Annotated in this window: 46 protein-coding genes; 18 read left to right on the top strand and 28 right to left on the bottom strand. The window is 62.2% G+C overall.

What is annotated here, in order from left to right; genetic code table 11:
* Window positions 1-548: RNA polymerase sigma factor (locus HX873_RS09950; protein WP_177122629.1), on the bottom strand; the 548-nt coding region annotated here is incomplete at its 3' end.
* A gap of 47 nt (window positions 549-595) precedes the next feature.
* Window positions 596-916: a YXWGXW repeat-containing protein gene (locus HX873_RS09945; RefSeq protein ID WP_177122628.1), complete on the bottom strand. Its 321-nt coding sequence runs from the start codon at window positions 914-916 to the stop codon at window positions 596-598.
* Between the two features lie 270 nt (window positions 917-1,186).
* On the opposite strand from HX873_RS09945, the gene HX873_RS09940 reads away from it, so the two are divergent.
* On the top strand, window positions 1,187-1,330 hold the full coding sequence (locus tag HX873_RS09940; RefSeq protein WP_166742173.1) for a hypothetical protein: 144 nt from the start codon (window positions 1,187-1,189) through the stop codon (window positions 1,328-1,330).
* A 4-nt stretch (window positions 1,331-1,334) separates the two neighbouring features.
* On the opposite strand, the gene HX873_RS09935 is transcribed toward HX873_RS09940, so the two are convergent.
* Window positions 1,335-1,583: a DUF1652 domain-containing protein gene (locus HX873_RS09935; RefSeq protein ID WP_177122627.1), complete on the bottom strand. Its 249-nt coding sequence runs from the start codon at window positions 1,581-1,583 to the stop codon at window positions 1,335-1,337.
* A 243-nt stretch (window positions 1,584-1,826) separates the two neighbouring features.
* On the opposite strand from HX873_RS09935, the gene HX873_RS09930 reads away from it, so the two are divergent.
* Entirely contained in the window at window positions 1,827-2,771 is a 945-nt protein-coding gene (locus HX873_RS09930) for a sensor domain-containing diguanylate cyclase (protein WP_003219704.1), read from the top strand.
* A 287-nt stretch (window positions 2,772-3,058) separates the two neighbouring features.
* Here the strand turns inward: HX873_RS09930 and HX873_RS09925 are convergent, their stop codons facing one another.
* From HX873_RS09925 to HX873_RS09910, 4 genes are all read right to left on the bottom strand, one after another.
* On the bottom strand, window positions 3,059-3,319 hold the full coding sequence (locus HX873_RS09925; RefSeq protein ID WP_003219703.1) for a hypothetical protein: 261 nt from the start codon (window positions 3,317-3,319) through the stop codon (window positions 3,059-3,061).
* A 4-nt stretch (window positions 3,320-3,323) separates the two neighbouring features.
* Window positions 3,324-3,770: a GNAT family N-acetyltransferase gene (locus tag HX873_RS09920; protein WP_177122626.1), complete on the bottom strand. Its 447-nt coding sequence runs from the start codon at window positions 3,768-3,770 to the stop codon at window positions 3,324-3,326.
* Window positions 3,771-3,861: 91 nt separating this feature from the next.
* Entirely contained in the window at window positions 3,862-4,761 is a 900-nt protein-coding gene (locus HX873_RS09915) for an AraC family transcriptional regulator (protein ID WP_087693025.1), read from the bottom strand.
* A 36-nt stretch (window positions 4,762-4,797) separates the two neighbouring features.
* Entirely contained in the window at window positions 4,798-5,493 is a 696-nt protein-coding gene (locus tag HX873_RS09910) for a fumarylacetoacetate hydrolase family protein (RefSeq protein WP_102369405.1), read from the bottom strand.
* A 172-nt stretch (window positions 5,494-5,665) separates the two neighbouring features.
* On the opposite strand from HX873_RS09910, the gene HX873_RS09905 reads away from it, so the two are divergent.
* On the top strand, window positions 5,666-6,217 hold the full coding sequence (locus HX873_RS09905) for a DUF4262 domain-containing protein (RefSeq protein ID WP_003219697.1): 552 nt from the start codon (window positions 5,666-5,668) through the stop codon (window positions 6,215-6,217).
* Window positions 6,218-6,220: 3 nt separating this feature from the next.
* Here the strand turns inward: HX873_RS09905 and HX873_RS09900 are convergent, their stop codons facing one another.
* Window positions 6,221-6,550 (bottom strand): hypothetical protein, encoded by a 330-nt coding sequence (locus HX873_RS09900; protein ID WP_023658946.1) that lies wholly within the window; start codon window positions 6,548-6,550, stop codon window positions 6,221-6,223.
* A gap of 213 nt (window positions 6,551-6,763) precedes the next feature.
* On the opposite strand from HX873_RS09900, the gene HX873_RS09895 reads away from it, so the two are divergent.
* Window positions 6,764-7,309, top strand: coding sequence for a hypothetical protein (locus HX873_RS09895; protein ID WP_003219695.1), 546 nt, complete (start codon window positions 6,764-6,766; stop codon window positions 7,307-7,309).
* A gap of 62 nt (window positions 7,310-7,371) precedes the next feature.
* On the opposite strand, the gene HX873_RS09890 is transcribed toward HX873_RS09895, so the two are convergent.
* The 3 genes from HX873_RS09890 to HX873_RS09880 form a co-directional block, all read right to left on the bottom strand.
* On the bottom strand, window positions 7,372-8,010 hold the full coding sequence (locus HX873_RS09890) for a hypothetical protein (RefSeq protein WP_134326911.1): 639 nt from the start codon (window positions 8,008-8,010) through the stop codon (window positions 7,372-7,374).
* 117 nt (window positions 8,011-8,127) lie between these two features.
* Window positions 8,128-8,448, bottom strand: a complete 321-nt coding sequence (locus HX873_RS09885; RefSeq protein ID WP_087693029.1) for a multidrug efflux SMR transporter — start codon at window positions 8,446-8,448, stop codon at window positions 8,128-8,130.
* A 67-nt stretch (window positions 8,449-8,515) separates the two neighbouring features.
* Window positions 8,516-8,962: a carboxymuconolactone decarboxylase family protein gene (locus HX873_RS09880; protein WP_029615984.1), complete on the bottom strand. Its 447-nt coding sequence runs from the start codon at window positions 8,960-8,962 to the stop codon at window positions 8,516-8,518.
* Between the two features lie 195 nt (window positions 8,963-9,157).
* Between HX873_RS09880 and HX873_RS09875 the strand changes: the two genes are divergently transcribed.
* The 3 genes from HX873_RS09875 to HX873_RS09865 all read left to right on the top strand — a co-directional run bounded on the left by HX873_RS09875 (window position 9,158) and on the right by HX873_RS09865 (window position 11,867).
* Window positions 9,158-9,760: an FMN-dependent NADH-azoreductase gene (locus HX873_RS09875; protein WP_102369408.1), complete on the top strand. Its 603-nt coding sequence runs from the start codon at window positions 9,158-9,160 to the stop codon at window positions 9,758-9,760.
* A gap of 17 nt (window positions 9,761-9,777) precedes the next feature.
* A complete protein-coding gene (locus tag HX873_RS09870) occupies window positions 9,778-11,190 on the top strand; it encodes a PLP-dependent aminotransferase family protein (protein ID WP_177122625.1) in 1,413 nt (470 codons plus the stop codon).
* Window positions 11,191-11,267: 77 nt separating this feature from the next.
* Window positions 11,268-11,867 (top strand): TIGR00730 family Rossman fold protein, encoded by a 600-nt coding sequence (locus HX873_RS09865; protein WP_168197513.1) that lies wholly within the window; start codon window positions 11,268-11,270, stop codon window positions 11,865-11,867.
* Between the two features lie 55 nt (window positions 11,868-11,922).
* On the opposite strand, the gene HX873_RS09860 is transcribed toward HX873_RS09865, so the two are convergent.
* From HX873_RS09860 to HX873_RS09850, 3 genes are all read right to left on the bottom strand, one after another.
* Window positions 11,923-14,412, bottom strand: a complete 2,490-nt coding sequence (locus HX873_RS09860; RefSeq protein ID WP_177122624.1) for a TonB-dependent siderophore receptor — start codon at window positions 14,410-14,412, stop codon at window positions 11,923-11,925.
* Window positions 14,413-14,501: 89 nt separating this feature from the next.
* Window positions 14,502-15,446, bottom strand: coding sequence for a FecR family protein (locus HX873_RS09855; RefSeq protein ID WP_134326913.1), 945 nt, complete (start codon window positions 15,444-15,446; stop codon window positions 14,502-14,504).
* Window positions 15,443-15,988: a sigma-70 family RNA polymerase sigma factor gene (locus HX873_RS09850; protein ID WP_102605591.1), complete on the bottom strand. Its 546-nt coding sequence runs from the start codon at window positions 15,986-15,988 to the stop codon at window positions 15,443-15,445. The genes HX873_RS09855 and HX873_RS09850 overlap by 4 nt, the downstream gene beginning before the upstream one ends.
* A gap of 174 nt (window positions 15,989-16,162) precedes the next feature.
* Here HX873_RS09850 and HX873_RS09845 point away from each other — a divergent pair, with 174 nt between their 5' ends.
* Window positions 16,163-16,474: a hypothetical protein gene (locus HX873_RS09845; RefSeq protein ID WP_102605590.1), complete on the top strand. Its 312-nt coding sequence runs from the start codon at window positions 16,163-16,165 to the stop codon at window positions 16,472-16,474.
* Between the two features lie 51 nt (window positions 16,475-16,525).
* Here the strand turns inward: HX873_RS09845 and HX873_RS09840 are convergent, their stop codons facing one another.
* The gene (locus tag HX873_RS09840; RefSeq protein WP_177122623.1) at window positions 16,526-18,673 is read right to left on the bottom strand and encodes a TonB-dependent receptor domain-containing protein; all 2,148 of its coding nucleotides are present in this window, start codon (window positions 18,671-18,673) and stop codon (window positions 16,526-16,528) included.
* 216 nt (window positions 18,674-18,889) lie between these two features.
* Here HX873_RS09840 and HX873_RS09835 point away from each other — a divergent pair, with 216 nt between their 5' ends.
* Genes HX873_RS09835 through HX873_RS32075 form a run of 3 tightly spaced genes read left to right on the top strand, consistent with a single transcriptional unit; the run spans window position 18,890 to window position 20,273 of the window.
* Window positions 18,890-19,048, top strand: a complete 159-nt coding sequence (locus HX873_RS09835) for a hypothetical protein (RefSeq protein WP_003219684.1) — start codon at window positions 18,890-18,892, stop codon at window positions 19,046-19,048.
* A 4-nt stretch (window positions 19,049-19,052) separates the two neighbouring features.
* Window positions 19,053-19,691: a helix-turn-helix domain-containing protein gene (locus tag HX873_RS09830; RefSeq protein WP_008436005.1), complete on the top strand. Its 639-nt coding sequence runs from the start codon at window positions 19,053-19,055 to the stop codon at window positions 19,689-19,691.
* A gap of 60 nt (window positions 19,692-19,751) precedes the next feature.
* Window positions 19,752-20,273 carry a hypothetical protein gene (locus HX873_RS32075; RefSeq protein WP_008436008.1) on the top strand — a complete coding sequence of 174 codons (522 nt, stop codon included), beginning with the start codon at window positions 19,752-19,754 and terminating at the stop codon, window positions 20,271-20,273.
* A 262-nt stretch (window positions 20,274-20,535) separates the two neighbouring features.
* Here HX873_RS32075 and HX873_RS09820 read toward each other — a convergent pair whose 3' ends face one another.
* Both HX873_RS09820 and HX873_RS09815 read right to left on the bottom strand, forming a co-directional pair.
* The gene (locus tag HX873_RS09820) at window positions 20,536-21,864 is read right to left on the bottom strand and encodes an LLM class flavin-dependent oxidoreductase (RefSeq protein WP_003219678.1); all 1,329 of its coding nucleotides are present in this window, start codon (window positions 21,862-21,864) and stop codon (window positions 20,536-20,538) included.
* A gap of 74 nt (window positions 21,865-21,938) precedes the next feature.
* Window positions 21,939-22,463, bottom strand: a complete 525-nt coding sequence (locus tag HX873_RS09815; protein WP_003219677.1) for a MarR family winged helix-turn-helix transcriptional regulator — start codon at window positions 22,461-22,463, stop codon at window positions 21,939-21,941.
* A gap of 120 nt (window positions 22,464-22,583) precedes the next feature.
* Between HX873_RS09815 and HX873_RS09810 the strand changes: the two genes are divergently transcribed.
* A complete protein-coding gene (locus HX873_RS09810; RefSeq protein ID WP_008436011.1) occupies window positions 22,584-23,384 on the top strand; it encodes an SDR family oxidoreductase in 801 nt (266 codons plus the stop codon).
* Window positions 23,385-23,398: 14 nt separating this feature from the next.
* Here HX873_RS09810 and HX873_RS09805 read toward each other — a convergent pair whose 3' ends face one another.
* Both HX873_RS09805 and HX873_RS09800 read right to left on the bottom strand, forming a co-directional pair.
* A complete protein-coding gene (locus HX873_RS09805) occupies window positions 23,399-23,653 on the bottom strand; it encodes a hypothetical protein (protein WP_003219674.1) in 255 nt (84 codons plus the stop codon).
* An 86-nt stretch (window positions 23,654-23,739) separates the two neighbouring features.
* Complete coding sequence (locus tag HX873_RS09800; protein ID WP_003219672.1) at window positions 23,740-24,045, bottom strand: putative quinol monooxygenase; 306 nt, start codon at window positions 24,043-24,045, stop codon at window positions 23,740-23,742.
* Between the two features lie 152 nt (window positions 24,046-24,197).
* Here HX873_RS09800 and HX873_RS09795 point away from each other — a divergent pair, with 152 nt between their 5' ends.
* Window positions 24,198-25,913 (top strand): amidase, encoded by a 1,716-nt coding sequence (locus HX873_RS09795; protein WP_008436013.1) that lies wholly within the window; start codon window positions 24,198-24,200, stop codon window positions 25,911-25,913.
* Here the strand turns inward: HX873_RS09795 and HX873_RS09790 are convergent.
* The 3 genes from HX873_RS09790 to HX873_RS09780 all read right to left on the bottom strand — a co-directional run bounded on the left by HX873_RS09790 (window position 25,904) and on the right by HX873_RS09780 (window position 29,735).
* Window positions 25,904-26,179 (bottom strand): hypothetical protein, encoded by a 276-nt coding sequence (locus tag HX873_RS09790; protein ID WP_008436022.1) that lies wholly within the window; start codon window positions 26,177-26,179, stop codon window positions 25,904-25,906. The genes HX873_RS09795 and HX873_RS09790 overlap by 10 nt on opposite strands.
* A 139-nt stretch (window positions 26,180-26,318) precedes the next feature.
* Window positions 26,319-28,469, bottom strand: coding sequence for a phosphocholine-specific phospholipase C (locus HX873_RS09785; protein WP_023658949.1), 2,151 nt, complete (start codon window positions 28,467-28,469; stop codon window positions 26,319-26,321).
* A gap of 54 nt (window positions 28,470-28,523) precedes the next feature.
* Entirely contained in the window at window positions 28,524-29,735 is a 1,212-nt protein-coding gene (locus tag HX873_RS09780) for a DNA-binding transcriptional regulator (RefSeq protein ID WP_003219663.1), read from the bottom strand.
* Between the two features lie 153 nt (window positions 29,736-29,888).
* On the opposite strand from HX873_RS09780, the gene xylA reads away from it, so the two are divergent.
* From xylA to HX873_RS09760, 4 genes are all read left to right on the top strand, one after another.
* The gene (xylA, locus tag HX873_RS09775) at window positions 29,889-31,205 is read left to right on the top strand and encodes a xylose isomerase (RefSeq protein WP_003219661.1); all 1,317 of its coding nucleotides are present in this window, start codon (window positions 29,889-29,891) and stop codon (window positions 31,203-31,205) included.
* Between the two features lie 57 nt (window positions 31,206-31,262).
* A complete protein-coding gene (gene xylF, locus HX873_RS09770) occupies window positions 31,263-32,264 on the top strand; it encodes a D-xylose ABC transporter substrate-binding protein (RefSeq protein ID WP_003219660.1) in 1,002 nt (333 codons plus the stop codon).
* A 68-nt stretch (window positions 32,265-32,332) separates the two neighbouring features.
* Window positions 32,333-33,892, top strand: a complete 1,560-nt coding sequence (gene xylG / locus HX873_RS09765) for a D-xylose ABC transporter ATP-binding protein (protein ID WP_134326919.1) — start codon at window positions 32,333-32,335, stop codon at window positions 33,890-33,892.
* Window positions 33,893-35,029 carry a sugar ABC transporter permease gene (locus tag HX873_RS09760; protein ID WP_003219656.1) on the top strand — a complete coding sequence of 379 codons (1,137 nt, stop codon included), beginning with the start codon at window positions 33,893-33,895 and terminating at the stop codon, window positions 35,027-35,029.
* 312 nt (window positions 35,030-35,341) lie between these two features.
* On the opposite strand, the gene HX873_RS09755 is transcribed toward HX873_RS09760, so the two are convergent.
* The 5 genes from HX873_RS09755 to HX873_RS09735 form a co-directional block, all read right to left on the bottom strand.
* Window positions 35,342-36,928, bottom strand: coding sequence for a GMC family oxidoreductase (locus HX873_RS09755; protein ID WP_177122622.1), 1,587 nt, complete (start codon window positions 36,926-36,928; stop codon window positions 35,342-35,344).
* Between the two features lie 49 nt (window positions 36,929-36,977).
* Window positions 36,978-37,859, bottom strand: a complete 882-nt coding sequence (locus HX873_RS09750; protein ID WP_177122621.1) for a sugar phosphate isomerase/epimerase — start codon at window positions 37,857-37,859, stop codon at window positions 36,978-36,980.
* On the bottom strand, window positions 37,843-38,883 hold the full coding sequence (locus HX873_RS09745) for a glycoside hydrolase family 3 N-terminal domain-containing protein (protein ID WP_102605571.1): 1,041 nt from the start codon (window positions 38,881-38,883) through the stop codon (window positions 37,843-37,845). Before HX873_RS09745 ends, HX873_RS09750 begins: the two co-directional genes overlap by 17 nt.
* On the bottom strand, window positions 38,870-39,901 hold the full coding sequence (locus HX873_RS09740; RefSeq protein ID WP_177019765.1) for a glycoside hydrolase family 3 N-terminal domain-containing protein: 1,032 nt from the start codon (window positions 39,899-39,901) through the stop codon (window positions 38,870-38,872). Before HX873_RS09740 ends, HX873_RS09745 begins: the two co-directional genes overlap by 14 nt.
* 64 nt (window positions 39,902-39,965) lie before the next feature.
* The gene (locus tag HX873_RS09735) at window positions 39,966-41,132 is read right to left on the bottom strand and encodes a Gfo/Idh/MocA family protein (protein ID WP_177122620.1); all 1,167 of its coding nucleotides are present in this window, start codon (window positions 41,130-41,132) and stop codon (window positions 39,966-39,968) included.
* 439 nt (window positions 41,133-41,571) lie between these two features.
* On the opposite strand from HX873_RS09735, the gene HX873_RS09730 reads away from it, so the two are divergent.
* Window positions 41,572-42,438: a helix-turn-helix transcriptional regulator gene (locus HX873_RS09730; protein ID WP_032899479.1), complete on the top strand. Its 867-nt coding sequence runs from the start codon at window positions 41,572-41,574 to the stop codon at window positions 42,436-42,438.
* On the opposite strand, the gene HX873_RS09725 is transcribed toward HX873_RS09730, so the two are convergent.
* On the bottom strand, window positions 42,429-43,520 hold the full coding sequence (locus HX873_RS09725) for a thiamine pyrophosphate-dependent enzyme (RefSeq protein ID WP_177122619.1): 1,092 nt from the start codon (window positions 43,518-43,520) through the stop codon (window positions 42,429-42,431). The two genes, HX873_RS09730 and HX873_RS09725, sit on opposite strands and share 10 nt — an antisense overlap.
* Between the last annotated feature and the right edge of the window lie 179 nt (window positions 43,521-43,699).

Here is a 43,699-nt window from a genome sequence, read left to right as displayed (position 1 = left end):
GGTGTGTCGTCAAGGTAACTGCGCAGGTTGCGCCGGGCCCGTGACAGCAAGCTCTCCAGTGCCTCGACGCTGATGTTCATCAGCGCCGCGGCGTCGATATTCGACAGCTCTTGGTAATACTGCAACACAATCGCTTCACGCTGGCGATCAGGCAGCGACGCCAACGCCGCCGCCATGCGCTCACTGCGGGCGGCCGCTTCCAGCTGTTCATCGGGCGCAGGCGCTGTGTCGACCACCTCGCTCATCGCCTCCTCATCGCGCAACGGGCGCTCCTTGCGCCGACGCAAATGGTCGTGGCACAGGTTGAGTGCCACGCGGTGCAGCCAGGTGTCGAAACGCGCTTCGCCACTGCGCCAGCTTGCAGCCTGGCGCCAGATACGCAGAAAGCTTTCCTGGGCCACGTCCCTGGCCTCGTCGGCATCCCCGAGGATCCGACTGGCGAGCGCGAGCAAACGCGGCAGTTTGCGCGTCACCATTTCGTTGATGGCCGCCGGTTCGTTGTTACCGATGCGGGCCAACAGCTCAACGTCCGGATCAGTGTCTTTCAATAGGGCAAGTCTCGGTCCGGTGGCTAAGGGTCAGGTTGACGGAATGCTCAGCGGATCCAGTGCCCTTCTCTCCAGTACCAGTTGGGGCCGCGCGATTCCCAGTGGCCAGGTTCCCAACGGGCGTTGCGCATCACCGGCTGCCAGTGGCCCGGTACCCAGGCATAACCGCGCCCTTCATAGCGCCAGTGCCCGCGATCCCACACATAGCCAGGGCGTTCGACGGGAACGGCCTCGACGCGCATCGGCGGTGGCGCTTCGCGGATGATCACTTCGGTCTGGGCAAACGTCGGCGTGCTGACCAGGCCGGCCAGTGCCAGCGGGATCAACAGGGCATAACGTAATTTGGCCAGCGGTCGTGCAAGTCTCATGACAACTCCTTCATCGGCGATCGCCAGTGATCGCAGTTGTAGGGTTGAACGGCAGGTGTCCGAAAATCCGTCGCAACAAAAAGAACTTTTTATCGCGACCGCTCAGGACGGCAGGCGGGGCCAGTATTGCGCAGGGTTTGCGGGGAGTTGATGAAATTGTTGAAAGGTCGCGACGGATTTATCCATATGGCCGCGTTCAAGGGTTAACCGTTGGTAATCGACAGGCGCGTTCTGTTGGTTGGCGACGCCCATCACCTTGAGGAAATCACCATGTCTCGTCGAATTTCACTGCTGGTTGCCGCCGTCCTGCTCATGAACCTTGGCGGCTGCGTGTTCCTGCCGGGGCACCGCGAGCATTGCTGCTGGCGCGGTTACGGGGTAGTGACTACCCCGACGGCACAAGCGATCTCCTGATCCGCTAACTGACCGCTGCAAACCCCCTGCGCCCGGCCTTGATCTCGGTGCGCAGTTCGCCAATCAGGTTTGAGATGGAACGGATGCTGTCCAGACCCTGGGGCGACACACGGGTCAGCAGCAGGTCGACGCGCCCGGAGACCGGGTCGAAGATGTTGATGCGCAGCGAACCGTCGCTGTTCAATGAGCAGTCACAGGCGAGGGGCAGGAAGCCCGACTCCATGATGTGGCGAAACTCGGCGATCGAAATCATGCGGGCACCCTTCCCTGTACGGGGCTCGGAGGACGTGATCCGTCTAGGGTAGATGAGCTTTTTCAAACTGCCCGGGAATTAATTCAAAAGTGATACTTAGTGCGCATTTCGGCTAAAACCGCTGGCCGGCTGACGCCAGAAAAACCACACAGCCCCCCTCTTATCCGATGCCACGCGAAGGGCTTGCTTCCTGGCGATGATGGCCAGATGCTCTGGTTTTTTCCGACACCGAGAGCACCCCGCATGAGTATCGAACCTTTGATCGAACCCGACAGTGCTGTGTACAAGACGTTGCTGGAATCGACCAAGGCCATCCCCTGGCGCATCGACTGGCCGACCATGACCTTCAGCTACATCGGCCCGCAAATCGAGGCGCTGCTGGGCTGGACGCCACAGAGCTGGGCCACCGTGGACGACTGGGTGGAACGCATGCACCCGGATGACCGCGAATACGTGGTCAACTTCTGCGTCTCGCAGTCCCGCGCCGGGGTCGATCATGAAGCCGATTACCGGGCGCTGACCGCCAGCGGTGAGTACGTGTGGATTCGCGACGTGGTGCACGTGGAGCGCAAGGACGGCGAGGTGCAGGCGCTGATCGGCTTCATGTTCGACATCAGCGAGCGCAAGAAGACCGAGGAACACCTGATTCGCCTGCAGAAGCAGCTGGAAGAGTATTCGTTCCAGGACGGCCTCACCGGCATCGCCAACCGGCGCATGTTCGACACCGTGCTGGCGCGGGAATGGACCAGCGCCCAGCGCAGCCAATTGCCGCTGTCGTTGATCCTGTTGGATATCGACTATTTCAAGCAGTACAACGACCTCTACGGGCATATCAAGGGCGACGAATGCCTGCGCCAGGTGGCACGCACGCTGTCGCAGGCGGCCAACCGGCCACGGGACTTCATTGCGCGCATCGGCGGCGAGGAATTTGTGTGGTTGTTGCCGGAAACCGATGCCGAGTCGGCACGGCGCGTGGCCGAACGCTGCCTGCACTTGATCCGCCAGCAGCAGATCGCGCATGAGCACTCGGCGGTGTCGGACCTGCTGACACTGAGCCTGGGCGTAGGCACTTGCACGGTAACGCCGGGCGGCGCGGCGCTGGCCTTTGTCGAAGCCGTCGACAAATTGCTGTACCAGGCCAAGCGCAATGGGCGGATGCGCGCAGAGTTTGCCGACGTAGAGGATTGATACAACGCTCAAATCGCGGGCAAAAAAAATCCCAAGTAGCTGATGGAAACTTGGGATTTAAAAATGCATAAACCGTGGGAGGTGAACGCCCGGCTATATTACCCAGCGGGAAAACTTGTAACAAGATAATTTTCAACCTTTCGTCGGATTAAAACAGCGCTAAGTCATTCAATAACCACACTTTTTTAATGGATCCGATTATTGGAAATGCCACTTTTTGGTGCAATAACAGCGCATCGTTAAACAAACTTCGCTGTTTAATTCCGCGATAAAAATAAGGTTATTGATTAAAAGTGCGTGGGCTTCTTCAAATAGTGCTGATACAGGTGTTTGCACGGATCCACCAATACAAGTTCGTCCTGGGGCGTGGCGCGCGAAACACTGGCTGCCTGACGGCATAACGCCAGTCGCTCCGCCGCCTCTTCCCGCTGCCGGTCTACCTGGGCATTGAGCCGAACGAAATAGGTCCCCAACAACACCGCGACACATAGAACCCCGACGCCAAAATAGCGCAAGGCGTTGGATTGAGGGGGTTCCAGCTCACTCATACACTCATTGCACCTTGTGTTTCTGATAGCGAACATCGTCGCCCTCGGCCGTGTCGACCACTGCCCAGCCAAGCCGCTGGTAAAAACCGTTGGCACGGATCTGATCCCGCCCATCCGTGATCAGGAAGAGCGTGTCGTGGTGCTCGAACAGTGCGGCCTCGGCCACTGCCATCAATTGGCGGCCCAACCCAAGGTTCTCGTGAGACGGCAATACAAACAGGGCGAACACCTCGCCTTCGGCAAGATCAACCATTGCAAACGCGACAGGCCTGCCGTCCAGTTCGGCAAGCCATACGCACGGCGCCTCGCGCATGCTGTCGGCGACGACTTGCGGGGTAATGCCCAGCTCAGCCATCTGCTCGCGGCTTAAGTAGTTCTGCACCACTGCGGTGCGAATGTCGAAAATGGCATTGATATCGCCCGGAGTTGCCAACCGTATAACCGAACCCATGTGCACCGCCTCCCGATGAGACGCTCAATTGTATGTAAATTGAAACACATCGGTTGTGGTGGATTTGTAAAACAGTCAGCCGGATTGCGCGTTAATCCTGCTCACGGCGCCTGAACTGCCCCGGCGCCAGCCCGTGGGCCTTGCGGAAACACCGGGAAAAATACGCCTCGTCGGTAAACCCGCAGCGGTGCGCAATCGCGCCGATCATCTGCGGGCTGTTGAGCAGCAGCGTGCGCGCCAGTTGCATGCGCCGGTCGAGCACCAACTGGGAGAAGGGTTTGCCGGTTTCCTTGCGCAACAGGTGGGTCAGGTAGTTGGGCGACAGGAACGCCGCCGCCGCGGCATCCGTCAGGTTCAGCGACGGCTCGTGCAAATGCTCGCGGATATAGCCTTGCACCCGGGCCAGGGCATCCTTGCGGCCACGCCGGGTGGCGTTGTTGGCGGCGAACGCCTGGAGCGGTTCGGCGTACTGTTGGCACACCAGCCCGATCAACTGGAACAGGTAACCCTTGAGCCGCTCCCGGGCGCCGAAGCTGCGGTGGGCGTCCAGGCTACGCATGTGTTCCAGCCAGGTTTTGACTTCTTCGAAGGCCGCGTCGTCGAGGATGAAGTCCAACTGCTCCTGGAAGCGGAACGGCGACAGCTCCGGCGCCTGGCCGATGGGGATGTCTTCCAGGTCCAGCGGGTCGCAGGTCAGTTGCGGCAGGAAAAAACCCTGGCTGAAATTGATCAGCATGAAGTCGCCGTCGTCGGGATGGGGAATCACGTGCAGGCGATGGGGCAGGATAAAGGCCAGGGCCTTTTTCGGGAACGGGCGCACCGCACCGCCGATGTGCTGCACGGTGTCGCCGCCCAGGTTGATCTGGATCTGGAAATATTCGTGGCGATGGGGACTGGTCAGCGCCGCCCTGCCCCGCTTGTCGCGGATGTAGAAGTCGGAGCGGTCGCTGCGTTGTTCCATGCCATAGGTGGTGATGCGGGTGCCGGGCATACGCGTTTCTCGGGGGGCCTGGGCACCACTGTAGCGTCAACCCTGGCCGAGGGTGAAGCTCAGCTCGGCCAGGCCGTCGATCCCGGCGGTCACCACATCGCCCGGTTGCAAGGCGCCGACGCCCGCCGGGGTGCCGGTAAAGATCAAGTCGCCGGCTTTCAGCGCCACGGATTTGGACGCGTGGCTGATCACCTCACTGACCGACCAGATCTGGTCTGCCAGATCGCCCACTTGACGTTGCTCGCCATTCACCTTGAGCCAGATTCGCCCAGTGCCCGGGTGGCCGACGGCACTCACCGGCCGCAGCGGAGTGCAAGGTGCCGACTCATCAAAGGCCTTGGCCCATTCCCACGGCCGCGACAGCTTTTTCGCCTGGGCCTGGAGGTCGCGGCGGGTCAGGTCGATGCCCAAGCCGTAACCCCAGATATGCGCAAACGCATCTTCCGGGGCGATGTCCACGCCGCCCTTGCCGATGGCCACCACCAACTCGACTTCATGGTGCAGATCGGCGGTCAGCGGCGGATAGGCGATCACGCCCTCGGCGGGCACCACGGCATCAGCTGGCTTCATGAAAAAGAACGGCGGCTCGCGGTCGGGGTCGTGGCCCATTTCGCGGGCATGTTCGCTGTAGTTGCGCCCGACACAGAACACCCGGCGCAGCGGGAAGCGGGCGTCGTCGCCGTGGATGGCAAGGGACGGGGTTTCGTTGGGGGTGATGACGTAGCGGGTCATGGCATGTGCCTCTTCGATTACCTGGGGCCAGTATGCGGACGGGCTCCGGGGCGAAGTTGGACAGGCTTACGCAGATTTTGTACTGGGCGGTGCATCGGTCACTTTGCCGAGCGAACCCAACACTGCTAGCCTCATCGCGCTTTCAACCCCTGATCCCGCAGAAAGGACTCTGATGAACATCATTCGCGCCGTCGCCCTCTTCGCCGCCTCATTGTTCTCGATGAACACTTCAGCCAAGGCCCCGCTTCCGGGATTCCAGTTGCCCAAGGCAGATTCGGAATATGACGAGAAGGTGTTGGCGGATATCAAGAAGATCGGCTGGCACCATGTGCATGTGCGGGCTGAAGACGGTGAGCCTTCGTTCGCCTACTCCCTGGGGTTCTACGCCAACTTCGGCCAACCGGAAATCATCGTATTCGGGCTGCCCCCGCAGATTGCCCAGCAGTTGCTGAACATCGCCGCGATCCGCTTTGCCGGTGCAAAAGCCGCCTATGAAACCTACAAGCCCTATGACGATATTGCCGAAGGCATGCGCATCGCCTTCATTCCTGTAGACCGCAGGCACTACCGCGAGTACCTCGGTTATGCCGGCTGGTTCTACGCCTCGATCAAAGCTGATTTCCCTGCGTTGCAAATGGTCTGGCCGGACAAACAAGGGCGCTTTCCGTGGGAGCCCAACTACGACCAGTCGTTCTCAAGGCTCCAATTGCTGCTGGATAAATAAGGGTTATTTACGCGCCAGCTTGTAGCGCAAACAGTCCTGATAAAAACTCTGGCGAATCACCTCGGGCTTGACCCGCGAACGGCTGTCGTAGGTCTGTTCGGTGATGCCCATGGCCATCATGTGCATCCAGGGTTTCTTGAACTGGTAGGTCTTCAGCTTCTGCCGCGCGGCGTACAGCGAGACGCCCGACAGCTTCAATTCCTGGGCCCGGGCGGCGGTGCCAGCCCCCCAACTGCACATGTACTTGTCGTTGTCCCGCAGCTCCCGTGCCTCAACCGAAACCGCCCCACCCGCCAGGGAACAGGCGATCAGCATGATTCCAACATTGCGCATTTGCATCCCGCCTAACCACCTGAAAATAAAAGTGATTTTGGCGAGGATTTTGTTACAAAGGGGCCAGCAAATTGCCTTATCGGTGAATTTTCCGACCTGAAACCGAACCGAGTAACAGCGTTGCCATTCAGGCATTTTGCCACTATTGGTTGCCGATGGCCCATTGCCTGACGATAATCGCGGCGCTCTCCCACACTCACGCAAGGAAACGCCGTGAAAAAGCTTCTACTGTTGACCCCATTGCTCGCGCTGCTGTTGCAAGGCTGCGGCGTCACCATGACGCAATACGAGCCGAACTTCGATAACGTCCAGGTCCTCAAGCAGGCAGCGCCGCTGCAACCCGTCAGCAATGCCCAGGTGACGGCCGCGTCGGGCGAAGGCTCGTTGTCTGTACGTGCCAACCCGATCCGCTCGCCCAGTGGCAGCATTCCGGCGCATATCCAGGCTGCAATCACCCAGGAACTGCAACTGGCAGGCCTGCTGAACCCGCAAGCAGAACGTCATCTGCAAGTGCTGGTGGTGAAGAATTCGCTGTCGGCAGGCATGGGCTCCGGCAACGGCACCCTGGCCGCGCGGTTTACCCTGCTCAAGGGCAATGACGTGGTGTACGACGCGACCAAGGAAGTGAATCACACCTGGCCCAGTTCGTTCTTCGGGTTCATTGCGATCCCGAATGCCGCCAACGCCTACAACCCGATGGTGCGGGATTTGCTCAAGTCGCTGTACAGCGACCCGTTGTTCATCAAGGCGCTTAAGTAAGGCCTGGGCTGCGAGGATCGGCCACCCTGCCCTCGCAGCTGTTTCAAACGTTCAGTTACGTGTCACGCCCGTGGCACGCCGGCATCCAGCGCCGAATACTTCAGGTTATTACCGTCGACCATTTGCTTGAGCAGGGCATTGACCTGGCGGGTGAAGGTATCGGTCACCGCGTCTTTCGGCGTATTGGCCATCAACGGGATGAACCAGATGCCCATCCAGGTATTGATCGAGTCGTGGTTGGTGCCGGTGCTCAGCGCCTGGCCTTGTGCGTCCACCGATTCCAGCTTCATGGTGTACTGATCAGTCCCCAGCGCCGGAATGATGGTGAAGGTAAAGCCGCTGATAAAGGCCAATACCAGTTGGCCGCCACCCGGTGGATGGTTGTAGACCTTCAGGCGCAGGCTGTAATCGCCTGGCTGCTTCTGGAATTCATCCAGGGTCACGCGACCAAACAGGCCGGAGTCAGTCAGGACTTTCTGCAGCTGTGGCTTGAGCATGTCACGCGCTTGTGGGACTTCGGCCGCGGCGGCATTTGTCGGCTCGCCCTGGTAGAACTTGAAGTCTACGTAGACGTTCGGTTTGTTGGCGTAGCTGGCCTTCGACGGCAGCGTGACGGGTGCTACTTCGTCTTTCGTGAAGCTGGCGCAGCCGCCCATCGACAACGTGATCAGGGCCAACCCCAGCATTTTTCCAATGTGCATTACGACTTCCTTAGTGAATGGAGCGTCTCCATGGCCGGAGTTGCTGGGGGCGGATGATAAAGAGTGGGTGGGAATGTTAAAAGGCCATCTCCGAGAAATACCCGCTCGCAGGCAGCACTAGTTGGCGGAGACCAGTTTCAGGCCGATCACGCCGGCCAGGATCAGTACGATGCACAGCACTCGTAACGGTGCGGTGGAATCGCCCAGCAAAGCCATGCCGAGGATCGCGGTGCCCGCTGCGCCGATTCCAGTCCACACTGCGTAGGCGCTGCCCACCGGCAGGGTGCGCAGTGCCATCGACAGCAGGATCACGCTGGAAACGCCGGTCACGACGGTGAGCAATCCGGGGGTGAATCGGGTGAAACCGTCCGAGGCCTTCATCGCGAACGCGAAGGCGATTTCAAGGATGCCGGCCAAGCCGAGCAGTAGCCATGCCATGGGATGAGCCCTCAGGAAATACAGTGAGTGTGTGGCGAGCAGCCCCGCCACACCGAATCAGCGTTGGCTATGCCTTGGCAGCCGCCGCTGGCGTGGTACGGAAGGTGATGCCCAGTCGGTTGAAGGCATTCATCAAGGCGATGCCGTAGGTCAGGTCAGCCAGTTCCTTGTCGCTGAACTCGGCGGCCGCTGCCGCATAGTCGGCGTCCGAAACATCACTGGCGGTCACGGCTTCGGCAAAGGCCAGCGCCACGCGCTCACGCTGGGTGAAGACTGCGCCAGCGTCGTGCCACACTGGCACCAGCACCAGCTTGTCCACGGCCAGGCCTTGCTTGAGCAGGTCCCGCGAGTGCATGTCGATGCAAAAGGCGCAGCCGTTGACTTGCGAAACCCGCAGGTAGACCAGGTCGATCAGCTCCTTGGACAGGCCGCTGTTTTGCAGGTAGACGTAAACCCCGCCGAACGCCTTGTAACCTTCAGGGGAAGCTTTGGAGTAGTCGAGACGCGTTGTCATGGTGAAATCCTGTAGCGGTTGGATGAAGCCGCCATCTTGCGGCGCCATGGCCTACCCCAAAAGATCCATGATCTGGCTTGAACACCAGACCATGAATGCGCGGACATGGCCTACTCTGAATCTTGATTCTTGGCTCTTTGGCCTGGGTCATGAGGTTCGTAGACTGAAGGCCATCCATCCAGGAAGCAGCGCACCATGAATATCCTCCATGTCAGTGCCAGCCCTCGCGGGCCAGCGTCAGAAAGCAACGCCCTCTCCCTCAAGATCATTGAATGCCTGCGCCAGCGGCATCCAGACGCCGAGGTGATCCAGCGCGGCATTGCCGCAAATGCCCTGGCACCGGTGGACGAGCCTTATGCAACGTCCCAGCAGTCCCTCGTGGACGTCTCGTCCGAGGGGTCGATGGCCCAGTCCGAGCGGCTTGTTCAGGAACTGGAGCTGGCCGACATTGTGGTGATCGCCACCCCCATGCATAACTACTCGGTGCCCGCAGCCCTCAAGCTATGGCTCGATCACATCGCACGGGTGCGCCGCACCTTCGATATCTCGGCCCAGGGCAAGATCGGCCTGTTGCAGGACCGGCCAGTGTTCGTCGCCATCGCCTCAGGCGGGCGGTTTTCCGGGGAGCGCGCGCACCAGCCGGACTTCCTGACGCCGTACCTGAAAACCATACTGGGCATGATCGGCCTGCATGACGTGACCTTCTTCACCGTCGAAGGCACCGCTTCCCGCCCGGAAACTCTGGCCCAGACGCGCCGCCAGACCGACCAGGCGCTGCACGATTATTTCGCCACCTGAACAGGACCCGCCGCCGGATGAGCACTTCGATCAAGGCCTTTTCACCGCTGGACGCCGGCGCCGCGGAGCCGATTTACCGGCAACTTTACTGGCGGTTCCGCAGCGCGATTGCCGACGGTTTGCTCAAGCCGGGCGAACGCATACCCGCAGCCCGGGCCCTGGCCAAGGAGCTGGGGTTGGCCAGGGGCACCATCGACACGGCGTATTCGCTGCTGGCAGCCGAGGGCTATATCCAGGCCCGAGGCCAGGCCGGCACGGTGGTGGCTGAAGGGATCAAGGCCAGCCTGCCGGAGCGCCCCATGACGGCCAGCGACCAGAATGCCGTGCGGCACAAGGCCGCCGTGTTGCCGTTTCAAATGGGGCTGCCCGCACTGGATGCGTTCCCTCGCAAGATCTGGTCGAAAATCGCCGCCCGCTGCGTGCGGGCCACCCAGGTCGCCGACATGGCCAACCCGTGCGTGTTCGGCCTGCACTCGCTGCGCACGGCGATTGCCAGCTACTTGCAGGTCGCCCGGGGCATCCACTGTTCGCCGGCGCAGGTCTTCGTCACCTCGGGCTATCGCAATACGCTGGGGCTGATCGCCCATGCACTGCTGGAACCGGGCGATCGGGTGCTGGTGGAAGACCCGGGCTACCTGTTCACCCGGCCGTTGCTGGATTACCTGAATATCAAGGCCATACCGGTGCCGGTGGACCCGGATGGCATGCAGGTATCCCGGGCCGTGCAACAGGGCAAAGGCGCCCGCGCCGTAGTGGTCACGCCGGCCCATCAAAGCCCGCTGTGTGTCTCGCTGTCCTTGCCCAGGCGCCTGGAACTGCTGGATTGGGCGAGTCGCCAGCAGGCCTGGATCATCGAGGACGACTACGACGGCGAATACCGCTACGTGAGCCGCCCGCTGCCGGCCCTCAAGAGCCTGGACCGCGACGGCCGAGTGCTGTACGCCGGAACCTTCAGCAAGGTTTTGTTCCCCGGCATCCGCCTGGCCTATCTGGTGGTGCCGGCAGCTCAAGTGGAACGCTTCGAACATGTCAGCCAGACCTTCCTCGGGGGCTGCCCGGAGTTGACCCAAGCGATCGTCGCAACGTTTATGACCGAGGGGCATTTTGCGCGGCATATCCAGCGCATGCGCAAGCTCTACGGTGAGCGTCGGGAGGCCACCGCCAGGGGCTTGCGCAAGGCCTTGGGCGAGCATATTTCGATTGACGCCCAGCCGGGCGGGATGCACTTGATCCTGCGCCTCAATGCACAACAGTCAGACCGCCTGTGCGTGGAACGACTGACGCAGGCCGGCATTTATGCCGAAGCCTTGAGCGACTGGAACATTCAAGGCCAGACCGGCCCCGGCCTGCTGCTGGGCTTTGCCAATATCGAGTCCGAGGCCATCGCCGAAGCCCTTGGAAAACGCATCCTGGACGCACTCATGGCCTGATCCGCCAGCCGGTTCTTGGCTCTTTTGCCCACCGGCGAGTGGCGCCATGCTGGACAGCCTGTCCTCACCCGCCTGGAATGCCCATGCCCACTCCCCTGCGCAGCCTCGCAGTTTTCTGCGGTACCAATTTCGGCTTCAACCCGCGCTATGCGGATGGCGCCCAAGCCCTCGGCCGGGAAATCGCCCGGCGCGGCATACGCCTGGTCTACGGCGGCACCCACAAGGGCTTGATGGGCGTGGTGGCGGACGCTGCGCTGGCTGAAGGTGGCGAAGTCATCGGCGTGATCACCGAGTTACTGCATGAACGCGGCCATTCCCACGCCGGGCTTACCCACCATGAAGTGACCCAAGACATGCGCAGCCGCAAGACACGCATGAGCGACTGCGCCGACGGTTTCATTGCCTTGCCCGGCGGGCTGGGTACCCTGGAGGAGTTGTTCGAGGCGGCCACGCTGACCCAGGTCGGCGAACACCACAAGGGCGTGGCGTGCCTGAATACGGCGGGGTTCTTCAACCCGGTGCGCGCCCTGCTCGATCACGCTGTGCAGGAGGGCTTCATGAAGGTCGAACACAGCCGGATGCTGATGTTCAACGCAGACCCCGGCGCCCTGATTGATGCCCTGGAGCAGTGGCAGGCGCCGGTGGTTTCCAAGCTGATTGAGCCGGTGGCGAACTAACGTTTTTCGGCCTTGGCGATGCTGCTCCCGAATCCTTTCGCCAAGGCCTTTTTATTTACCACTGATAGGTCGCACTGGCCTGCACGGTACGCTGCGAGCCATACCAGCACCACGAGTAGGAATAGCAGGACGCGACGTACTCTTTATTCGCCAGGTTGGTGGCGTTCACTGCCAGGCGCAGGTTGTCACCCTGACGATTGATGTGCGGAATGTCGTAGTGCACCGCTGCATCGAACAAGGTGTAGCCCGGCACCTTCAGGGTGTTGGCGGTATCGCCCCAGGAAGAACCGACATAGCGCGCACCGGCGCCTACGCCGAAGCCCTTCAGCGTGCCGTCGTGCAGGGTATAATCCGCCCAGGCCGACGCGGTATGACGCGGAACGGCGTAGGTGGTGGTGCCTTCGGCCGCAATGGCCGGACCGACACCGATGTCGCTGATGGGCGCATAACGCACGGTGTTGTTGGATTTGCTGATGCGGTTATCCAGGTAGGCATAGGCCGCAGTGATATCCAGGTTGTCGTTCAGGCTGGCCTTGCCTTCCAGTTCAAACCCGCGGGATTGCACTTCACCGTCCTGAATCTGGCAACGCGAGCCGTTGCACAGGTGGGAAGCGTCCGGGTCCAGCGTCGGTACGTTGGTCTGGCGCAGGTCGAAAATGGCAGCCGTGATGAAGCTGTTGCTGCCCGGCGGCTGGTACTTGATGCCGATTTCCGTCTGCTTGCCCTCGGTCGGCTGGAACGTCGAACCGCCGTAGCCCGTGCCGGATTGCGGCTGGAAGGATTCCGAGTAGCTGACATACGGCGCCAGGCCGTTATCGAACAGGTAGACCAGGCCCAGGCGGCCGGTGAAGGCCTTGCTGTCCTGGGACGACTTGGTCTTTTTCTGGGTGGTCATCGCCAGGGTACTGTTGTCGGTGCTGGCCCAGTCATAACGCCCGCCCATCAACAGCACCCATTTGTCCCACTTCATCTGCTCTTGCAGGTACACCCCCGTTTGCTCGCTGCGCGAGGTGGCGTCGCTGGTGTAGGCCGGCACCGGCACGGCCGCGCCGTAGACCGGGTCGAAAATATCCAGCGTAGGCCCTGCCGTGTACACGCCGTTGCCCGACTTGGTGTCAGTGCTGGTGTTCTGGTAATCGGCGCCCATCAGCACGGTGTGCTGCAACGGGCCGGTGTCGAATTTGGCCTGCAACTGGTTGTCGAGGGCATAGGCGTCGATGTTCACGTCGCTGGCAGTGGTCGAGCGGCGGATGGTGCGGTAATCGCTCTCCAGGTAGTTGCTGTAGAGGCTGCGGTATTGCCCTTCGCTGCGCAGGTAGCGCGCATTCTGGCGCACAGTCCAGACATCGTTGAAGTGATGTTCGAAGGCGTAGCCGATGGAGTAATACTCGCGGTCGCTCTTCTCGAAGCTTTTCTCGCCGTCGTAGAAATCCACGTCGATCTTGCGCCCGGTCGGACTGTGCAGCACCGAGCCCCAGGCTGGCATCGAGCCGTAGGACGCGCCCTTGGGGTCCTTCTGGAAGTGCCCGAGCAAGGTCAGCGAGGTATTCTCGTCCGGGCGCCAGGTGAAGGCGGTGGACAGGGATTGACGCCGGGTTTCGGTGTGGTCGATCTGCCCGTCGGCATCGTCGAACAGGCCGGCAACGCGGTAGGAATACACGCCTTGATCGTCCAGCGGGCCACTCAAGTCAAAGGTCGTGCGCTTCTTGTTGAAGGTCCCGTACTCGACGCCGACTTCATGGAACGGCGTGTCCAGCGGGCGTTTGCTGACCATGTTGATCACCCCGCTGGGGGTGCCCTGCCCGTACAGCACCGACGCCGGCCCGCGCAGCACTTCGACGCGCTCCAGGTCGAAGGCGTCTTTTTGCGGCAAGGCATCCCGGCTCGACGGCATGCGCAGGCCGTCGAGGTAGGTCGCCGGGGTGAAGCCACGGATGGTCAACTGGTCGAGACGCGAGGCGGTGGAGCCACGGGTTTCCGGGATCACGGCAGCGCTGTAGCGCAGGATCTGGTTGAGGCTCTCGGCGTTCTGCGCGCGCATCTGGTCTTTGGTGACCACGGAGATCGACTGCGGGGTTTCGATCAGTGCGGTGTCGGTCTTGGTGCCCGACAGGCTGCGGGTGGCCACGTAGCCAGACACCGGGCCGGTGGGGCTTTCCGACTGGTACGCGCCGCTGATGGTGGTGGCCTGCAACTCCATGGCGCCATCGGTGTGCGGGATGGCTTCGAGACGGTAGCGGTCGTCGGCGATCTTCAGGGCTTGCAGGCCGCTGCCGGCCAACACTTGGGCCAGGGCGGCGTCGGTATTGTATTGCCCGTTCAGGCCATTGCTGTGTTTGCCACGGGTCAGGCTCGAATCAAAGGCCAATACCAGGCCCGCCTGTTCGGCGAGGCTGTTGAGGGCCTGGCTCAGGTCACCGGCGGGAATGGAGAACGCAGCGCTTTCAGCCGCGTAGGACGCTTGAACGGTCAGCAGGGGTACGGCGGCAAACGCCATCGCCACTGAAAGGGTCAATGGCTGTAAAGGACGAGCAAGGCGCGACATGAGAAGTCCTGGGAAATGGGGGTTCTATTAGTCATGACGGCCATGTCGGAAAATCGGGTATGAATGAGAGCAGTTTTTATTCAGACTTTTTACCGAGGCTTGATCACCACCACCAAATCGGTGAAGTACTCGACCTTGATCGGCAGGTTATCCGCCAGTGACGCCAGGGCCGCGCCGGTGTCGTCGAGCTTGAATACCCCGGACACGCGCATCCCTTGCAGCGCCTGCGGATCAAAGCGCACCAGCCCATGGCGGTAACCGGCGAGGGTTTGCAGGACCTCGCTCAGGGGTTGGTCGTCGACCTTGAGCAAACCACGGGTCCAGGCGTCCGGGTCGGCGTTGCCGATGGGTTGTGGGGTGCCGGCACGGCCGTCCTGGAGCGTGGACTTCTGCCCCGCCGGCACTTTCACGTCGCCCGCAACGGTGCCTTTGACGGCCACGGTGGACTCGATCACGGTGACCACGGTCGCGCCATCCTCGGCCTTGCGCACCAGGAACCGCGTGCCCAACGCCGTGGCCGTGCCCTGGTCGGTGTGCACCACGAACGGCCGTTGCGCGTCCTTGGCTACCTCGACCCACATCTCGCCCTGCAACAGTTCGATCACCCGTTGGTGGCCGTCAAACTTCACGTCCAGTGCCGAGTTGCTGTTGAGCTGCACCTGGCTGCCGTCGGTCAGTGCCACCTGGCGCCGTTCGCCCACGCTGGTGCGTTGGTCGGCCATCCACACCGGCAGGCGCTCAATCCCGGCCCAGCCGCACAGCAACACACCCAACAGCGCGACGGCCTGGGTGCTACGGGCGGCAAACCTTGTTTTCTGTGGGGCAAATGCACGGTTCAGGGCCATGCGCGCCGGGGCGGCGGGCAACTCGTCGAGGCTGCCCCACAGGCTGCGCATGCGCTCGATGGCGACGGCATGCCGTGGATCGGCCTGGCACCATTTCTCGAAGGCCGCGCGGTCGGCCTCGGTCACGTGGTCGTCGTGCAACAACGTCAGCCAGCGGGCGGCTTCACTGATGATCTGCTCGGAACTCACGACAGCGGGTCCGCCCCGTGCAGGGTGTGATAGCAATGCACCAACGCACTGGAGATGTAGTTCTTCACGGTGCTGGAAGACACCTGCAGTTGTTCGGCGATTTCGCTGTAGGTCAGCCCGTCGAGGCGACTGAGCAGGAATGCCTCGCGGGCCTTGGCGGGCAGGCCGATGAGCATTTCGGCAATGCGTTCCAGGGCCTGCAGTGCCACATGAATCGCCGCCGGGTCCGGCATGCCGGCATCTTCGCTCTGGATCGCCAGGGCTTCCATGTAGGCCTTTTCGATGCGCCGCCGACGCGCGCCATCGATCATCAAGCGCCCCGCCGTGGTGGCCAGGAAGGCGCGGGGTTCCTTGATGGTATGGGGATCGGCCAGCAGCAGGATGCGGATAAACGCGTCGTGGGCCAGGTCGGCGGCATGTTGCGAGCAGCCGAGTTTCTTGCGCAGCCAACCGTGCAACCAGGAATGATGGTCGCTGTAGAGGGTGGTGATGGTCTGCTGGCGACGGGTTGTATCACCATCAGCTACAGGAAAGTCATGCATGCGCAAAAATTTCTCAAACAAGAAAGATTACCAATTGCGCGAACGATGACAGTAAAACGAAGGGGGAGCAAGGATGGAGTGATGGGTTGCAATGAATCTGCGACTTGCTGTGCCCACCTTGAAAGCGACCAGTGCGCACGCGACACTTCTGCGACTCATACAAGGACATCACGCATGACAACCTTCGCCAACACGGTCTCCACCCGCGAGGCCTATCAACTGCTCAAGGACGTGGCATTAGAGGTTCGAACGCTGAAACCCGTCAGCTCCAGCGACGAGCAAATGGTTGTCGACATCGACGGCTGGCAGGTCACGCTGTCAACCTGCGGGACGGCTCTGGAGTGCTGCCTGCGCTGTATTGCACCGGATAACAGGCAAGGTTCACTGGACACCTGGCAACGTTACGGCACCAATCCGCTCGATCTGATGAGCCTGTGGGAGCGAACGCAGCTGCAGCGCCTGGTGCATGCAGCCTTCGTTCGCTGAACGTGACCTTTGCCCGCAATCACCCACTGCGAACATCAAACACTTTACGGATTAACGCCAGCTCCAGGAAACCCCGGTGTAAACCCCCATGCCATCCCCCGGCGTCGACCGCGCCACATCCAGCCCCTTGTCGTCATAACCCGGCGTGACCGTGTTCGCGTAACGCCGGTTGGTCAGGTTGCGCAGGTCGACCCAGGCTTGCCAGTCGTGCTTCGGCGCGTCGTACCCGAGCGTCGCGCCGAGCAGTGTGTAGGCCGCCGCGTAGTAGGAGTTGGCGTAGTCCACCGCGACCCGCGATGAATGTTCGCCATTGAGGCTGGTGTAGAAACCGCTCGGGTGGCTGTAGCGCAATTGCGCCTGGTAGTAGTGCCTGGGGATGCCGGGCAAGGTGTTGTCGCCGAAGCGGTCGTCGTTGCGGTAGTGGAAGTCGCTGTAGGTGTAGGCCTGGCGCAGGGCGAGCTGGCCCGTGCGGCCACCGTCCCACAGCGGGCTGATCAGGCTCAGCTCCAGGCCTTGGTGCACGGTTGGGCTGGCGTTGGATTCGGCGATTATTGCGGACGTGGTGGACGTCGCGGCCTGGGTTTCGACGCTGAGCAGTTCGTGGCGCACCTCGGAGCGGTACAGCGCCAGGTCCCACTGACCGAACCACGCTTCACCGCGACCGCCGACTTCCAGGGTGGTGGCGGTCTGGTTTTTCAGCTTCACCCCTTCACGTTGCAAACCGCTGGCCGGGCCGCTGCCCACGGGGAAGTACTTGTTGGAACCCCAGATCATCGACCACGCATGGGGCGGTTCCACCGAGCGACTCAGGTTGCCGTACACCTGCAATTGGGGGCTGAAGTCGTAGCGCAGGCCAACCCTGGGCGCGTAATCCCAATCGTGCTGGCTGACGGGTGTGTGGGTCTGCGGGTAGCTGACTTCGGTTTCACGACGGGTATAGATCGCCGCCAGCCCGGTGGTCAGCCAAAGGTCCGGCAGCAGTTCCAGGTCGTTGCCGATATGCAGCACGGTGTCCGAACCCAGGTAGCTGTAGTCGCGGGTCTTGGTGCCGGGTGTGTAGCCCGCCGTATTGCCGGTGGGGATCCGCACGAATTCCGAGCCACCGTTGTTCGGCATCGCCTGGGTGGTGCGCAGGCCGAGGGTGGTCTTGCTGTCACGCCCGAACAATGTGTCCTGGCGGATGTAATTCAGGGTGCCGCTGACGTCGGTGTAGGCAACCTTGAGACGGTTGGTGCCCTCGCGCAGGTCCATCGGGTAATCGTGATACGCCAGCCCGACCTCGACCCGGGCGTTGTCGTCCAGGTGCAGGGTGGTTTTGTTGGCGATCCAGGTCGAGCCCGGTTGCGTGCGTTTCGAGTCTCGCGCCACGTTGAGGCTGGCGGCGGCGCGCGGGTCGTGGCTGATCTGGTCGCGGGTCAGTTTGCCGGGGGAATCGTTGTCGGTTTCGCGGTAGCGAAAGTAGAAGCGGGTTTCCAGGTCGGGGTTGAAGCGGTAGCCGAAGTTGGCCGCGATGCCCTTGCCGCTGCCGGCGCTGTGGTCCTGGAAACCGTCGTATTGCGAGTCGGTGAGGCTGATGTAGTAGTCGGCATCCCCCAGCACCTGGCCCGAGCTGATCTCCCGCTGGCCGTAGCCATGGCTGCCGGCTTCGTAGCGTACTTGCAGCCTGGGCGCGTCGTAGCCGGTGTGGGTCACGTAATTGACTGCCCCACCCAGGGCCAATGCGCCCTGGTCAAAACCGTTGGCGCCACGCAGCACTTCAACGCGGCTGAGCCACAACGGGTCCTTGAGTTCGTAGGGCGTGCCACCCGGGCCGGTCAGTGGCAGGCCGTCGAAGGTTTCATACAGGCCGGAAGCGTGGGCGCCTGGGCCCCGGTTGATACCCGAGCCACGGATCGAAAGCTTCACCCCTTCGTTGTTTGCCGCCTTGGCATAAACACCGGCCTGGTACTTGAATACGTCCTCGTTGGTGCTCACCCGCCCCTGATCGACGCTGCCCATGTCGATGTAGTTGGTAGCGCCGGGAACGCTCTTGAGCTGGACCTCGGCCAGTTCGTCGGCGCTGAGTTCGGCGCTGCTGACTTCGACGGGTGCCAGTTGCAATGTGTCGTCAGCCTGGGAAACCGGGCTGAAGCTCAGGGCGGCGCCAAAGCCCAGCAAGGGCCAGGCTTTTCGGGAGGTGAACGGAAACGCGGGGGGCATGGGGGTAAATCCTTGGAATTCGTTTTTGCGACGGGCTCGGTCCGGCACAAGGTCTGTGGTGGGAAGCCCGTGAAGCGCGGCGGGTCACCATTGATGAACGCACAGGCCCCCATCGGCGTTAAGTCCAAAATAGAATTACCAAATGCAAACTCAGTATTTATGGAAATAAGCGGCACCGATTACTGTAGAGCCATTGAGTCCCCAGAGATTTACGTCATGCAAACATCCGCCACCGTCATCGATTTCACCCTCCACCGCAAACGCCGCCAGGCTCGCGCAGCGGCTGAACTGATGTGGGCGATGTATGCGGCACGGGCCGGGGTCGCGCTGTTCACCGCACACGTCACCACGTCCAGCGATACCCGCCGGGCGTGAGGCGATGAATTTCCTGCACGCGATACCCGAAGTGCCCGACCTCCCCACCAAACCCAAGGACTGCAACAGCGGCGACGATGACGCCATCGGCCAGTGCGTCGCGCAGAACTTGCAGCGCCTGCGCAGTAAACGCTACCTGTCGCTGGATGCCCTGGCGCGCAACTGCGGCGTAAGCCGGGCGATGCTCGCGCAGATCGAGTCCGGGCGCAGCGTGCCGTCGATCAAGGTGCTGTGCAAGATCGCCAAAGGCTTGAAAGTGTCGGTGGCGGCGTTCCTGGAAAATCGAGCGTTCGAAGGGGTTGAGCTGCTGCCGGCGCAACAGAGCAAACGCCTGGTGAGCGCCGATGGCAGCTTCATCAGCCGGGCGCTGTTTCCCTACGATATGGCGCGCCAGTCGGAGTTCTACGAGATACGCCTGAAGGCCCTCGGCGAGGAGATTTCAGAAGGTCACGGGCCCGGGATCCAGGAAAACCTGGTGGTGGCCCAGGGCGTGCTGGAAGTCAGCGTCAACGAGGAACGCTACCTGCTGTCCACCGGTGATTCGATCCTGTTCTACGCCGACCAGCCCCACCGCTACCGCAACCCCGCAGACAGTGAGGCGGTGGCGTTCCTGGTGATCACCTACCCGGAACGCCTGGACTGAAACGCAAAAAGCCCCGGCACACGCCGGGGCTTTTTGATTTCACGCCAAACCAATCAGCAGGTGCAGCACATCATCGGCATGCCGTTGCAGCTCATCATCATCGGCATGGCGCAGTCGTTCATCATCTTCATCATCAGCATGCAGCAGTTGTTCATCATGTCCATGCTCATGCCAGGCATCGGCATCATCTTGCAGGTCATGCAGTCGGCTTCCATCTTGCATTCCATGACGCACTTCATCATCGGCATAGGCATGCCCATCGGCATCATCATCGGCATGTTCATGGCCGACATGCTGTTCATCATCGCCATGCCGTCTTCAGACATGCACATCATCGACATGTTGGCGCACTGCATCATCATCGGCATGCCGCAGTTCATCATCATCGCCATCATTTCGGCGTTATTCTTGAACATCGCCATGTCCATGCCCGCGGCCGGCTTCATGGTGCACATCATGGCCTCGTCGGTCATCTTGCAGGTCATGGTTGCCATCATCATCGGCATGCCCATCATCGGCATCATCGGCATCGCGTTGTTCATTGGCATCTGCATGGCGTTCATCATCTTCGAAACTCCGTAATCGACAGGAAATGAGTAAGTTCTGGGGCCGATTCTAGAGAGGCCGCACAACGGCGCAAGACGCTGGCCCAGCAGCAGGAATAGACGCTGCATGGGGATTTCCCGGGGCGCGGCAGCGGATAATTCCGCGATGACAGATGCTTTGGCGTGATCACGCCGGCCGGCTCCGCTATCAGGGCCAAACCGGCGCGATGGATATGCGATTGGGGAATGGCCCCCAATCAGAAGGAAATAAACGATCTAACCACGGTAGAAATACCCGCTCATTCGGCGAAGAAGCGGTTCGCCGGACGCGGCAGTCCGAGGTTTTCCCGCAGGGTAGAGCCTTCGTACTCGCGCCGGAAGATCCCGCGCCCCTGCAACTCGGGCACCACCCTGGCCACAAAGTCATCGAGCCCGCCCGGCAGCCACGGGAACATGATGTTGAAGCCATCGCTGCCCTCTTCTTCCAGCCACTGCTGCATCTCATCGGCAATACTGTGGGCGGTGCCGACAAACGAGAGACCTGCATAACCGCCAAGACGCTGGGCCAATTGGCGCACCGTCAACTGTTCGCGATCAGCCAGCGCCAGTACCCGTTCGCGGGAGCTCTGGCTGGCGTTGGTTTGGGGAATCGCCGGGAGGTATTGGTCGGGATCAAACTTCGTCGCGTCGGTACCCAGCGCGATCGACAGCGAGGCAATCGCACTTTCGTAATGCACCAGGCTGTCGAGATGCGCACGAATCCGCCGCGCATCTTCCAGCGTATCGCCGACCACCACAAACGCCCCGGGCAAGATCTTCAGATGGTCGGGATGCCGCCCCACCGCCAGCATCCGGCGCTTGATATCGGCATAGAATTTACGCCCTTCCTCGAGCGTGCCGGGCGCCACGAAGATCACCTCGGCGGTTTCTGCCGCCAATTGCCGGCCGGGCTCCGAGGCGCCGGCCTGCACGATCACCGGCCAGCCCTGCACCGGGCGGGCAATGTGCAGCGGGCCGCGCACATTGAGGTAGCGGCCCTGGTGATTGAGGGTGTGCAGCTTGTCGGGGTCGAAGTACACACCGCTGTCGGCATCGCGGATGAAGGCATCATCGGCCCAACTGTCCCAGAGCCCGGTGACCACATCGTAGAACTCCCGCGCACGGGCGTAGCGCTCGTCGTGGGCATAGGCCTGCTCCAGGCCGAAATTCTGCGCCGCATCCGGGTTGGCAGTGGTGACGATATTCCAGCCGGCGCGGCCGTTGCTCAGGTGATCCAGGGACGCGAAGCGCCGGGCAATGTGGAACGGTTCGTCGTAGGTGGTCGAGGCCGTGGCTACCAGGCCGATGTGCTCGGTGGCCTGGCTCAGGGCCGACAATAAGGTGAACGGTTCGAAGGAGGTGGCGGTGTGGCTGCGCTTCAACGCGTCGATGGGCATGTTGAGCAGGGCCAGGTGGTCGGCCATGAAGAACGCATCGAAACGCGCTTTCTCCAGGGTCTGGGCAAACTGCTTGAGGTGCGTGAAGTTGAAGTTGGCGTCACGGTAAGCGCCGGGATAGCGCCAGGCGCCGGTGTGGATGCTGACCGGACGCATGAACGCGCCCAGCTTCAGTTGGCGTTGAGTGGTCATGGAAAGCCCCTGATCGAGAGGGGCCCAGCATCGGATGGGCGAACGGCGTCTGTCTAATAACCAAAGGATCTGGCTTATGCCTGCGCGGATCGGCTGTTGTAGTCCGCCAGAAATTCTTCGGAGGCGACATGGTCTGCCATGCCCCGCAGCTGCGCGGCCGAATCATGCCCCAGCACCTCCTCTACCCGGTTATTGGCGGCCGCCCAGTACACCAGCGCCTCACTGAACAGGGCTTCGCCCTTGGGCGTGAGCACGCAGCGTTTGGTGCGCTTGTCCAGGGCATCCGGGCGCAGCTCGACAATCCCGTCGCGCACCAGCGGCTTCATCGCATGGGTCAGCGCCGACATCAGGATCGCCAGGCGTCCGGCCAGCTCCTGCAACGTCGGCCCTGCCTGCTCATCCACCGCCGCCCACCGGGCGATTTCACCCAGCAAGCCGACCTGCGTAGCCTTCAGGCCAATCGGCGCCAGCGCTTCGTCATACAGTTGGCCCAGCCGCCGGGCGGCACGGCGCAGTGCGTTGTTGGTGCACGCCACGTCCCCCAGCAGGCTCAAAAGGTCGGCGCGGGCATCAGGCTTGTCAGTCTTGTGTGTTGGCATTTTCAGATCCTCCATGCCGGTAGAATGATTGAGTACTAAACCATTGACAAGGACAAACGCCAAGCCTATAACTTGAGCCCTCAACAATATTGGTTGAGTACTCATCTATTGGAGCCGTTCATGTCGATCCCTGCTTCCACAAAAATTGCCCTGATCACGGGTGCTTCTTCAGGTATTGGCGCCGTGTATGCCGACCGATTGGCAGCCCGTGGCTACGACTTGATCCTGGTCGCCCGTCGTGAAGACCGCCTCGAAGCACTGGCGGCGAAGATCACTCAAGCCTACGGGCGCGAGGTCCAGACCATCGGCGCCGACCTGGTAAACCCCGCGGACCTGGCCCGTGTTGAAAGCCTGCTCGCCGGCAACCCGGCGATCCAGGTGCTGGTGAATAACGCCGGCCTGGCCCGCCTGCATCCGCTGGCTCAATCCTCGGTCGAGGATTCCACGACCCAGATCGCCCTGAACATCACCGCCCTCACCCGCCTGACCCACGCGGCGCTGCCGGGCATGCTGGTGCGCAATGAAGGCTTGATCATCAACGTGGCATCGGTGTTGGGCGTGCACTCGCTGCCGGTCAGCTCGGTGTACAGCGGCACCAAGAGCTATGTCCTGGCATTCAGCCGTGGCTTGCAATCGGAACTGGCGGAAACCGGGGTGAAGGTGCAGATCGTGTTGCCGGCAGCCACCGCTACCGAGATCTGGGACGCGTCGGGCATTCCGCTTTCCGCCCTGCAACAGGAGTCGGTCATGACCACCGAAAACCTGGTGGACGCGGCACTGGCCGGGCTGGATCAGGGTGAGACGATCACCTGGCCGTCGGTGGCCGATGGTTCGTTGTGGGAGACCTATGATGCGGCGCGTGGTGCGTTGTTTGCGGCCACGCAAACAGGCAAGCCGGCGCCCCGGTATGGGATCGTCTGAGGCGCCAGCCGGCTTTATTGAATACCGATGGAAATACGCCGCACAGTCTGCTCCTCACGGGGCAGGCTGATGTCGCCTTCGTAGGTGCACTCGCGGCCGGTGCAGCTGTTTTCCACGGTCACCGGCGCAAGGCTTTTGACCGGAAAGCGCGGTTTGGGCTCAGCCTGCGGCGTGAGCGGTACAGCGCTGAGGACAGGTGCCTCGTAGGTCAGGTCCAGGCTGGACGCGTGGGCCTGGGTGGCCAGAACGGCGAGCAGTGCGCTCGCCATGACAGTCCTTGTAAACAACATCGAAATCTTTCCGGGCAGCAAAAAATGAAGGGGCAATGATAACCCCTTGAGCTGGCGGGTTGAAGTCAACGTGCCTGGACGGCAGGTTCCAGCACCAATACGTTGGAGGGGCCCGCACGGAATGTCGGGTTGTGCTTCGCGGCTTCCAGCATGTGCGGCGCTGCGTGGTGATCCTTGAGCGCCGCCTTTGAAGCCCACGTCTCGATCAACACAAAACTGTCGCTGTTGCCCTCGACCGGATGCAGGTCGTACTGGATACAACCGGCTTCGGCCCGGACCAGCGGAGCGAGCCCGGCAAAGGCCGCCAACTGGTCCGCACCCCGGCCAGGCTGGGTATTGATGATGACGACAAGCCGCACTTCATCGGACATAAACAGCACCGTTATCGATAAGGAAATTGAGGCGCCACAGTAAGGGATGCCATTCTCTGGCGCTATGAAAAATCTATCAGTAAGCTACTTTCACTGATTGGATTGAGTCAGCACTCAAGCCCTCCCCCTTTTCTGCACCCGGCGATAACCACGTGATCGAAGTAACCGAAGTTTCCATTGCCCAGCTGCGCACTGCGCTCGAATCCGGCCAGACCACGGCGGTTGAACTGGTCGAGGCTTACCTCGCCAGGATCGACGCCTACGACGCCCCCACGACTGCCACCGCGCTCAACGCGGTGGTGGTGCGCAACCCGCAAGCGCTGGAGGAAGCCCGGGCATCCGACGCACGCCGGGCCAGCGGCACAACCCTGGGCCCGCTCGACGGCATTCCCTACACAGCCAAGGACAGCTACCTGGTCAAGGGCCTCACCGCCGCTTCCGGCAGCCCGGCTTTCGCGAACCTGGTTGCCTACCGCGATGCGTTCACCATCGAGCGACTGCGGGCAACAGGCGCCATTTGCCTGGGCAAGACCAACATGCCGCCGATGGCCAACGGCGGCATGCAGCGCGGCGTATATGGCCGGGCCGAGAGCCCGTACAACGCCGACTACCTCACCGCACCGTTCGCCTCGGGCTCCTCCAACGGCGCCGGCACGGCCACTGCGGCGAGCTTCGCGGCGTTTGGCCTGGCGGAAGAGACCTGGTCCAGCGGGCGCGGCCCGGCGTCCAACAATGGCCTGTGTGCCTACACCCCGTCCCGTGGCGTGATCTCGGTGCGCGGCAACTGGCCGCTGACCCCGACCATGGACGTGGTCGTGCCTTACGCCCGGACCATGGCCGACCTGCTTGAAGTGCTCGACGTCGTGGTCGCAGAAGACCCCGACACACGCGGCGACCTGTGGCGGATGCAACCCTGGGTGCCGATCCCCGGCGTCGCCTCGGTACGCCCGCAATCCTACGCAGACCTGGCCGCGACCGGCGATGCACTCGCCGGCAAACGCTTCGGCGTGCCGCGCATGTACATCAACGCCGACCCCGAGGCAGGCACCAGCGACGCCCCGGGAATCGGCGGCCCTACTGGCCAGCCAATCAAAACCCGGGCCTCGGTGATCGAGCTCTGGGAAGCTGCGCGCAAGGCACTTGAAGCCGCCGGCGCAGAAGTGGTCGAGGTGGATTTCCCGCTGGTCTCCAATTGCGAAGGCGATCGCCCGGGCGCACCGAAAGTGTTTACCCGAGGCCTGGTGTCCAAGGAATTCCTCCACGATGAATTGTGGGAACTGTCGGCCTGGGCGTTCGATGATTTCCTGCGGGCCAACGGCGACCCTGCGCTGAACCGCCTGGCGGATGTCGACGGCCCGAAGATCTTCCCCCACGACCCCGGCACCCTGCCCAACCGCGAAGACGACCTGGCCGCCGGCATGGACGAATACGTGCGCATGGCCGAGCGCGGCATCACGCCGTGGGACAGGATCAGCACCGTGCCCGACGGCCTGCGCGGCCTGGAACAGACACGACGCATCGACCTTGAAGACTGGATGGATAACCTGGGGCTGGATGCGGTGATTTTTCCGACAGTTGCCGACGTAGGTCCGGCGGATGCGGATGTGAATCCCGCGTCGGCGGATATCGCCTGGAGCAACGGAGTGTGGGTCGCCAACGGCAACCTCGCCATCCGCCATTTGGGCGTGCCGACAGTGACGGTGCCCATGGGCGTCATGGCCGACATCGGCATGCCGGTGGGGCTGACATTTGCCGGCCGGGCGTATGACGATTCGGCGCTGCTGCGATTGGCATCGGCCTATGAGTCGACGGGAAGCAAGCGCCTGGTGCCGCCGCGCACGCCGGCGCTGGTGGCTCGTCAGGACTGATTGATTTCGCTGCTGATCTTGCGCATCAACCGATCGGCTTCCGACCCGGGTTCAAATCGAAAGCCACGCATCTCATCGAGGAGCAGGCAATCGCTGATGGCCTCCCAAAGTTGCTCCTGGGTCGGCTTGTTGCGCAACAGTATGTATGAAAGCAGCAGGCGTTCGATGGGAACGCCTCGAATACAGGCCGTTTCAATGATTGCCAGCAGGATAAAGCGCAGTCGAACTTCCCGCTCCGTGGGCCAAACCGTTTTTCGCTTACCCAATGCCGGGCCTCAGTGTCAGGAAAAGCGTGAGGCTATGGCCCAGAGGGGTGGCGTTTCAAGCGCTGCATGGGGAGAAAGCCCTGCTCCTACACAAAACAGGGAAAAAGCCCACGAAATCACCCCGCAGATCAACAGCCTTTCACACACGCTTGCCCATCAACGGATCACTGATGCTATGCGCCCCCGTCTCGATCCGCCCCGCCACCCGCCGAACCCAGCCATGCTCGTCACGTAGCTTGAAGTCATACCAGCCCCCATTCGGCTGGCAGGAGAACGTTCGTTGCACGGTACTGCCGCCCGCAATCTCCAGCAGCCACGGCCCCTGCCTGGTGTAAGGGCAACGCTCGATGGTGATTGAGGCCGCACGCTTGCCGGGGTTGACCAGGGTCAGCAGCAAGGTGTCACCGTGATACGCCAGGGATAACTCCGGCTCGCGACGCTGCAGGTGGCCCTTGAACGAACGGTGGAACCCATTCGGCCCCAACAGCCAGAGCTTGTAGGCGCCCGCGACTTGCCAGGTGTCACTGAGGTGTTTGCCGGCTTCCACCGTGTAGCGGCGCGGTACCTCGTCCAGGTGCAGGCGGTCGTAGACGTGGAAGACCACGCCCTGTTCGCCATTGTTGAAGAAGTCCAGGCTCACCGAACTGGCGCGACGGTCAACCGAGCCTTCAACGTTCAACTGGTACGGCAGCGCCCGGGATGGCCGCGCCATTCGCGCCTGGAACGGCGCCTGTTGCTGGCCCACCGTCGGCAGGGCGACCTGGGGCAGTTGCTCCTGGCGTTGACGCAGAGAGTCGGCGGCCTGGCGGCTGATGGTGTGCAGCGGTGGCAGGGTCTCGGTGTTGGGGTTGACGAAGTTGAAGGCCGAGGTGAGGTCGCCGCACACCGCCCGGCGCCAGGCGCTGATATTGGGTTCGCGCACGTGGAAACGCTTCTCCAGAAATTGCAGCACGGAGGTGTGATCAAACGCCTGGGAATTGACCCAGCCACCACGGCTCCACGGCGACAGCACCAGCATCGGCACTCGCGGCCCGGGGCCGTACACCCCGCCGTCCGGCGCGGGTTGCTGGCTAGAGCCGGGCGGTGCCGGGTGGGTGAAGATCTCGCTGTCGAACTTCACCGTGGACTTGCCGGCAAAGCTGCCATCCAGGCGCTTGGACGGGGCTGACGGCGACGGCACGTGGTCGAAGAAACCGTCGTTTTCATCGTAGTTGACCAGCAGCACCGTCTTGCTCCACACGTCCGGGTTGGCGGTCAGTGCCTTGAGGATTTCCTGGGTGAACCAGCCGCCTTGCACCGGGCTGGAAGGCCCGGGGTGTTCGGAGTAATCGGCCGGCGCCACCAGCCAGCTCACCTGTGGCAGGCGCCCGTCGTTCACGTCCTTGCGAAAGCCCTGGATGATCGATTCCAGGTCGCTGCCGCTGACCGCCGGCAGGGTGTTGCCATTGCCTTTGTACAACGGCACGCGGGCGTTCAGTTGATCGCTGTAGGGCACAAAATCCTTGAAGTCTTTCGGTGGCACGGCGGGGTTGCCGGCCGCGACGCTGGCCGCACGAAACTGGCGAAACCCGGCCAAGGGGTTGTCGCCAAAGTTATCCGGCAGGTACTGGTAAACCTTCCAGCTCACACCCGCTTCTTCCAGGCGCTCGGGATAGGTTTTCCAGGTGTAGCCCACGCCCACCGCGCCGGGGCCGTCCCATTCGTTGACCACCGCCGCCACATTCGCACCGGTCGGGCCGTTGGTGCCGGTCCAGTGGAACAGCCGATTGGGATTGGTACCTGCGTGTACCGAACAGTGGTAGGCGTCGCACAGGGTAAAGGTGTTGGCCAGGGCGAACTGGAACGGCACTTCCTGCTCACGGTAGTAACCCATCGAGGTGGGTGTCTTGAACGTTGGCCAGGCGTTCATCCGGCCGCTGCTCCAGGCGGCGTGCTCGTCGACCCAGGAATGCGGCGTGCCGCTGACCCGCTGCGCGTTGCCACGGGAGCTGTCCAGGTGATAGGGCAGGATCCGCCGCCCAACGCCCTGCTGCTCCCACACCCGGTGCCCGCCCGGCAGTGGAATGGTGAAGCGGTCACTGAACCCGCGCACACCCGGCAAGGTGCCGAAGTAGTGATCGAAGGAGCGGTTTTCCTGCATCAGGATCACCACATGCTCGACGTCCATCAGGGTGCCGGTGCGGTTGTTGGCGGGGATCGCCAGGGCCTGGCGAATGGAGTCGGGCAACAGGGTGTAGGCGGATCCGATGGCAGCTGCTTGCAACAACGTTCTGCGTGTAAGAGTCGGCATAAGACGATTCAATCCCTTGAAGTTCTGGAGCGAAGCTCAGGACAAAATAGGGACTCAAGGCGACAAAGAAATGACATCGCTCGAATCGCGCTCGACCTGCCCTACCTGGTACTCCCTCGGCGTACACCCGAACTCGCGCTTGAACACCGTGTGCAGGTACTGCGCGGATTTGAACCCGCAGTCATAGGCAATATCCGCAATCGCGGCCCTGGTATTTTCCAGGCTGGAAACCGCAGCCGCGAGTTTGAAGCGCAGGATTTCATCGTGGACGCTGCGGTTCAGTTCACTGCGAAAATGCGCTTCCAGGGACGACCGCGACACGCCGACGTAGTTGGCGACCTGGGCGGTCTTGATGCCCTGGCAGGCGTACTGGCGAATGAAATGCAGCGCCTGCATCACGTAGGGATGGCCGAGGGGTTGGTGCAGGCTTGAGGTCTGCACGTTGACCGCTTCCGGCGGCACCAGGATCTGGCTGCCTGCCGAAGGCATGCCGTGCAGCATCTGGTGCAGCAGGCGCGCGGCGGTGCGGCCCATTTTTTCAGTGCCCTGGATCACCGAGCTCAGCGGCACGCGGGTCAGGGTGCGGGTCAAGGGGTCGTTGTCGATGCCGATCAGTGCCACTTGCTCCGGCACCGGGATGCCGGCGGTGAGGCAGGCCTGCAGCAACTGGCGGGCTCGGGCGTCGCTGACCGCGATGATGCCGATGGGTTTGGGCAGGCTGTGCAACCAGGCAATTTGTTGCTCCACCGCCGAGTCCCACAGCGGCGCGCTGGTGCCGAGCCCGCGATACACCTCCACCGGCAAGCCATCGCGCTCCAGCAGGCGGCGGAAGGCTTTTTCGCGCTCCTGGGCCCAACGGTTGATATCGGCTTCAGGCAGGCTGAAACAGGCAAAGCGCGTCAGCCCGGCTTCGATCAGGTGTTCATAGGCCAGCTTGATCAAAGCAAAATTGTCAGTGGCCACATACGGAGTATGCCGTGGGTAAGCCCGCTCATCCTCATAAGACCCGCCCACCGCCACCACCGGCACATGCACACCCGCCAACGCGGGGCCCATCGCCGGGTCGTCGAAGTCGGCAATGATCCCGTCGCCATGCCAGCGCTCGATACCCTTGAGCCGGCAGACGAAGTCCTCTTCCAGGAACAGATCCCACGACACCCGCGTACTGCTCAGGTAGTTGCCGATCCCGGTGATGATGCCGCGATCGTAGATCTTGTTGCCATTGAACAGCAGGGCAATCCGGTGCACAGGCGGGACAGTTTTCACAGGGGCGGCTCCATGCGATATGTCGAGCCACTATGCGCGTAAAACCACTCAAAATCGAACCCTGCTCTGGTGATTTTCATAATCGGTTGGCCGGGGGCCGTTGCTAGTATCGAGGCAAGGTTAACGAGCACTCATAACAACAAGGATCTGGCGATGCCCTACTTTCCCGCGGTCGAAAAAATCCTCTATGAAGGCCCCGATAGCGACTCTCCCCTGGCCTTCCGGCACTACGATGCAAACAAGCTGATCCTCGGCAAACCGATGCGCGAGCACCTGCGGATGGCCGCGTGTTACTGGCACAACTTCGTCTGGCCCGGCAGTGACATGTTCGGCTCCGGCACCTTCCAGCGGCCCTGGCAGCAACCGGGGGAAGCCCTGCAAGTGGCACGCGGCAAGGCCGAAGCGGCGTTCGAGTTTTTCTCCAAGCTGGGCATCGACTACTACAGCTTCCACGACACCGACGTGGCCCCCGAAGGCGCAAGCCTGGCCGAGTACCGCGACAACTTTGCGCGGATGGTCGACCAGCTCGAAGGCCATCAGGAACAGACCGGTATCCGGCTGCTGTGGGGCACTGCCAACTGCTTCAGCAACCCGCGCTTTGCCGCCGGCGCCGCCAGTAACCCGAACCCGGAAGTGTTTGCCTATGCGGCGGCCCAGGTGTTCAGCGCGATGAATGCCACCCACCGTCTCAAGGGCTCCAGCTATGTGTTGTGGGGCGGCCGCGAAGGCTACGAGACCCTGCTCAATACCGACCTCAAGCGCGAGCGCGAGCAACTCGGGCGGTTCATGCGCATGGTGGTCGAGCACAAATACAAGATCGGCTTCACCGGCGAGCTGTTTATCGAGCCCAAGCCACAGGAGCCCACCAAGCACCAATACGACTACGACAGCGCCACCGTGTTTGGCTTCCTGCATCAGTTCGGCCTGGAGAAAGAGATCAAGGTCAACATCGAGGCCAACCACGCCACCCTCGCCGGCCACAGCTTTCACCATGAGATCGCCACCGCCGCATCCCTGGGAATTTTCGGCAGCATCGACGCCAACCGTGGCGACCCGCAGAACGGCTGGGACACCGACCAGTTCCCCAACAGCGTCGAGGAGCTGACCCTGGTCACCTACGAGGTACTCAAGGCCGGTGGCTTCAAGGGAGGCGGCTACAACTTCGACTCCAAGGTACGCCGCCAAAGCCTCGACGAAGTGGACCTGTTCCATGGCCACGTGGCCGCAATGGACGTGCTGGCGCTGTCACTGGAACGCGCCGCCGCCATGGTGCAGAACGACGCCCTCGAACAATTCAAGGCCCAGCGTTATGCCGGCTGGGACCAATCCTTCGGGCGTGCCGTGCTTGGCGGCGACTTCAGCCTGGCGTCGCTGGCCGAGCATGCCTTCAGCCACCAACTGAACCCACAAGCTGTGAGTGGCCGCCAGGAGATGCTCGAAGGCGTAGTGAATCGCTTTATCTACCCATGACCGCTACGCTCCAGGTCCAGCAGTGCGTCTAAACAACAATAAAAGGGACTCACCATCATGAAACACCTGAAAACTGTCTTACTCACCAGCGTTCTGGCACTGCTTTCCAATTCGGTCATGGCCGACGCGGCCCATCCGAAAATCGGCTTTTCCATCGACGACCTGCGCCTTGAACGCTGGGCCCGCGACCGCGATTATTTCACCGCCGCCGCCGAACAACTGGGGGCCAAGGTCTATGTGCAGTCGGCGGACGCCAACGAACAGCGGCAGATCTCGCAGATCGAAAACCTGATCTCCCGGGGTGTCGACGTGATTGTGATCGTGCCGTTCAATGCCACGGTGCTGAACAACGTGGTGGCCGAGGCCAAGAAAGCCGGGGTGAAAGTACTGTCCTACGACCGGCTGATTTTGAATGCCGATATCGACGCCTACATCTCCTTCGATAACGAAAAGGTCGGCGAGATGCAGGCCCAGGGCGTGTTGAACGCGCAGCCTAAAGGCAATTACTTCCTGCTGGGCGGCGCACCTACCGACAACAACGCGAAGATCCTGCGCCAGGGCCAGATGAAGGTGCTGCAGCCTTCGATCGACAAGGGCGACATCAAGATTGTCGGCCAGCAATGGGTCAAGGAATGGAACCCCACCGAAGCCCTGAGCATTGTCGAAAACGCCCTGACCGCCAACAGCAACAAGATCGACGGCATCGTCGCCTCCAACGACGCCACCGCCGGCGGCGCGATCCAGGCCCTGGCGGCACAAAAACTCGCGGGCAAGGTGCCGGTCTCGGGCCAGGATGCCGACCTGGCCGCGATCAAGCGCGTGATCGCCGGCACCCAGACCATGACCGTCTACAAGCCCCTGAAGCTGCTGGCGTCCGAGGCGGCCAAGCTCTCGGTGCAACTGGTGCGTGACGAGAAACCGGCCTACAACTCGCAGTACGACAACGGCAGCAAACAGGTGTCGAGCATCCTGCTCAAGCCGACCGCGTTGACCAAGGACAACGTCAACGTGCTGGAAGAAGACGGGTTCTACACCAAAGCGCAAATCGCCGGGCAGTAAGCGTACGGCTCACTGCAGGGGCGGTTTGAGGCCGCTCCTGCCTTTTCGCTGTGGAATGAGTGCCCGCCATGTCCGACTACCTGCTGGAAATGAACAACATCGTCAAGACCTTCGGTGGCGTCAAAGCCCTGAATGGCATCGACATCAAGGTAAAACCCGGGGAATGCGTAGGGTTGTGCGGCGAGAACGGCGCCGGCAAATCGACCCTGATGAAAGTGCTGTCGGCGGTGTATCCCCATGGCACCTGGGACGGCGAAATCCTTTGGGACGGCCAGCCGTTGCGCGCCCACTCCATCGCCGAAACCGAAGCCTGCGGCATCGTGATCATCCATCAGGAACTGACCCTGGTACCCGACCTCTCGGTGGCCGAAAACATCTTCATGGGCCACGAGCTGACACTGCCCGGCGGGCGCATGAACTACCCCGCCATGATGCACCGTGCCGAAGCCCTGATGCGCGAGCTGAAAGTGCCGGACATGAACGTCGCCCTGCCCGTTTCGCAATACGGCGGCGGCTACCAGCAACTGGTGGAAATCGCCAAGGCCCTGAACAAGCAGGCGCGCCTGCTGATCCTCGACGAACCCTCCTCGGCGCTGACCCGCTCGGAAATCGAGGTGCTGCTGGACATCATCCGTGGGCTCAAGGCCAAGGGCGTCGCCTGCGTGTACATCTCCCACAAGCTCGATGAGGTCTCGGCCATCTGCGACACCATCGCGGTGATCCGCGACGGCAAACACATCGCGACCACGGCCATGGCCGAGATGGACGTGTCGCGCATCATCACGCAGATGGTCGGCCGTGAGATGAGCAACCTCTACCCCACCGAACCCCATGCGGTCGGCGAGGTGCTGTTCGAGGCGCGCAACGTCACCTGCTACGACGTCGACAACCCGGGCCGCAAGCGGGTGGACAATGTCTCGTTCAGCCTGCGCCGTGGCGAAATCCTCGGCATCGCCGGGCTGGTGGGCGCCGGCCGCACGGAACTGGTGTCGGCGCTGTTCGGCAGCTACCCCGGGCGCTACCAAGGCGAGGTGTGGCTGGATGGCAAACCGATTGATACACGCACGCCGCTGAAGTCGATTCGCGCCGGGCTGTGCATGGTCCCGGAAGACCGCAAGCGCCAGGGCATCGTCCCGGACCTGGGCGTTGGGCAAAACATCACCCTGGCGGTGCTGGACCGTTTCTCGCACCTGACGCGCATCGATGCCGAGGCGGAACTGGGCAGCGTCGAACAGGAAATCAAGCGCATGCACCTGAAGACGGCGAACCCGTTCCTGCCGATCACCAGCCTCTCCGGCGGCAACCAGCAAAAGGCCGTATTGGCCAAGATGCTCCTGACCAAACCCCGGGTGCTGATCCTCGACGAACCGACCCGTGGCGTGGACGTGGGCGCCAAATATGAGATCTACAAATTGATGGGCGCGCTGGCGGCCGAAGGCGTGTCGATCATCATGGTGTCTTCGGAGCTGGCCGAGGTGCTGGGGGTCTCCGACCGGGTGCTGGTGATCGGCGAGGGCCAGTTGCGCGGCGACTTCATCAACCAGGGCCTGACCCAGGAACAGGTGCTCGCCGCCGCCCTCAGCCAACCGAACGGGCATGACAATAATAATGATCGGAAATCCGCGTAAATGAACCAGGTCAAACAGCTCTTCACCCGCTACAAAATGCTCGCCCTGTTGATCGCCGTGGTGCTGATCTGGGTGTTTTTCAGCTGGCAGACCGAAGGCGGTTTCCTGACCCCGCGCAACCTGTCGAACCTGCTGCGGCAGATGTCCATTACCGGCATCCTGGCCTGCGGCATGGTGCTGGTGATCATCAGCGGCGAGATCGACCTGTCGGTGGGCTCGATGCTCGGTTTGCTCGGCGGCGTCGCGGCGATCCTGGATGTGGTTTATCACATTCCCCTGCCGCTGAACCTGGCCATCGTCGCCCTCTGTGGCTTGCTGATTGGCCTGGGCAACGGCTACATGACCGCGTACCTGCGCATCCCCTCCTTCATCGTCGGCCTGGGCGGCATGCTCGCGTTTCGCGGGGTGCTGCTGGGCATTACCGGCGGCACCACGATTGCACCGGTTTCGCCACAACTGGTGTACATCGGCCAGGGTTACCTGCCGACGGTGGTCGGGGTGATTCTCGGCGTGTTGCTGTTCGGGCTGGCGATATTCCTGACCTGGCGCCAACGCCACAACCGCGCCCTGCACGGCTTGGCGCTGCCGTCGATGCTGCGCGACAGCGTGCGCGTGGTGTTGATCGGTTTTGTGCTGGCCGGCTTCGTCTACACCCTCAACAGCTACGACGGCATTCCCGTGCCGGTGCTGCTTCTGCTGGTGCTGCTGGGGGTGTTCAGTTACGTCACCAGCCAGACCGTCTTTGGCCGGCGCATCTACTCGGTGGGCAGCAACATGGAAGCCACGCGCCTGTCGGGGATCAACGTGCAGGCGGTCAAGCTGTGGATCTTCGGGATCATGGGCGTGATGTGCGCCCTTGCCGGGCTGGTCAACACCGCGCGCCTGGCGGCGGGTTCACCTTCGGCGGGCAACATGGGCGAACTGGACGCTATCGCGGCGTGCTTTATCGGCGGTACTTCAATGCGCGGCGGTTCGGGCACGGTGTACGGCGCCCTGCTCGGCGCACTGGTGATCAGCAGCCTGGACAACGGCATGTCGATGCTGGATGTGGACAGCTACTGGCAGATGATCGTCAAGGGCAGCATCCTGGTGCTGGCGGTGTGGGTGGATGTGAGTACACGGACGGGGCGCCGTTGAGATTTGGGCAATGGCATGGAGCTTGCTCTTGACCAGCAGGCGGCCGATATCGGCCTCGACTTGAGCAGAAACGACCCACGAGGCACATGCCATGCACAGTTTGTTCTTTGCAACCGCTCAGATGATCAACGGCCGCGTACAGTCCGTTGATTCCATGGACAAACATCCGGACCCTAGGGCAATGCCCCTTGAACTGCAGGCAAAGCTTGGCATCGCCCTTGGGCTGCTGGCCCTCGGCAGCTGTTTCGCGCTGTGGTTGATCGGCGCCTGAGCCTGCCCCAAAAAGAGGCTGGTGTTACCGCCCGGGCAACTCTATCGGGCGATCCGGATCATGTCGGCAGCTTTTTCGCCGATCATGATGCACACCGAGTTGGGGTTGCCTGAAATCAGGGTCGGCATGATCGACGCATCGGCCACCCGCAGCCCTTCGATGCCATGCACCTTGAGGTCCGGCCCCACCACCGCCCGCTCATCCACACCCATGCGACAGGTGCCGGATGGATGCAGTGCGGCGTGGGCTTCCTGATGGCAAAACCGCTTCATCGCTTCGCGCGAGCGCACGGTGGGTTCCGGTACATGCCGACGAGCCACGTAGGGTTTGAAGGCCGCCTGGGCCATGATCTGTTCGCCCACCAGGCAACCGTCCACCAGGCTTTCAATGTCGTACGGATCGGAAAAGTAGTTGGGCACGATGCGCGGCGGGGACATCGGGTCGGCGGAGTAAAGCTCCACATAGCCCCTGGACCTTGGCCGTATCTGCCCCAGGTTCAACGTGCAGCCATTGCCGCCGGGCACCGAATCCACGCCCTCCTCGATGCCCGCGCCCACCACCATGAAATACTGGATATCCGGGTGCACCGCCGTCTTGTCGCCCCACCAGAACGCCCCGCCTTCAATCAGGTTGGACGCCGCCGGGCCTTGCCGGAACAACGCGTACTGCAACCCCGCCATAAGCTTCCACCACGGTTTTTTGTACTTGTCGTAGCTGTGGGGGCCAGTCAGCTCATACACCAGTGAGATTTCGATATGGTCCTGCAGGTTCTGCCCCACACCGGGCGAATCCTGAACCACTTTGATCCCGTGTTTTTCCAGCTGCTCAGCGGGCCCGATCCCCGACAACATCAGCAACCGGGGTGAGTTGATGGCGCCGCAGGACAGGATGATTTCCTTGTCGGCGTGCATCACCTGGCGCACGCCCTTCTCCAGGTATTCGATGCCGACGGCCTTGTTGCCCTGCATCAGGATACGCAGCACCCGGCAGCCGGTCTTCACCGTCAGGTTCTTGCGCGACTTGGCCGGCGCCAGGTAGGCCACGGCGGCACTGCTGCGAAAGCCGTTTTTGGCGGTGATCTGGTACAGCCCGCAGCCCTCGGGCTGGCCCGAGTTGAAGTCTTCGTTATAGGGCAATCCAAACTGCTGGCAGGCCCGCAGCCAGACTTTGGTCAAGGGGTGGATATTGATCGGGTCCGACACCCCCAACGGCCCGCCGACACCGTGCACCTCGTTGCAGAACCGCTCGTTGTCCTCGGCCTTTTTGAAGTACGGCAACACGTCTTTATACGACCACCCGGCGGCGCCCTGTTCGGCCCAACCGTCGTAGTCGGCGGGCACGCCACGGATATAAATCATCGCATTCACCGAGCTGCCGCCCCCGAGCACGCTGGCCTGGACCATGGTCGGCGTTTCGCTGCGGTGCTGGTCCTCGGTCGGCTCCCACGCATAACGCTTGAGCAGCGGGCCCTGGGCGGTCTTGTAGTAGGCGCCGGGAATATGGATGTAAGGGCTGCGATCCCGCGGGCCTTCCTCGAACAGCACCACCGACGCTCCCGCATCCTCACTCAGGCGCGATGCGACTGTGCAGCCCGTGGAGCCGCCCCCGATTACGATGAAATCCACCATGACAACCTCAGATCTTTTTAGTATTCAGCCAGTGTCGAAACGCGCGTTATCAACCGACCAGGCCGGTTAACAGCGTCTTCAATTGTTGGGCGACGGCGTAGCTGTTTTGCTGCTGCTGTTTTTTGCAGAACAACTCACAACTCCACCACCCGGCGTAACCGGTGGCCTTTACCGCGGCGGTCCACTCGACCAGGTCGAGCACGCCGCTGCCGGTGGGCACATCGCGCAGCACTTCCTCATTCGGGATACCGCCTTCGAAGGCCAGTGAGTCGCAGACATGCACGCCGTAGATCACGTCCTTGTCGAGCCGGGCGACGTCCGCAGGGGTCACGCCGCTGGTAAAGCAATGCCAATAGTCGATCACCATCTTCACGTTGCTGCGCCCGGTGAGTTCAATCAGCTGCAGTTGGTGATCCAGGGTGTTGAGTGGCGTCCAGGACAAGGCTTCGAGGTAGAGCAGCAGACCGTATTGCCTGGCCACATCGGCCAACTCCGCCAGGTTGCTTGCCGTGCGGGCGTACTGTTCGGCTTGATCCAGGCCCAGCAAGCCTGAGTAATGCAGGCTCTTGCCGGTCGCCTGAAAATCAATCACCGCCTGTACATTGATCGGACCGGTGAGGACTTGCACGCCTTTGGCGCCCACCAGATTGGCCAGCTCAAATAGCCGCCGGGCTTCTTTGAACAGGTCGTCACGCTCGTCACCCTGACGTTCGATATCCCGCAGGTAGCCGATGCCGGTGACAGGCACGTCGTTGAGCAGTGCTTGAAGCTCTGACTCGGTATAGCCGGCCTGCAGATACGCCTCCAGCTTGCCGCTGTTGATCTCCAGCGCGTCAAAACCCAGCGTCCGGGCGATGTCGATATCCATCGCCAGGGTCGAGTGTTTCGCAACGGTGGAATGCAGGGCGAGGACGTTATTTTGGGTTGCCATATGGCGCTCCTACGGTTGAACAGCGATCAGCCAAGGCACCAACGGCCAACGCCGCGGCGTCCAGCCGCGCTTGGGGCAAGAGGCCCTCGGCGACGGCGGCGACAATCGCCCGAACGATCTGCGGTACGTGGGGCATAGCCTTTGCGGAAATCAGTAATAAGTCGGCCCCGGCATTCAGCGCGGCCACTGCGACCTCGCCGAGGGACATCTGGCCGATGGTTGAGCGGTGATCGAGGTCGATGGTCATGACCAGCCCCTTGAAGCCCAACTCCTGGCGCAACACGCCGATCAATTCAGGCGACACCGAGGCTGCCGTGGGCGGTGTGCATGCGGCGAATATCGCCGGACCCATCATCACCGCATCGGCGCCAGCGTCGATCCCGGCCTGAAACCCGGGCCAGAAGGCCCGCAGTTGCTGCATGGACTCGCTGACCACCGCCGTTTCAGTCGACGGCTGCTGAAACAGCACCGGGTGCCCGGGGAAGTGCTTCAGGGTGCTGGCCATCCCGGCCCGCCGCACGCCGCGCACATACGCACCGACCATCGCCGCCGTCTGGTGGACATCGCCCGACAGCGTGCGCCCCGCCAGCCACACATTACGGCCGCCGACCACATCCGCCGTCGGCGACAGCAGCAGGTTGACCCCGGTCGCCCGCGCGGCGGTGGCGACCTTGAAGCACGCCTGCTCCAGCGCCGCACAATCCATCGCCCGGGCCACATCGGGCTCCGGCAGCGCCGGGGTCACCCCTTGCAAGCGGTGCACGGCGGAGATGTCGGCATCGGCTGCCAGCAGCAGCGGCCCACCCAGTTCGGTGGCCGTGCCGGTAAAACGCTGCCAGATGTCCAGGGTTTCGGTTTGCAGGCGGCTGGCGCTCATTTTTCCGCTGACGTATTCCTCTCCCGTCTCGCCAAACAACAGGCTGCGCCCGCCATTGCCGAGGAACCGACGCACGTCATCCGTCATCTGCACGTCCAGCAATACCGGGAACAGCACGCCGTAGGCCTTGCGGTCATTCGCGCTCATGGCTGGTTTCCTGGGTGGCGATTGCCAGTTGACGGACCTTGGCAGCGGCGTCCAACAGAACCTGGCGGTCCAGGGTGCCTTCGTGGACGGCGGCGACAATCGCCTCGGCGATGCTGTCCAGGCCTGACTCGCTGGACACCAGCAACAGGTGCGCACCGGCCACCAGGGAGGCTACGGCGGTATCGGGGATGGTGTTGCCGCGCAGGATCGACACGGCGTCCAGGTCATCGGAAATGATCAGGCCTTCGAAGCCCAGGGTGTCACGCAGTACGCCGATGACCTTCGACGAGGTGGACGCCGACTGCTGCGCATCAATCGCAGGAAACACCGCCGGGCCAGGCATGACGGCTTTTACGCCGGTGGCGATGACCTGCTTGAACACTTCAAGATTGTCATGCAGCAATTCCAGCGGCCCCGGCACGGTGGCTTCGGCAATGGCCGGATCGTGCTCGGTGATGTAGTGCCCGGGGAAGTGCTTGGCAGTGGCGATCACACCCGCGCGCTGCACCCCGCGGATAAACGCGCAGGACACTCGGCTGACTTCCACTGGATCCGCGCCCAGGTGCCGGTTGTGCAGCCATGGATTGACGCCGGTGACCACGTCCACGATGGGCGCCAGGAACAGATTCACGCCCAGCCCGCGGGCCGCGGCGGCCATCTCGAAGCAACGTTGCTCGAGGTCCTCGGCGCCGAGGTCCTGGAGCTGCGCCCGGGTGGCGACCGCCGGGACCAGTTGGTGCAGGCGTTCGATTCCGCCGAGTTCCTGGTCTACCGCGATCAGCACCGCAGAGCCCGCCAGCGCCGTGGCTTCCTTGACGATACTGATGAAATCGGCTTTGGACTCGGCCGCCTTGCGCGCCGGGCTCATGCCTCGGCCCACGTATTCATCCCGGGTTTCCCCGAGCAACAGGGATACACCACCACGGCTCAGGTAACGGCGCACATTGTCGTCCAGGTGCAAATCCCCGAATGCGGGAAGCAGTACCGAATACGCAGCGCGATGCAGTTCGCTTGACATTGTTTTTCCTCAACAGCGTTTGGGTGAGTCGTTGGATGCGCAGCGGTGCCACGCATGAAATCAATTACCGCGGGAAAGGCACCCAGGCCCGCTGCTGGTGGGATTCGAGGCTGGCCTGGGACAACAACACCCCGCGCACGCCTGCGTGAATATCCGGCAACGGGACGCTGGTCGCTGTGCGCCATTGCGCCCCGGCGTCCAGGGCCTCGGCGAAGTCGGCGTACAGCACGGCCAGCGCTTCCAGATAACCTTCGGTATTGCCCGCCGGCAAGCTGGTGAACGTCAGCGTCTGCGGCCTGTTGTCGGACTGGCCTCGCCGATAGATGCGGTCTGCACCGTCAGTGGGCGTGAACAACAGGGTTTCCGGTGACTCCTGGCACCACTCGAGCGAAGCCAGGCTGCCGACGACCTTGAAGCGCAAGCCGTTGCGATGCCCGGGCGCGGCGAAACTGGCCCACAACAATCCATCCACGCCGCCGTCGAATTCCAGTTGCACCACGCAGGTATCGTCCAGGCCCCAACCCGGCACCACGCTGGTCAACTTGGCGTTGAGCTGGGTGCAGCGCTGCCCGGACAGAAACTCCAACAGGTTGAAGGCGTGGGTGCCGACGTCTCCCAGCGCGCCGGTGGGGCCGGCCTTTTGCGGGTCACCGCGCCACGCCAGGCTATTGCTCAAGCCGGACACGCCGGGGGCCAGCCACTCCAGCAGGTATTCGACGTACAGGAAGCGCAGCTCACCCAGCTCGCCGGCCTGGATTCGACTGCGGGCGTCCCTGACCATCGGGTAGCCCTGGTAGGTGTAGGTCAGCGCAAAAAATGTCCCGTGGCGCTCGGCAAGGTTCGCCAGCTCCCGGGCTTCGTCAGGGTGGTTGACCAGGGGCTTGTCGCAGATCACCGGGATGCCCGCCTCCAGGAACAACCGGCACGGTTCGAAGTGCAAGTGGTTGGGCGTCACGATAACCACCGCCTCGATCGGGTCGGGGCGGCGAGACTCGGCGGCCGCCATGTCCTCGAACGACAAGTAGATACGTTCGGGTTCAATAGTGAGCGCTGCGCCCGCCTCGCGGCATTTATCCGCGTCGGCAGAGAAAGCGCCGGCGACGATATCGAAGCGATTACACAGGCGCATCGCGGCGCGGTGGTAACTGGCGAAGTAAGCGCCCTGCCCGCCGCCGACCATGCCGACCTTGAGTCGCCTCTTTCCGGGAATGTCGCCGGTCAACCTTGCCATCGCCCAATCCTCCGCAAAAAGCATTGGCCCGAGTATCAGGGGTGACCGGTGTTTCCACCATTTCGCACCCTTGGCGATACCTGACGCGGACTGAAGCACTCCTGCGCAGCACGGGGTGTTACCCGTCGCTATCGAATGTGTTACTGGGCGGACCGCCACCGTCACGATTGACCCGTGAAAACCACAACGCACTGGCGCCGAACCTTCAGCAAAAGCGCTTACAATCTGACGCATTCAGTTATGCTCAAACTTCATGTTTGAACTTAAACAAACGGCATGAAAGATGCTTTGGTAATGATCGGAAGTTTCAAACGCTTAAACGGTTATTACGCTTATGCCCAAGGTTATTCGATAACCGCGCTATAACTTTAATAACTGGCGCCTTAACCCAGCCAAGTACATCGAGATAATAATGCCCAGCCGCCCGGACTCATCGCCCCTGTCATTAGCCGCCGCCACCTCCCACCCCGAGCGACAGCAGGCGCGCAGCGACTTGCAGGCCAATGTGCAAAAGAACCTGAGCACGCTGGTGGAGTCCTGCCGGTCGGTGGCCGACATGTGCCGCAAAGTTGATGTGAACCGCCAGCAGTTCAACAAGTACCTGGTGGGCCAGCACGTGCCGTCGCAGAAGATTCTGCAAAAGATCGGCCGCTATTTCATGATGGAAGCCGAAGACCTCTTCCGCCCGCCCGCCGAGTTCAAGAAGTTCTATGAAGGCTATGAAAACGAACTGCCGACCGGCTTGCGGGCTTCGGAGCAGTTCAATCATTTCCTGCCGCTGGCCAAGCAGTCGGCTGACGTGCTCGAAGACTATCTGGGGGTGTATTACCGCTACCACAATTCATCGATCTACAAGGGCCGGATCCTGCGTTCGGTCACCTGCCTGTACCGCGCCGACTCGATGGTGCAGTACGTCACCGTCGAGCGCTTTCCGCTGCGCGATGGCAGCGGCAAGATCGGGTATTCATTCACCTACCACGGGTTCTGCCTGCTGCTGGGCGATCGCCTGTTCATGGTGGATTTCGAAGGCAAGCAACGTAACGAAATGACGTTCTCGATCCTGACGCCGCAGCATCGTCGGCCGATCCGTTTTCTCTACGGGTTGGTGACGGGTGTGGCGTCGTCCTCGTTCCGCCAGCCCTTCTCCACGCGCATGGCGCTGGGACTGGTGGACAAGGGCAAGATCCGCAAGCATCACTTGCGCAATGCAACGGTGCTGTTGCCCAGCGACCAGTCGATCCCGCTGGACGTACGTGAATACATGACCGGCGACAACGCCACCATTGTCTGGGGCGGTCAGGACTGAGGGACCTGCAGGGGCTGGCGTGCCGTCATCATTTCAACCAGCGACGGGCCCTTGCTGTTGAGGGCTTTGACGAGGGTCGCGCTGAGTTGTGACGCGTGTTCCACGCGCCAGGCTTCAAGGCCGAAGTTTCGGGCGATGCCGGCGAAGTCCGGGGCATAGGGTTTGCCATCCGGCAGGTTGAATTCACCGGCCCGGTGCTGCTCGATGGGCGACGTCTGTACGTCGCCCAGGGCTTCGTCACCGTTGCTGTTGAAGACCAGGAATACCACCGGAATGCTGTGCATCACGCACACGGCCATCTCTTGCATCGACTGCAGGAAATCCCGGCTGCCCACGGCACAGACCACCTGGCGGGCGGGCATGGCGAGCTTGGCGCCGATAGCCGCCGGGACGGCCCAGCCGAGGGTGGCGGGGTTGCCGGCGCACAAGTGCCTGCCGGGGTAATGCACCGGGAACATCTTGCGGGCCATGGGCTGGGTGGGGCCGCTACCGATGACGAGAATGGCGTCGTTTTCCAGCACGGAGGATGAGGCGCGGCCTTCGCGCAGTACGCTGATTTTACGCGGGGTGGGTTGGGGTTCTGCACGCAGGGTGGCGGGTGGCAGGCTGGCGTTGGTGGAGGCGCCTTGGAGGGCGTCGTCAATGGACAGGCTGACAGGGCCGGGATGGGCGCTCAGCATGGTGTCGAAGGCTTGGCGCAGGGCTTGGGGTAGCTGTTGTAGTGTCGAAACCGTCGCGTGATCTTTCATGACGTTGGCGGCTATCGTTTCGGGCTGGGCGTTACTGATGACCAGCAGCGCGCAGGCGTCCTGGTGCGCGGTGGCGAGGGCTCCCAGGGCTGAGGGGATGCCCAGGGGGCCCGTGAGTACGACGGCCATGGGGCGACCGCACGCACGGTAGTAGCCGTCGGCGAGGTGCACGGCGCTGTGGGCCTGGATGACGTGGATAAAGGGGATGTCGGTGCCCGGGGTCAGCAGCGCTTCCACCAGGGCCCGGGCGCCGTCGCCCGGGGGCCCGGCTACGTAGTCGACACTGTTGGCCTTGAGTGCCTTGGCGATGATTTGGCCACCTGTGAATTTCACTCGATACTCCAGCGAATGCGCGGCGTCTGGGCCGGGATCAGGCTTGGAGTATTCGCCTGGTGCGGGGTGGGCTCAATTTCGCACCTTGGGTAAAAGAGACGCAGATTGACGCAGATATTGGGGCTCACTACAGCACAGCGGCCTACAGGCCGGCTTGAGTGTTAAAAGCCAAATCAAAA

This window comes from Pseudomonas sp. P7758 (assembly GCF_013386485.1).
GTDB lineage: Bacteria > Pseudomonadota > Gammaproteobacteria > Pseudomonadales > Pseudomonadaceae > Aquipseudomonas.
This window is presented reverse-complemented; position numbering and strand designations above follow the sequence as displayed.

Bases quoted from the DNA above. Each gene is read 5' to 3' on its own strand.
- HX873_RS09945 (WP_177122628.1), bottom strand. From the start codon at position 916: ATGAGACTTGCACGACCGCTGGCCAAATTACGTTATGCCCTGTTGATC.
- HX873_RS09940 (WP_166742173.1), top strand. From the start codon at position 1,187: ATGTCTCGTCGAATTTCACTGCTGGTTGCCGCCGTCCTGCTCATGAAC.
- HX873_RS09935 (WP_177122627.1), bottom strand. From the start codon at position 1,583: ATGATTTCGATCGCCGAGTTTCGCCACATCATGGAGTCGGGCTTCCTG.
- HX873_RS09930 (WP_003219704.1), top strand. From the start codon at position 1,827: ATGAGTATCGAACCTTTGATCGAACCCGACAGTGCTGTGTACAAGACG.
- HX873_RS09925 (WP_003219703.1), bottom strand. From the start codon at position 3,319: ATGAGTGAGCTGGAACCCCCTCAATCCAACGCCTTGCGCTATTTTGGC.
- HX873_RS09920 (WP_177122626.1), bottom strand. From the start codon at position 3,770: ATGGGTTCGGTTATACGGTTGGCAACTCCGGGCGATATCAATGCCATT.
- HX873_RS09915 (WP_087693025.1), bottom strand. From the start codon at position 4,761: ATGCCCGGCACCCGCATCACCACCTATGGCATGGAACAACGCAGCGAC.
- HX873_RS09910 (WP_102369405.1), bottom strand. From the start codon at position 5,493: ATGACCCGCTACGTCATCACCCCCAACGAAACCCCGTCCCTTGCCATC.
- HX873_RS09905 (WP_003219697.1), top strand. From the start codon at position 5,666: ATGAACATCATTCGCGCCGTCGCCCTCTTCGCCGCCTCATTGTTCTCG.
- HX873_RS09900 (WP_023658946.1), bottom strand. From the start codon at position 6,550: ATGCGCAATGTTGGAATCATGCTGATCGCCTGTTCCCTGGCGGGTGGG.
- HX873_RS09890 (WP_134326911.1), bottom strand. From the start codon at position 8,010: ATGCACATTGGAAAAATGCTGGGGTTGGCCCTGATCACGTTGTCGATG.
- HX873_RS09885 (WP_087693029.1), bottom strand. From the start codon at position 8,448: ATGGCATGGCTACTGCTCGGCTTGGCCGGCATCCTTGAAATCGCCTTC.
- HX873_RS09880 (WP_029615984.1), bottom strand. From the start codon at position 8,962: ATGACAACGCGTCTCGACTACTCCAAAGCTTCCCCTGAAGGTTACAAG.
- HX873_RS09875 (WP_102369408.1), top strand. From the start codon at position 9,158: ATGAATATCCTCCATGTCAGTGCCAGCCCTCGCGGGCCAGCGTCAGAA.
- HX873_RS09870 (WP_177122625.1), top strand. From the start codon at position 9,778: ATGAGCACTTCGATCAAGGCCTTTTCACCGCTGGACGCCGGCGCCGCG.
- HX873_RS09865 (WP_168197513.1), top strand. From the start codon at position 11,268: ATGCCCATGCCCACTCCCCTGCGCAGCCTCGCAGTTTTCTGCGGTACC.
- HX873_RS09860 (WP_177122624.1), bottom strand. From the start codon at position 14,412: ATGTCGCGCCTTGCTCGTCCTTTACAGCCATTGACCCTTTCAGTGGCG.
- HX873_RS09850 (WP_102605591.1), bottom strand. From the start codon at position 15,988: ATGCATGACTTTCCTGTAGCTGATGGTGATACAACCCGTCGCCAGCAG.
- HX873_RS09845 (WP_102605590.1), top strand. From the start codon at position 16,163: ATGACAACCTTCGCCAACACGGTCTCCACCCGCGAGGCCTATCAACTG.
- HX873_RS09840 (WP_177122623.1), bottom strand. From the start codon at position 18,673: ATGCCCCCCGCGTTTCCGTTCACCTCCCGAAAAGCCTGGCCCTTGCTG.
- HX873_RS09835 (WP_003219684.1), top strand. From the start codon at position 18,890: ATGCAAACATCCGCCACCGTCATCGATTTCACCCTCCACCGCAAACGC.
- HX873_RS09830 (WP_008436005.1), top strand. From the start codon at position 19,053: ATGAATTTCCTGCACGCGATACCCGAAGTGCCCGACCTCCCCACCAAA.
- HX873_RS09820 (WP_003219678.1), bottom strand. From the start codon at position 21,864: ATGACCACTCAACGCCAACTGAAGCTGGGCGCGTTCATGCGTCCGGTC.
- HX873_RS09815 (WP_003219677.1), bottom strand. From the start codon at position 22,463: ATGCCAACACACAAGACTGACAAGCCTGATGCCCGCGCCGACCTTTTG.
- HX873_RS09810 (WP_008436011.1), top strand. From the start codon at position 22,584: ATGTCGATCCCTGCTTCCACAAAAATTGCCCTGATCACGGGTGCTTCT.
- HX873_RS09805 (WP_003219674.1), bottom strand. From the start codon at position 23,653: ATGGCGAGCGCACTGCTCGCCGTTCTGGCCACCCAGGCCCACGCGTCC.
- HX873_RS09800 (WP_003219672.1), bottom strand. From the start codon at position 24,045: ATGTCCGATGAAGTGCGGCTTGTCGTCATCATCAATACCCAGCCTGGC.
- HX873_RS09785 (WP_023658949.1), bottom strand. From the start codon at position 28,469: ATGCCGACTCTTACACGCAGAACGTTGTTGCAAGCAGCTGCCATCGGA.
- xylA (WP_003219661.1), top strand. From the start codon at position 29,889: ATGCCCTACTTTCCCGCGGTCGAAAAAATCCTCTATGAAGGCCCCGAT.
- xylF (WP_003219660.1), top strand. From the start codon at position 31,263: ATGAAACACCTGAAAACTGTCTTACTCACCAGCGTTCTGGCACTGCTT.
- xylG (WP_134326919.1), top strand. From the start codon at position 32,333: ATGTCCGACTACCTGCTGGAAATGAACAACATCGTCAAGACCTTCGGT.
- HX873_RS09760 (WP_003219656.1), top strand. From the start codon at position 33,893: ATGAACCAGGTCAAACAGCTCTTCACCCGCTACAAAATGCTCGCCCTG.
- HX873_RS09755 (WP_177122622.1), bottom strand. From the start codon at position 36,928: ATGGTGGATTTCATCGTAATCGGGGGCGGCTCCACGGGCTGCACAGTC.
- HX873_RS09750 (WP_177122621.1), bottom strand. From the start codon at position 37,859: ATGGCAACCCAAAATAACGTCCTCGCCCTGCATTCCACCGTTGCGAAA.
- HX873_RS09745 (WP_102605571.1), bottom strand. From the start codon at position 38,883: ATGAGCGCGAATGACCGCAAGGCCTACGGCGTGCTGTTCCCGGTATTG.
- HX873_RS09740 (WP_177019765.1), bottom strand. From the start codon at position 39,901: ATGTCAAGCGAACTGCATCGCGCTGCGTATTCGGTACTGCTTCCCGCA.
- HX873_RS09735 (WP_177122620.1), bottom strand. From the start codon at position 41,132: ATGGCAAGGTTGACCGGCGACATTCCCGGAAAGAGGCGACTCAAGGTC.